Raw genomic sequence first — 41,859 nt, 5'->3', positions numbered from 1 at the left:
CGCCGCCAACCGTGTGGCTGGTACGTGTGGTGGGCTGGTTTTTGTTTATAAGACACAGCGTTTGCCCCCGGGTGGCGCCGGGGGGGGGGCGACCGCCGCGGCGACCGGAGTGAAATGACCCCTGGCGTGGAAATCGGAACGGGCCTGGAGCATGTCGGCCGTATCACCGGTGAACCGGGTGGCGGCGCCGGTGAGCAGGCTGACATATCCCTGGCGAGCGAGGTCGAAACTATGTCCGCTGCCGCACCGCAATGCGCGGCCGACGGCGGCGAGCGCGAGTCCGCAATTCGGACACGCGAGTAACTCGGCGAGCTCGGCGAGTACCGCGCTGCTAGCTGGTGACACTCTTCAGTTCGTCACCCAGTGCAGCCGCTTCATCCGGTGTGAGCTCGACGACCAGCCGTCCGCCACCCTCGAGTGGAACCCGCATGACGATCCCACGCCCTTCCTTGGTTGCCTCGAGGGGACCGTCCCCGGTACGGGGCTTCATGGCCGCCATCCTCTGCTCCCTCCAGATCTGCGCGATATTCCCGCGCACTTCTCGGAACTACAGTTGTCACCAACCGGTGCGCGCGTCGACAATCGGCGCGATACACCGGCTTCTATTCTTCCCTATCCCGCTTCTTCTCGGACAGGTGAGTTCGAAAACGAGTCCTCGAACCGCACCCAGCAGTCCGCCAGGTGGTCGTCCACCATTCCCACCGCCTGCATCAGGGCATAAGCCGTGGTCGGGCCCACGAACCGGAATCCGCGCTTTTTCAGCGCGCGCGCCATGGCGGTGGATTCCGGGGTCACGGCGGGAATCTCGGCGGCGGTGCGCGGCCGCGGGCGCGGCGGCGGGGCGAACGACCAGAGCAGCGCGTCCAGCCCGCCGTCCAGCTCGGCCGCGACCCTGGCATTGGCGACGGCGGCCTCGATCTTGGCCCGATTGCGCACGATGCCCGCGTCGGCGAGCAGCCGCTCGACGTCGGCCGGGCCGAACGCGGCCACCTTCTCGATGGCGAAATCGGCGAAGGCGGCGCGGAAGGCGGGGCGCTTGCGCAGGATGGTGATCCAGGCGAGGCCGGACTGGAAGGCCTCGAGGGACATGCGCTCGAAGAGCGCGTCGTCGCCGTGCAGGGTGCGGCCCCACTCGGCGTCGTGGTAGTCGAGGTAGAGCTGGGAGCCGAGCGGCCACGGGCAGCGGATGCGGCCGTCGTCCGCGGGCGCGCTCACGGCTCGCCCGGGTGGGTGATCCGGCGCGGGCGGGCCGGTTGGTCGGCGCTCGGGGGTGCACCGTCACCGGCTGCCGGGAGCGCGAATTCGCCGGTGCGGTACGGCGTGTTCCCGGCGGTGGGAATCTCCGCGGTAGCGGGGTGGGAGACGGCGGGTACCGCGGGCTGCGCGCGGTACCCGGCCTCGCCCCAGCTCCCGAGCGCGGTGCCTGCCCGGCCTGCCTGCGCGGGGTCGGCCGTCCCCGGCGACCCGTCCTGGCCTGCGCGCGCCAGGGCGAGCTCGTGCTGCAGCTCGTCGATGCGCTCGGCGAGCCGGGCCAGCGCCCAGTCCACCTCGGCGGCCTTGTACCCGCGGACCACCTGCTGGAAGCGCAGCGCGCGGACGTCGGCGCCGCTGACGCCCGCGGCGGGCAGCACCGTCGCGGTCGTACCGTCGGGCAGCGGCCCGAGCTCCTCGGCCCGGCCGAAGACGGCGCCCGCCAGCAGGAAGAGCACCGCGGCCACCAAACCGACGATCAGCACGTACAGCAGCAGCGTGAGCATGCCTGCGAGCTTATTGGTGCGGCCGGGCTACAGGTGCCGGGTGGTGTCGATGCCGAGCGACATCCCCGCCAGCCCGCGCCTGCGCACCGCCAGCTTGTCGGCGACCTCGCGCAGCGCCTTGGCCGCCGGGTTGTCCGGGTCGCGCAGCACGATCGGGGTGCCCTCGTCGCCGGACTCGCGCAGCGCCTGCTCGATCGGGACCTGCCCGAGCAGCGGCACCGTCGCGCCGACCGCGCGGGTCAGCCGGTCGGCGACGGCCTGGCCGCCGCCGGAGCCGTAGAGCTCCATCCGGTCGCCGTTCGGCAGGTCCAGCCAGGACATGTTCTCCACCACGCCCGCGATCCGCTGCCTGGTCTGCAGCGCGATGGCGCCCGCCCGCTCGGCCACCTCGGCGGCGGCGGGCTGCGGGGTGGTGACCACCAGGATCTCGGCGTTCGGGATGAGCTGGGCGATGGAGATGGCGACGTCGCCGGTGCCGGGCGGCAGGTCCAGCAGCAGCACGTCCAGGTCGCCCCAGAAGACGTCGGCGAGGAACTGCTGCAGCGCGCGGTGCAGCATCGGGCCGCGCCAGACTACCGGGGTGTTGCCCTGGGTGAACTGCGCGATCGAGATCATCTTCACGTCGTGCGCGATCGGCGGCATGATCATCCGCTCCACCTGGGTGGGGCGGGCGTCGGTGCCGAGCATGCGCGGGATGGAGTGGCCGTAGATGTCGGCGTCGAGCACGCCGACCGAGAGGCCGCGCGCGGCCATGGCGGCGGCCAGGTTGACCGTGACGCTGGACTTGCCGACGCCGCCCTTGCCGGAGGCGACGGCGTAGACGCGGGTGAGCGAGCCGGGCTGGGCGAACGGGATGACCGGCTCGGCGGAGTCGCCGCGCAGCGACTTGCGCAGTTCGGTGCGCTGCTCGTCGTTCATCACGTCGAGCTCGACGGTGACGGCGCCGACGCCGGGCACGTCGGAGACGGCGCGGCTGACCCGCTGGCTGATCTCGGTGCGCATCGGGCAGCCCGCGGTGGTCAGGTAGACCTCGACGTGCACGTCACCGGAGTCGGCGACGCCGATGCTCTTCACCATGCCCAGTTCGGTGATCGGTTTGCGGATCTCCGGGTCGTCCACCTTGGCGAGGGCGCCCCGCACGTCCGCTTCCGTTACCACTGACATGGGAACCGAGTCTAGTGGCGTCAGATGCGGGGCAGGTCCGCGGGCTTGGGCGCGACGTTGCTGCTGTACGAGTTGGCCCAGGCCATCACATTGGCGACGTAGGCCATGGAGTTGTTGTAGCGCAGGATCGCCTTGGTCTGCTGCGCGGTGTTGCGCATGTCCAGCCCGCCGTGGCAGAGGTACTTGCCCGCGGTGAGCGTGGCGTCGAAGAAGTTCTGCGGGTCGGCGATGCCGTCGTTGTTGCCGTCGGCGGCGAACTTGGTCCAGGTCTCCGGCAGGAACTGCATGGGGCCGACGGCGCGGTCGTAGCCGCTGATGTTGTCGAGCACGCCGCCGTCGCTGTCGTGGATGACGTTGTTGCCGAAGAGCGAGCCGTCCAGCACCGGGCCGTAGACCGGCTTGAGCGGGTTGCCGTCCTTGTCCGCCTTGCCGTTGTAGACGTGCGTGGACTCGACCCGGCCGATGCCTGCCAGCATGGACCAGTCCATATTGCAGGTGGGGTTCTCGGCGGCCAGCCGGTCCTCGGCGTTCTGGTACGCGGCCATCGCGATGCCCGGGATGCCGAGCGTGCCCGCGGGCAGGTCGGCGGCGACCCGGTCGCCTGCCAGCGCCACCGACTTGACCTGCGGGGGCGGGGCCGCCTTGGCCATGAGGTTCTCGGTGGGCGCGACGGCCGCGACCGGCTGGGCACCGACGACCTCGGCGGAATCGACGGCCTCGACCTCCGGCTCCAGCGTGTCCCCCGGCTCGTTGGTGAGCAGGTCGCGCGGGTTCGGCAGGTGCTGCGCGAGGGCGGCGGGGCTGACGTTCGTGGCGGCGGTGACGGCCGCGAGGCCCGCCGGTACCAGGCCGGTCAGCGCGAGAACCGAGCTGCGCTTGAAGGACGCGGTTTGCTGCTTACGGTGACGCCCCACGATGCGCTGACCCTCCATGCTCGACGCTCGGACAAGCAGAGGCTACAGCAGCCGAGATGTTTTTGTTACCCCTTCGTGATGCGCATAGTGTTTAACCGGTTCTGACCTGCGATTTTATTCGTGATTCGATCGTGATCGGCGGGAATTGCCGATCACGATCGGGTCAGCCCGCGGGCGGGGCGGGCGGCGCGGGCAGCGGGATGGTGATCCCGAACGGCAGCACCAGCCCGGGCGGCGGGGCCGCCGGGTCCTGGGCGGGGGCGACCGGCTGCCCGTCCGGGCCGAACTCCAGCGGCTTGCCGTCCGGGCCGAGCGGGCGGTCCTGCTGCGGTGCGGCCGGGCCGGGCTGCGGCAGGTTCTCGCCCTGCGGAGCCTGCGGGCCGGCCTGGGGGAGGTTCTGACCCTGCGGAGCCTGCGGCCCGGGCTGCGGCAGCGTCTCGCCCTGGGGCGGCTGCGGGCCGGGTTGCGGGAGCGTGCGGCCCTGCGACTGGGTGGGTGGGCAGAAGATGCCGCACGGGATGGGCGGCAGCCCGGGAATGGTGATCATCGGCTCGGGGACCGGTGTGCTCGTCGTGGCGGGCGCGGGCTCCTCGAGCGGGATCCCCTCCGGCGTCGTACCCGGGATCGCGGCCGGGATGGTGCCCGGCGCCGAGGCGGCGAGGACGCCGGGCGCGGTGCCCCAGCCCCCCGACCCCGGCACGATCGCCTCCGGCGACACCCGCCCCGCCGCGGGCGCCCCACCCGACCGATACGCCGCCGACCAACTCAACACATCAGCCGCGTACGACATCGAATTGTTGTACCGCAACACCGCACGCAACTCCTGCGCCCGATCCCGCAGATCCAACCCCCCACTGCACAGATACTTCCCCGCCGCCAACGCCGCATCGAACACATTGTGCGGATCCGACGCCCCGTCCCCGTTCCCGTCCGCCGCGTAATGCACCCACGTCGAGGGCAGGAACTGCATCGGCCCCACCGCCCGCACGAACCCACCACCCGACGCCGGAATCACCTCGTTACCCGGCAACGTCCCATCCAACGCCGGACCGAAGATCGGCGTCACCGTCGTCCCCGCCGCATCCGTCCGCCCACCACCGGCATGCCCGGACTCGATCCGCCCGATCCCCGCCAACAGATTCCACGACACCCCACACCCCGGCTGCGCCGACGCCAACGCCAACTCCGCATTCCGATACGCCGCAAGAACGACCTCCGGAATGCCGAGCAACCCCGACCCCGAGGGCAGGGCGATGTTCCGCAACACCGGCCCACCACCCACCGGAACCGCACCGTCGGCAGGCGGCACCACCGCCCGCAACTCCCGCGCGACGACACTGTTCTCCAGGGGCAGGAGCCCGACAATGCGGGACTGCGGTGTCTGGGACGGATCGGCCGCAGCGCTCGTCCCGCTCCCGGTGGAACCCACCAGAAGCGCCTCGCCCGCATCGCCCGCGTCGTTGGCCGAGACCATCGAACCCGAGCCGACGGACGCCAAACCCGCTGCTACCAATAGTGACACCGTGATCGGGGCAGATTTGCGCACGTGATCACTCACCAATCTATCGTCATGGGAGCAACTGTCCGGGACATCCCCTTCCCTGACGTTGCTCTGGACAACGGTATCCAGGTTACCCACCGGTCAGAACGTTGTCGGTCGATTCCCGAGATCGCTTTCGGCCCGCTCCTCCGTTACCGGTGCCGGTCCGGCACCCTTCTTGCGATTCGCTTTGCCCGGCTTCCCGGATCGCGCCGGGGTCGGCGGACCGCCGTGCACCGCCTCGATCCGCTCCAGGATCTCGCGCATCTCGTCCAGCTCGCGGCGCAGGTAGTCCCTGGTGGCGACCTCGCCGACGGCGATCCGCAGCGCCGCCAGCTCCCTGGCCAGGAACTCGGTGTCGGCCTTGGTCTGGGCGGCGCGCAGCCGGTCCTCCTCCAGCGAGACCCGGTCCCGGTTGTCCTGCCGGTTCTGCGCCAGCAGGATCAGCGGCGCCGCGTACGCGGCCTGGGTGGAGAAGGCCAGGTTGAGCAGGATGAACGGGTACGGGTCCCAGCGCAGCGCGATGACGAAGACATTGAGCAGCACCCAGACGATCACGACCAGGGTCTGGATGGCCAGGTACCGGCCGGTGCCGAGGAAGCGCGCGATCCGCTCGCTGCCCCTGGCCAGCGCCTCGGAGTCCCAGTCGATGCGGAAGCGGCCGCCCGCCGCCGGGGTCTCCAGCCGCTGCCTCGCCGGGTTGGCGGGTCGGCTGCCGCCGGTGTTCGGGACGGTGCGGACCAGGCTGTCATCGGTCACTGCCCGCGACTCCTTCCGGTAGTTCCTCGGTGTCGCGCCAGTCCTCGGGGAGCAGGTGGTCGAGCACGTCGTCCACGCTGACCGCGCCGAGCAGGTGGTTCTCCGCGTCGACGACGGCGCCGCAGACCAGGTTGTAGGTGGCGAAGTAGCGGGTGACGGCGGAGAGCGACATCTCCGGCCGCAGCGGCGAGAGGTCGGAGTCGAGCATGCCGCCGACCAGGTGCGCTGGCGGCTCCCGGAGCAGCGCCTGCAGGTGCACGCAGCCCAGGTAGCGGCCGGTGGGGGTGGCGGTCGGCGGCCGGACCACGAAGACCATGGAGGCCAGCGCGGGGGTGAGGTCCGGGTTGCGCACCCTGGCCAGCGCCTCGGCGACGGTGGTGGCCGGGGTGAGGATCACCGGCTTGGGGGTCATCAGGCCGCCCGCGGTGTCCGGGGAGTGCTGCAGCAGCCTGCGCACCGGCTCGGACTCCTGCGGGTCCATCAGCGCGAGCAGCGACTCCCGCTCCCCGGTCTCCAGCTCGCCGAGCAGGTCGGCGGCGTCGTCCGGGTCCATCGCCTCCAGCACGTCGGCGGCCCGGCCGACCTCCAGCTTGCCGAGCAGCCGCACCTGGTCGTCGTCGGAGAGCTCCTGGACGACGTCGGCGAGGCGCTCGTCGTCCAGCGCCTCGGCCACCTCGACCCTGCGCTTCTCCGGCAGCTCGCGCAGCCGCTGCGCGACGTCGGCCGCGCGCAGCCCCTCGAACTGCTCCAGCAGCTGGGTGACGTCCTGCCCCGGCCTGCCGATCTCGTACGGGGTGAGCCCGGTGACCCGCACCCAGTCGACCACGTGCACCGTGCGCCGCCTGCCCAGCCTGCGGTGCCCGCGCACCGCCACCCTGGTCACCCGCCAGTCCCTGGTCCGGGTGAGCTCGATCCCGAGGTCGACCACGAACACGTCGACACCGGCGAGGTCGGGGAGCTCGGAGTCGTTGACCCGGACCGAGGAGTCGACGATCTGTGCCACCGCGAGCAGCTCGCCGGGGCGCTGGGTGAAGCGGCGCAGGCTCACCGTCCCGGTGTTCAGCGTGACCACGCCCGGCTCGATCGCGGTCACCCTGAGCATGGGCACGAAGATCCGCCGCCGGGTCGGCAGCTCCACCACCAACCCGTGCACCCTGGGCTGTTGCCGGTCGTAGCGGACGGCGACCACCACGTCGCGCACCCTGCCGATAGACTCCCCGTCCGGTCCCAGCACCGCCAGACCGGCGAGCCGGGCGACGTACACCCTGGTAGCTGCCATGGCTGCCAGGCTAGAGGTTCCCCGCTCGGGCTCCGCGTCGCGCCACGGCAGCTGCGCGACCACACGAGGAGGGTCCATGAAGCCGCGCCGTTCCGTACTCGCCGTGCCTGGCAGCAACCCCAAGATGATCGGCAAGGCCAAGGGGCTCCCGGTGGACGAGGTCTTCCTGGACCTGGAGGACGCCGTGGCGCCGGTCGCCAAGGCGGCGGCCAGGGCCACCATCGTGGCCGCGCTGAACGAGGGCGGCTGGGGCGAGCAGCTGCGCGTGGTCCGGGTGAACGACTGGACCACGCCGTGGACCTACGCCGACGTGATCACCGTGGTGGAGGGCGCGGGCTCGCGGCTCGACGCCATCCTGCTGCCGAAGGTGACCGACGGCGGGCAGGTGCGCGCGCTTGACCTGCTGCTCACCCAGCTGGAGCAGGCGCACCAGCTGGAGCCGGGCCGGATCGGCATCGAGCCGCAGATCGAGAACGCCATCGGGCTGCGCAATATCGACGAGATCGCCACCGCCAGCCCGCGGGTGCAGACCCTGGTCTTCGGCCCGGCCGACTTCATGGCCAGCGTCGGCATGCGCACCCTTGTCGTCGGCGAGCAGCCCACCGGGTACGAGCCGGGCGACGCCTACCACCACATCCTGATGACCATCCTGCTCGCCGCCCGCGCGCACGGGCTGCAGGCGATCGACGGCCCCTACCTGCAGATCCGCGACCTCGACGGCTTCCGGCGGGCCGCTGCGCGCAGCGCCGCGCTCGGCTTCGACGGCAAGTGGGTGCTGCACCCGACCCAGGTCGAGGCCGCCAACGAGATCTTCAGCCCGCGCCAGGCCGACTACGACAAGGCCGAGGAGATCCTGGACGCCTACGCCTTCCACACCTCGGCGGAGGGCGGCGCGCGCGGCGCGGTCATGCTCGGCGACGAGATGATCGACGAGGCCAGCGCCAAGATGGCGCAGGTGGTCGCGGAGAAGGGCAGGGCCGCGGGAATGACGCGAACCACGCGTTTCACCCCGCCGGAGAGCGCGGCGAAATAGCACAATGGGGACATGACGAATCCCCTGGGGAATTCCGGCCGGGGCGGGCAGGGCCTGCCCACCCCGCCCTCCGGCTGGCCGGTCGGCTCCTACCCGACCTACGCCGAGGCGCAGCGCGCCGTCGACTACCTGGCCGACAACCAGTTCCCGGTGCAGAACGTGACCATCGTCGGCGTCGACCTCATGCAGGTGGAGCGGGTGCTCTACCGGTTGAACTGGGGCAAGGTGATCGGCGGCGGCGTGGTCTCCGGCGCCTGGCTCGGGCTCTTCCTCGGCCTGCTGCTGAGCCTGTTCACCACCGGCGGCGCGCTCGGGCCGCTGCTGGTCGGGTTGCTCGGCGGCATCGTGTTCGGGGTGATCTCCACCTCCATTCCCTACGCCGCGACCCGCGGCCAGCGCGACTTCGCCTCCACCATGCAGCTGGTGGCCGGGCGCTACGACGTGCTCTGCGATCCCAAGGCGGCCGAGCAGGCCAGGGACATGCTGGCGCGGCTGGCGATCTGAGCATGGATGTGATCGAACGGGTGCGCTCCGGCGTGCTCGGGCACTTCGGCACGGACCGCACCGGGGTCGACTCGGCCTCGGTGACCTTCCTCGGGCTGGAGCCCATCGAGATCATGCGGCTGGTCTCCGGCGAGTACGTGCACTACCTGACGCTCGGCGGCTCCCGGCACCCCATGGGCGACCCCGGCGACCTGCTCGCCGACCCGGTGAAGGGGCCGCGCGCCGAGCTCACGCTCACCCTGCACGCCGGGCTCGGCGCCGCCGCCGGGTTGGCCCGCACGCTCGGCGTGCTCGCCGCCTCGCCCGCGGTGGAGGGGGTCGTGCTGCAGGCCGACGCACTGCTCGACCTGAGCGAGCCGATCTGGCAGGGCGCCCCCTTCACCGCGGTGCTGCTCGGCGCCAGCGAGATCCCGCAGGTCGAGCTGCCCGAGCCCGCCGAGCCGGTGCGCTACCTGACGGTCACCCCGGTGACCGCCACCGAGGCGGCCTGGGTGCGGCTGCGCGGCGCCGACGCGCTGCGCGAGGCGTGGGCCGAGGCGGGCATCGACGTGCGCGACCCGAACCGCGGGGTGGCCCAGCTCTAGAGCCAGTTGTTGCGGTGGAAGTTGGCGTACAGGAGGGCGCAGATCGCCGAGGTCACCGCGAGCATGGCCGGGTAGCCCCAGGTCTGGCGCAGCTCCGGCATGTGCTCGAAGTTCATGCCGTAGATGCCCGCGATCATGGTCGGCACCGCGGCGATGGCGACCCAGGCGGAGATCTTGCGCATGTCGGTGTTCTGCTGCACGCCGACCTTCGCGAGCGCGGCGCTGATCAGCGCGCTCAGCGCGTCGTCGAAGTCGTTGATCCGCTCGGCGACCGTGGTGTGGTTGTCGGCGACGTCGCGCAGGTAGCGCCGCACCTCCTTGGGGACCGGGAGGTCGGCGTTGCGGCTGAGCAGCTGCAGCGGCGCGGCCAGCGGGTTCACCGCCCGGCGCAGCTCCACCACCTCGCGCTTGAGCTGGTAGATCGACTCGATGCCGACCCGGCTGCGCGGGGTGAAGACCTCCTCCTCCATCTCGTCGATGTCGTCCTCGATGGACTGCGCCACCTCGGCGTAGGCGTCGACGATCTTGTCCGCGATGGCGTGCAGCACCGCGCCGGGGCCGAGCGCCAGCTGCGTGGGGTTCGCCTCCAGCGTGCGGCGCAGGTCGACCAGCCCGGAGTGCTCGCCCCTGCGCACCGCGAGCACGAAGTCCCTGGCGGTGAAGACCACGATCTGCCCGGTCTCCACGATCTCGCTGACGCTGTGCAGGTCGTGCTCGACGTACTGCACGGTGCGCAGGACGAGCAGCAGGGTGTCGTCGTACCGCTCCAGCTTGGGCCGCTGGTGCCGCTCGGTGGCGATCTCGACGGCGAGCTGGTGCAGCCCGAAGGCGGCGGCGACGTCGCGCATCTGCGCCTCGTCCGGGTCGTGCATGCCGATCCAGACGAAGCCCTCGCCGCGGCTGCGCACCTCGGCCAGCGCGGTCTCGTGCGTGAAGCGGCCGGGCAGCCGCTCACCGTTGACGTAGACGGCGCAGTCGACGATGGCGCGCGCGGTCGGGACCGGTACCCGGTGCACCGCGGTGGCCGCGGACCCGGTGCCGCGGCCGCGGAACGGCAGCGGCGGAATGGTGGGCACCGGTCGATGCTACGGCCCGCGCTGGAAGACTGAGCGGTGTGCGCATCGATCTTCACACCCACTCCACGGCCTCCGACGGCACCGACTCACCGGCCGAACTCGTGCGCAACGCCGCGGCGGCCGGGCTCGACGTCGTCGCCATCACCGACCACGACACCACCGCGGGCTGGGCCGCGGCGGAGGCGGCGCGCCCGCCGGGGCTGACCCTGGTCCGCGGCATGGAGATGTCCTGCGTCGGGCTGGGGGAGGACGGCTACCCGGTCGCCACGCACCTGCTCGCCTACCTCTTCGACCCCGCCGACCCCGGCTTCGCCGCCGAGCGCGAGCGGCTGCGCGGCGAGCGGGTCGAGCGGCTGCGCGCCATGGCCGAGCGGATGGCGGCCGACGGGCTGCCGGTCGACCCGGACGCGGTGCTCGCCGCGGCCGGTCCGGCGGCCGGGCGGCCGCACCTGGCCCGCGCGCTGGTCGAGGCCGGTGTGGTGCCGACCGTGGACGCCGCCTTCCGGCGCCTGCTCGCCCCCGACGGCCCCTACTACGAGGAGAAGGCCGACACCCCGCTGCGCCGCGCGGTCGAGATGATCGCGGCGGCGGGCGGGGTCAGCGTGATCGCGCACGCCAGGGCCAGGGCGCGGGGCAGGCTGCTCGCGCTCTCCGACATCCGCGACCTGGCCGGGCGCGGGCTCGGCGGGCTCGAGGTCGACCACCCCGATCATCCCGCCGCGGACCGCGCGCTGCTGCGCGAACTCGCCGCCGAGCTCGGGCTGGTCTGCACCGGCTCGTCGGACTACCACGGCGCGAACAAGACCATCGCGCTCGGCGCGTGCACCACCGAGCCCGCGCAGTTCGAGAAGCTGGTGGCCGCGGCGACCGGTGCCGAGGTGATCGCGCCGTGAGGGTGCTGCGCGGGGTGAGCGGCGCGGTCGCGGCCGGGATCGTTGTATTGACGCTGGTGGTGCTCGGCACCGCGGTGCTGGCCGGGCGGCGCGGTTTCCCCGGCCCGGGTGGCGAGTCGCTGGGGTGGCACCTGGCGGTGGCCGTTGTGGTCGTCGTGGCCCAGGTGACCGCCGACCGGAAGCGGGGGCTCGCGGCGTTCGGGGCCGCGCTGGTGGTCTTCGCGGCGGCCGGGTGGTTGCTGTGGTCGCAGTGGTGGGGGTAGTTCGGTAACCCCGGTCACGGTCGGGTCACGACACACCCTTCGGTGATGGTCCCAATGGTTGCGGGTCGGTGAATGGTGCCCGAACATTCTTCCCGTGGAGGCCATCGAGACCGACGTGCTCGTCCTCGGCGGGGGACCCGCCGGCCTCTGGGCTGCCATCGCGGCGGCCGGGGCCGGTGCCCGCGTGCTCCTCGCCGACAAGGCGCGCTGCGGTGGCTCCGGGCCGACCGCGAGCGGGAGCAGCGCGCTCTGGGCGGTGCCGCCGGGGCCGGGCCGGGCCGACGCGGTGGCCGCCGCGCTGGCGCACGGCGCCGGGCTCGCCGACGCCGAGCTGCTGCACGCCGTCCTGGACGAGAGCCACCACCGGCTCGCCCGGCTCGCGCACCGCGGGCTGCGGATGACGCCGGTGCCGACCGTCGTCGCGGGCGAGGACGACCCGGTCGGGGTCGGCGGGCCGCTGCCCGCGCGGGTGCGGGTCAGCGGGGTCAGGTACCTGCGCGCGCTGCGCCGCTTCGCGCTCGACCTCGGGGTCGAGATCAGGGACAACCACCCCGCGCTGCGGCTGCTGACCGACGCCGACGGCGTGGTGTGCGCGGCCACCGGGAGGCGCACCGGCCCCCGGCCGGGGCCGTGGGCGGCGCGGGCGAGGGCCGTCGTGCTCGCCACCGGCGGCTGCGCTTTCGGCTCCGGGGCACCGGGGACCGAGGTGGACACCGGCGACGGGCTGCTCTTCGGCGCCGAAGTGGGCGCGGAGCTGTCGGGCATGGAGTTCGCCGGGGCCTACGCGCTGGTCCCGGCGATGGGCGGGGCGCCGTTCGGGCTCGGTGCGGGCTCGCCGCTGCACGGCGCCGCGCTGCACGACCGCGCGGGCGCCCCGGTCGCGGGCGCGGCGCTGGTGGAGGCGGTGGCGGCGGGGCGCGGGGTCTTCGCGGGCACCGCCGCGCTGTCGGCCGCGGCGCGCAGGCGGGTACTGCGCTACCACGTGCTCGACCAGCAGGGGCGGGTGCCGCTGCGGCCGGTGCTGCACGGGACCGTGCTCGGGGCGGGCGGGCTCGTCACCTCGGGCGACGGCGCCACCACGGTGCCCGGGCTCTTCGCGGCGGGTGATGTCACCTCGCGGGAGGGTGTCGTCGGGGCAGGTGGCGGGCACGGCGGGGCGTGGGCCATCGCCTCCGGGGTGTGGGCGGGTGCGGGGGCCGCGCTCTTCGCCGGGGTCGGCGCGCCGGCGCCGGTGCGGGTGCCGCACGGGGCGGGGGCGGTGCCCGCCGGGCTGCACCCGGTGTGCCGGTTCGACCCGCGCGCGGTGGTCGGCTCGGTGCGCGAGCACACGGTTCCGCTGCGCCGCAGCTACTGGCGCAGCGCGGGCACGCTGCGGGACACCGTCGCCGAGCTGGACGGGCTCTGGCCCGCGGCGCGCTTCGAACTCGGGGGGAGCGGCGCGGGTCTGCTGCGCTCCCGCCAGGCCGTCGCGCTGCTCGCCGCCGCCCGCTGGAGCGCGCACGCCGCGCTGGCCCGCGCCGAGAGCCGGGGGCTGCACCGCCGCACCGACCACCCCGGGGTCGAGCCGCACGGGCTCGCCCGCATCCGGGTCGGCGGGCTCGACGCCGTCTGGCTGCGCTCCGACCCGCTGCCCCGCGCGGACGTCCCCCGCCTCGACGCCCGGCGCGAAGCCGCGCGCTCCCGCGCCGCCGAACTGCCGCCGGGCGCGACCGCCCTGCCGCCGTCGGCCTGAATCGCCGTGCTCACGCGGGCCCCGCGCCTGCGGCGGGATTGCTCACCGCCGAAGTTCGGTGAACGGCGAGCCTTTGCTCACCCAGGGGTAATTCCCGCCACCTACGCTCGGACGATGAGGTTCGTACGGGGAGACCGGTTTGGCGCAGGGGGAAGCGGGCCGGCAGAATGGGTCGGATTCCGATCCTGTGCCACCGCCGGGTTCGGATATGCCGCTGATCCCGGCGCGCGACGTACCGTCGCACCCCGTGGATCAGTATCGATCTCCGGTCCGGATGACCCCGTCCGGCTCCGCGCTCTCGTTCCGCCCGCCCGGTACTCGCCGGTATCCGCCGTTGCGTGACGAAAATCACAGCCAGTCCGAAAAGGGCCGGTAGCGGCATCGATGAGCCCCGTGAGACACCTCATACCCGATACCCGGCGGTAACCGTTTTCCGGTCTAGCCACGCACCAAGCAGGAGTGAAATCGTGTCACCTGTGACTGACGCACCGAATGCCACCGCGGACCGCAGCGCCGACGACGCGGCCAGCCTTTCTGCGATCACCCACGACGAAATCTTCGCGGGCCACCTCGGCGGCAAGCTCTCCGTGGAGCTCTCGTCCCCGCTGGAGACCCAGCGGGATCTGTCGATCGCCTACACGCCGGGTGTCGCCCAGGTGAGCCGCGCGATCGCGCAGGACGAGGCGCTCGCCAAGCGCTACACCTGGACCGACCGGCTGGTGGTCGTGGTCAGCGACGGCACCGCCGTGCTCGGCCTCGGCGACATCGGCCCGCGCGCCTCGCTGCCGGTCATGGAGGGCAAGGCGGCGCTGTTCAAGAAGTTCGCCGACCTGAACTCCATCCCGATCGTGCTGGACACCAAGGACGTCGACGAGATCGTCGAGACCCTGATCCGGCTGCGCCCCAGCTTCGGCGCGGTGAACCTGGAGGACATCTCGGCGCCGCGCTGCTTCGAGATCGAGCAGCGCGTCATCGAGGCGCTGGACTGCCCGGTCATGCACGACGACCAGCACGGCACCGCCATCGTGGTGCTCGCCGCGCTGAACGGCGCCGCCCGCGTGCAGGGCCGCGGCATCGCCGACCTGAAGGTCGTGGTCTCCGGTGCGGGCGCCGCGGGCGTCGCGTGCACCAACATCCTGCTCGCGGCGGGCGTCGCCGACGTCACCGTGCTCGACTCCAAGGGCATCGTGAGCCGGGAGCGCGGCGACCTGAACGCCATCAAGGCCGAGCTCGCGAGCCGCACCAACCCGCGCGGCCTGAACGGCGGCGCCGCCGAGGCCCTCGCCGGCGCCGACGTCTTCCTCGGGCTCTCCGCCGGGCTGATCGCCGAGGAGCTCATCGCCTCGATGGCGCCGGAGTCGATCGTCTTCGCCATGTCCAACCCGGACCCGGAGATCCACCCCGACGTGGCGCGCAAGTACGCCTCGATCGTGGCCACCGGCCGCAGCGACTTCCCGAACCAGATCAACAACGTCCTCGCCTTCCCCGGCGTCTTCAAGGGCGCGCTGGACGCCGGTGCCCGCCGCATCACCGAGGGCATGAAGCTCGCCGCGGCCAACGCCATCCTCAGCGTCGTCGCCGACGAGCTCGGGCCGGACAAGATCGTGCCCAGCCCGCTGGACCCGCGGGTCGCCCCCGCGGTCGCCGAGGCGGTCGCGGCCGCTGCCCGCGCCGAGGGCGTCGCCTGATCCTTCTGCTGTTCCGGAACTCCCGTTCGAGGTGCTGCCTCGGGCGGGAGTTCCGCGTTCACGGGGTTATTCGCAGCCAGGCGCCGAAGGCGCCGGTGCTCTCGCTGCGGCGTCGCTCCGCCGCAACGATGCCGAGATAGGTCTCGCGCACCGACGGATGCAGCCGTGTCTGCTGCGGTGCCGTCGCCCTGGCCTTCCGTAGCGCCGCGAGGGCGTCGGCCGGTCGTCCGGCCAGGAGTTGCGCGCGCGCCACGTCTTGCCAGTGGTGCCCCGCTCGCGGCGGTGCGATTCCCCGCGGGAGCGGTAGCGCCGTTCCTTCCCGGGCGGCGCGATCGGGCTCACCGGATTCCAGTGCCACCGCGCAGGCGTGGATCCCGACGTTGGCAGGCCCGAACAGCGTGCCGTACCTGTCGGATTCACCCGGCATCAGCGCCGCGAGCTCCCGCGCTCGCGCAATGTGCTCGGCGGCCGTGCCGGGCCGCAACCCGCGCGCCGCGACAACCGCGCCGCACAGGTGCCCGTACCCGCGCACGGCATTCGGGCCTTCGCCGGAGCCGTCAATCAAGGCCAACCCCTCGTCGACCAGCCGGAGCCCGAGCTCGTTCCCGCCGTGGTACATCAGAACCCGGGCCCGCTTGATCTTGGCCTGCGCCGCGTAGAGCGGATCGTCCGCATCGGCAGCGGCCCACTCCAGCCGGTCCAGCGCAATCGGCGCGAGTGTCAGGAAGCCGAACCGGCGACAGAGCCGTTCCGTGGTGACGAAGGCGGCGCACAGCACGGTGAAGACGGCGCCGCGCTGATCGGCCGGAGCGGCATGCAGCGCGCCGTGGAGCTGCCGCAGCAACCCCGGCATCCGGGCCAGCGCGACCCGGCCCTGGTCGTTCCGGTAGGCGAAGTCGACGCCTGCCATCTCCGAGCGCAGCACATCGATCGGTGACGGCTCCAACGGCGTGACGTACCGGCCCTCGGCGAGCACCGCGCGGAGTTCGCCGATCCCGTCGAGCGGCCCGTCCTCCTCGATCGTCTCCCATGCTGGGCTCCCGGTCAGACGCTCCGGCGCGATGTTCAACGCTCGCGCGACCGCGGCGACGAAGCCATCCGAAGGAGCCTCCCGCCCCTGCTCGACCTTGCTGATCATGCTGGTGCTGTACCCGGCAAGCCTGCCCAGTTTCGACTGCGTGCACCGGGCCATCTTGCGTTGTGCGGCAATCCGTTTACCGACCGAGTTATCCGACATGACGGGCCCCCTTCGGAGATGATCCGCTCCCTCCTCCGAGGGTACGGTGCCCGCCCACGGGGCTGCCCCGCTCGACCGGAGAACTCCCACAGAACTGTCAGTTCGACGTCGCGGTCGGGTGCGAAGGTGACGCCCGTCCGAGAACAGAGGGGGTTCAATGCGGAACGAACTGCAGGGGTGCGAACACGGTCCGTGGATTCCGGCGTCGCTGTGCGGCGCGGTGGTCGCCCGGGGCGCGGCCATCGTGCGAGTCGCGTGCCCGGGCGGGACGCATTCGGCGCCGGTCGAGTCGGGGGTCATCGCTGCGCATACGGTCGGGCCGAGGGCCGAGAGGTGCCCGTGGTGGGGTGTTCGGGTTGTCTACGACACCTCGGCGTTTCGCTGACGTCGCAGCCGCCCAGTTCTCATCGCCCAAGCAGGAGATCCACGAGGATCGGCATCGCTGAGGAGGGATCGGGGCCTACTCTCCCGGCCGCCAGTTCGAGGTCCGCTCGGCGCGCGACCTCACATGCCCGGTGGACAGCGTGGAACGGGAAGTTCGGTGCGAGCACCTTCCTGCTGACCAGCCCGAGTTTCGCGGTCAGCTCGTCGAGCTGCGAGGTGTTCAGCGCGGAGTGCTTGTCCTCGACGTGCCACCGCAACCACACCTCGAACTTCAGGTTCGAGACGAGCAGCAGGATCGACTCGCGGGCGGCGAGTCGGCAAGCGGCGGGCAACGCCTCGTGTCGGTCGACGTCGACCAGGCAGACGCAGACGTCGTAGTCCTTCTCATCGCTCGCCGCCCTGTCGCGGATCTCGATGCCCTTCAGGACCACCTTCATCGGGTCCTTGCCGACGGGGACCGATTTCACGACGGCGGTCGCGCCCCTGCTGCGCAGATAGCTGTTCAGGCCTTCGACGTACTGGGGTTCCGTTCGCGTTCCCTCGGTGACCACGAGAATTCGTCGCGCGGGCTGTCTCCTCGGCCTGCCTGCGCGCTTGCGTGCCGTCAATGTCAGGGCCCTGCGGAGTCGACGAGTGCGGCCAGCGCGCTCGGCGACAGCCGTGGGGTGCCGCCGTACCGCCCGGTCAAATAGCGCCGCGCCACATTCGCGTCGGGGTGCTTCGGGAAATCGGCCAGGCAGGTCAGCTCGGTGACACCCTCGTAGGTCTTGTCCGTGAACCAGACCTGTTCGGGCTCCAGCTTCACCTCGCTCAGCGGTGAGAGAACGTAGGACTCGTGGCTGGTGAAGATGAGTTGCGCCTGCCTGCTGTTGACCGAGGGATCCGCGAACGCGCCCAGCAGGACTTCGAGGAGATGGGGATGCAGGCTCGCGTCGATCTCGTCGACGAGGAGCAACCCGCCCTTGCGTAGCGCCTCGAGCGCAGGCACGGCCACGGCGAGCCAGGCGATCGTCCCGTCGCTTTCGTCCTGGATGGAGAAGGCCGGGCATTCGTCGGCGGTGCCGCGGTGGGTGAAGACCAGATGCCGCACGACCTGGGCCAGCTGGTCGTCGTCCAGGTCGTTGGGCTCTTCGTCGTCGGGCTTGGCGTCCTCGTCGCGCAGCTCGTGCCGGATTCGGTTGAGCACTCGCCGTATGTGATCGGGGATCTCGGTCTCCTCGATGCCGACCTGCACGACGCCGATATCGGCGACCTGGAGCAGCGCCTCGAGGTCGGCGAAAGTGATGCTTCCCTCTGCCAGCAGATCCGCGATGTTCGACAGCCGCGCCTCGCGGTGGGAGTCCTTCACCAGGACACAGTCGAAGCCGGTGACCAGAGCATTCGCCACGGAATGCAGGGGTGAGCCGGGTAGCAGCAGGGCCCGGCTGAGCACGAGTTCGCGCCCGGTCACCTCGATCTTGGTGCGCAGGCTCGGGTGGAACGTCAACGTTCCGGCTTCTCGATCGCGATCCAGCACCGTGCGCCAGCGCGAGGTGGGTACGTCGCGCAGCCACTCGCGTCCGATTCCGTCGTGGTCCACCTCGAAGCCGTACAGATGCCGGCGTCCCTCATGGACGAAATCGAGCTCGTAGGTGCTCGATGCAGTGCGTGCCGTCCCATCGAGTCGGAACGGCGCCCGGTGCATCGACTTCGATGCCTGCCAGGTTGTGGCGGACAGGTCGATCGCCGCGAACGCGTACCGGAACGCATCCAGCACAGCGGACTTGCCGGTCGCGTTACCGCCGAAGATTCCCGCGATCGGGTAGGTCGCAGCGTTCCAGTCGCCGTCCCGGGGCTGGAGAGTCCGCAACGACGGGCGTGCGAGGTCGATCGTGATCTCGTCCCGAATGCTCCCGTGGTTGCGCACGGTGAAGCTCAGCAGGATCATTTGGCGATGCTAGCAAGCGGAGCGCATCGATTTGTACGTTTTCCGAGCAGGTTGAGGTTTTCAGCTGAGAAATCCATTCACTTCTGTTCGATCCGTCAAGCGGCAGTTCGCTGGTGAGCGCGCCCGGCCATCGGCGCGATATCATTTGATAGACTGATTTGATATCGCTGGGAGTGGGCTGAGGGAGGACCAATGGCCAGGACTGTCATCGACTTGGACGAGGAGATCGTCGAGCAGGCGATGCGGGTGTACGGGGTGACGACCAAGGCGGCGGCGGTGCGGGCGGCGATGGCGGAGGGGGTGAAGCTGCGGTTGCGTCGGGAGTTCTTCGATGCCATGGACGAAGGTGAGTTCGAGGACGTGTTCGCGGAGATCCGGTCACAGACCGGTCCGCGGAAGCCGGACGGTTCCCTCGAGCGTGGCGACGGGACCTCGGTGGCGTGAGGGGGCGCTATCTGATCGACAAGTCCGCGCTGGCTCGCCGCCGTACGCCCGCGGTGCGGCAGCGACTGGACGCACTGGACCACGCGGGGCTCCTCGCGGTGTGTGCCCCGACCGAGTACGAGGTGCTGTATTCGGCGCGCGGAAAACCCGAGGCGCTGCGGCTGCGTTCCCTGCTCCGTGGGTTCGACTATCTGCCCTGTAATGACGAGGAGTTCGAGCGTGCGCTCGAGATCCAGGGCCTGGCGCTCAACGCCGGTTTTCATCGAGCACTGTCGCTGGCCGACGTCCTCATCGCGGCAACGGCCGAGCGGCATCGAGCCACGGTTCTGCACTACGACGGTGACTTCGACATGCTCTCCTCAGTCTGTGCGTTGCACGCCGAGTGGGTTGTCGAGCCCGGTACCGCCGACTGAGCGCCGGCGGCGGAGCCGGCCCGTCCCCGGCGTCCCGGCCCAGACCGCGAGGGCGAGCAGCCCGTCCAGGATCATGGCGAGCAGCGCGACCAGGATGGCGCCGACAAGGACGCGGTCGTAGCGGTGCAAACCGATTCCGTCGAAGATGTAGCGCCCTAGCCCGCCGAGGTTCACGAAGGCGGCGATGGTGGCGGTGGCGACCACCTGCAACGTCGCCCCGCGCAACCCAGTGAGCAGGACGGGCAACGCGTTCGGAACCTCGACCCGGAAGAGCACCTGCCGCTCCGTCATCCCCATGGCGCGGGAGGCGTCGACCACCTCGAGGGAGACGTTGGCGACCCCGGCGTACGCCCCGGCGAGCAGCGGGGGGATGCCGACGGTGATCAGGGCGAGCAGTGGAGGGATCAGCCCGAGCCCCATGAGCAGGACGAGGAAGGTGAGCAGGCCGAGGGTGGGCAGGGCGCGCATGGCGTTGGCGAAGCCGACGAGCACCGCTGCTCCGCGCCGGTAGTGCCCGACCGCGAGCCCGAGCGGCAGCGCGATCACGGCGGAGAGCCCGATGGCGAGCGCGCTGTACCAGAGGTGTTGCAGGAGTCGCTGATCGATGCCGGCCGGCCCGCCCCAGTTGTCCGGGTCGGTGAAGTACTGCCAGGCGTCCAGGAAGAGATTCACGCCGCCCCCTTCGTGACCCAGGGGGTCGCGACCCGGCCGAGCAGGTACACGATCCGGTCGAAGACCAGCGCCAGGACCAGGGTGACGATGATGCCCGCGATGATTTCGTCGGGGTAGTCCCGCTGGTACCCCTGGGTGAACAGCTTGCCGAGCCCGCCGACGCCGACCAGCGCGCCGACCGACACCATGGCGATATTGGTGACCACCACGACCCGCAGCGTGGAGACGAAGACCGGGAGCGCCAGCGGCAGGTCGACGGTGAGCGTGCGGCGCAGCGGGCCGTAGCCGACGGCGTCGGCCGAGTCGAGCACCGCGGCGGGCACCGAGTCCAGCGCCGCGGGGACCGCGATCACCAGCAGCGCGGTGGAGTAGAGGGTGAGCGCGATGATGACGTTCAGCGGGTCGATGGTCGCGATCCCGACGATCGGCGGAATGATCACGAACAGCGCCAGCGACGGCACCGTGTACACCAGCCCGGAAGCGGCGACGGTCGCCCGCCGCAGCCACGGCACCCGGCGGACCAGGGTGCCGACCGGGACCGCGATCACCAGCCCCACCAGCAGCGGGATCAGCGCGAGGTACAGGTGCTCGGAGGTGTAGCCCCACACCTCGCCCGCATTGTCGAGGAGATAGCGCATCCGCTCACGCCCCCGCGCGCGCGGAGTCCTCGGCCGCGCGCTGCTCGGCCAGCAGGGCGAGCACGTCGTCGGCGCCGATCCCGCCGCGCACCGCGCCGGAATCGTCTACCGCGACCCCGATGCCGGACGGCGACGAGATCGCCGCGTCCAGCGCCTGCCGCAGGTCGCCGCCGACCGTGAAGAGCGAGCCGCCCGCCGCCATGCTCTCGGCGAGCGCGCGCCCCGCCTTCAGCCCGGCGGCGCCGCCCGCGTCCAGCCAGCCTGCCGGTGCGCCGTCCTTGCCGGTGATCAGCACCCACTCACCGGGGCCGGGGTCGAGCCCCGGCGCCTCGGCCTCGGTGGCGGTGGCGATATCGCGCAGCGGCACCCGCTCCGCGCTGCGGAAGGAGAGCCCGCGGTAGCCGCGGTCGCGCCCGACGAAGCCCGCCACGAAATCCGTGGCGGGCTGGGCCAGCACGGTGCGCGGGGCGTCGTACTGCTGCAGCACGCCACCGCGGCCGAACACCGCGATCCGGTCGCCGAGCGTGATCGCCTCGTCGATATCGTGCGTGACGAAGACGATGGTCTTCTTCAGTTCGCCCTGCAGCCTGCGCATCTCGGCCTGCAGCTCGGCGCGGACCACCGGGTCCACCGCGCTGAACGGCTCGTCCATGAGCAGCACCGGCGGGTCGGCGGCGAGCGCCCGCGCCACCCCGACCCGCTGCTGCTGGCCGCCGGAGAGCTGCGCCGGGTAGCGCTGCGCCAGCTGCCGGTCCAGCCCGACCCGGTCCAGCACCTCGAGCGCGGCCGCGCGGGCCTGTTTGCGCGAGGTGCCCCGCAGCACCGGCACGGTCGCCACATTGTCGACGACCGTGCGGTGCGGCAGCAGCCCGCCGCCCTGGATCACGTAGCCGATGCCGCGGCGCAGCTTGACCGGGTCCATCCCCGCGATGTCGGCGCCGCCGACGGTGATCGTGCCGGAGGTGGGGCGGATCATCCGGTTGATCATCCGCATGGAGGTGGTCTTGCCGCAGCCGGAGGGCCCGACGAAGACCGTGAACGAGCCGGACTCGATCGCCAGGCTCAGCTGCGAGACCGCGTGCGTTCCGTCCGGGTAGACCTTGCTGACGTCGCTGAACTCGATGTCGGACACGGTGGGTCAGCCGCCCGCCTTCTGGTTCAGCTCCTGCTCGGCGAGCCACGCCGCCGCCGCGGCCTTGGGCTGGATCTTGGCGTCGCCGGAGACGGCGGTGTTCAGCTCGAGCAGCTCCTCGGTGGTGAGCTTGGCCGAGACCGCGTCCAGCGCGGCGACCAGCGCGTCCGTCTTCTTGGCGGCGTTGATCAGCGGCACCACGTTCTGCGCGGGGAAGTTCTGCTTCGGGTCCGCAAGCACCACGAGGTCGTTCTGCTCGATGGCCGGGGAGGTGGTGAAGATATTGGCCGCCGTCACCTGGCCGTCGACCAGTGCGTCGACGGTGGCCGGGCCGCCGCCGTCGGCGATCGGGACGAAGCGGTCCGCGGGGATCTGCAGGTCGTAGTTCTCGGCGAGTCCGGGCAATCCGCCCGCGCGCTCGGCGAACTCGGCGGGCGCGCCGAAGGTGACCTCGGCCGAGTACGGGGCCAGGTCGCCGATGGTGCGCAGGTTCCAGCGGTCGGCGGTCGCCCTGGTGACCACGACGGCGTCCGAGTCCTGGGCCGGGGCGGGCCTGCCGAGCGCGAGCTGGTCGCCGAGCGCGCCCGCCAGCGCGGCCTCCACGTCGGCCGGGCTGGTGGCGGTGGCGTCCGGCTGCAGGTACTGCAGCAGGTTGCCGGTGTACTCGGGGACCACCGAGACCGAGCAGTCGCGCAGCGCCGGAATGTAGGCCTCGCGGCTGCCGATATTGAGCCGGGTCTCCACCTCGAAGCCGTTGACCCGCAGCGCCTCCGCGTAGATCTCGGCGACGGTCTCGGACTCCGGGAAATTGGCCGAGCCGACGGTGATGGTGTCGCCCTCGCAGCTGCCGCCGCCGGAGAGCGGGTCGGAGTTGCCGCCGCAGGCCGCGAGCGTGGCGGCGACCGTCACGGCGAGCGCGGTGGTGAGCATCCGGTGAGCAGAAGTCGGGAGCGTGCGTGCCACGGGAGTCCTTTGCGTCCGGGTACGGGGCGGCGGCGGTGCCGGGCTGCCCCGGTACATTGCCGATAGTCCATACTGCCCGCTCGGCGGGGTTCGCGTCGGCTGGAGAGAGTTGGTTCGCTGCATGAAGGTGCCCGCGTGGGTGCGCAGGCAGGCGCTGGTCCCGGTGGTTGTCGCGCTCGCCGCCGCCGTGTCCTGCGCGGACGGAGGGGATGCCGGGGCGGTGGCGGTCGGTGCGGGGGACTCCGCGGAGTCGGCGGTGCTCGCCGAGATCTACGCGGGCGCGCTCTCCCGCGGTGGCATCCCGGCGGTGGTCGCCCCCGCCCCCGGCGATCGCTCGGCCCGGGTGGCCGCGCTCGACTCCGGCGCCGTCGACCTGCTCGCCGACCACACCGGCGCCCTCACCCGCTTCTTCGACGCCACCGCCTTCGCCGCGGCAGGCCCGAGCTCGACCCCCGCAGCCGAGACACCCGACCCGGCGCAGACGGCGACGGCGGCGCTGGCCCGCTCGCTCCCGCAGGGCCTCGTCATCTCCGACCCCGCCGACGGCACCGACCTGCGCCCCCGCCTGCTGGTCACCGAGGAGACCGCGCGCCGCGACGAACTCGCGAAGGCCGAGTCCGCGACCCCGGCCTGCGCGGACCGCACCGGCGGCCTCGCCCCGGCCCCCGGCCTGCTCGACCCCGCGCCGCCCGAGACCATCCCGGCCTGCATTTTCGGCAGCACCGAGCGCTTCGCCGACCCGGCCGCCCTGCGCGCCGCGCTCCTCGAGGGCCGGGTGCAGGCGGGTGTACTGGCAGGTCCGGCCCCCGCCGACAGCACCGCCGGATTGACCGCGCTCGCCCTCGACCTCCCCGCGGAGAACGTCGTCCCGCTCTTCCGCGACGGCGTCCTCGACGACCGCGGCCGCGAGCGGCTCAACCAGGTGGCGGGCGAGCTCACCACCGACGAGCTGGTCGTCCTGGTGCAGCGCGCCGAGGCGGGCGAGCGCGCCGCTGACCTGGCGGGCAGCTGGCTGGACGCGCACGCGCTCTGACGCGGCGGCGGGCAGGCGCCCCCCGATCGTTTCCCAGGCGTACTATTTCGCCTGGTGTACTTCGGCGCGGAGGGCGCGGTGCCATCGGCGGCCATCGCACTCGCGTCGACCGCGACCGGCCGCCCGGCCGCGGGAGCTGCCACTGCGCCGTGCGCATCGAGCAGCGAGCTCGACGAGATCCGCGCGCCGCCCCGACCGAGGAGCTCCTGATGTCAGAGACCCGCAACCCGTGGCACGCGCTGCTCGCCATGGTGGTGGGGTTCTTCATGATCCTGCTGGACATGACGATCGTCGCGGTCGCCAACCCGGCCATCATGGAAGAGCTGAACGCCGAGATCTCCGCGGTGATCTGGGTGACCAGCGCCTACCTGCTCACCTACGCGGTGCCGCTGCTCATCACCGGCCGCCTCGGCGACCGGTTCGGCCCCAAGAACCTGTACCTGGTCGGCCTCGCGGTCTTCACCGGCGCCTCGCTCTGGTGCGGCCTCTCCGGCAGCATCGGCATGCTGATCGCGGCGCGCGCCGCGCAGGGCATCGGCGCCGCGCTGATGACGCCGCAGACCATGGCCGTCATCACCCGCACCTTCCCGCCGGACCGGCGCGGCGCCGCCATGGGGCTGTGGGGCGGCGTGGCCGGGCTGGCCACCCTGGTCGGGCCGATCCTGGGCGGGGTGCTGGTCGACGGCCTCGGCTGGGAGTGGATCTTCATCGTCAACGTCCCGGTCGGCGTCATCGCCTTCGCGCTGGCGGTCTGGCTGGTGCCCGCGCTGCCGACCAACCGGCACCGGTTCGACATCCCCGGCGTCGTGCTCAGCGCGGTCGGCATGTTCCTGCTGGTCTTCGGCATCCAGGAGGGCAATGCCAGGGACTGGGACTGGCTGATCTGGACCATGATCGGCGGCGGGCTGGTGGTCCTCGCCTTCTTCCTCTGGAACCAGTCGCGCAACACCGGCGAGCCGCTGGTGCCGCTGGGGCTGTTCCGGGACCGCAACTTCGCCTTCTCCAACCTGGCGATCGCGGCCATGGGCGCGGCGGTGACCGCGTTCATGGTGCCCGCCTACTTCTACCTGCAGGCGGTGCGCGACCTCAGCCCGACCCGCTCGGCGCTGATCTTCGCCCCCATGGCGATCGCGACCGGCATCCTGGCACCGGTGATCGGCCGGTTCTCCGACCGGCTGCACCCGCGGGTGGTGCCGACCATCGGCTTCACGCTCTTCGCGGTGTCGCTGTTCTGGATCGCCGCGGTGATGACGCCGGACAGCCCGCTGATCCTGTTCGTGCTCGCGGGCGTGCTCGCCGGGTTCTCCAACTCCTGCATCTGGGCGCCGCTGGCCTCGACCGCCACGCACAACCTGCCGGTGCACCAGGCCGGGGCGGGGGCCGGGATCTACAACACCACCAGGCAGGTGGGGTCGGTGCTCGGCAGCGCGGCCATCTCCGCGCTGATCTCGGCGCGGATCGCGGCGGTGGGGCTCGAGGGTGGGCCCGCGGGCGAGGGGATGGGCGGAGGGCCGGTCCCGGAGTTCGTGCGGGACAAGTTCAGCACCGCGCTCGCCGAGTCCATCCTGCTGCCCGCCGGGGTGCTGCTCATCGGCGTCGTCGCCTCGGCGCTCTTCGTCCGACACGAGCGGAGTGGGTCCGGGCCGGTCAAGGAAGCGGAACCGGCGGGCACGGCCGCGTAGAAGTCCGTCGCGCGGGTGGGCCGCGGCACAGACCCCGCGGGCGGGGTACGGGGCGGAGCCCCGCGGGTGGGCTGCGGCAGAGAACCCGCGGGTGAAGCGCGGCTTTGCAGCCTGCTGCCGGGGGCGGGGCGGAGCCCCGCGAAAATAGAACTTTCTTCTCACCCGACCCGGACGAATACCGCCGGATAACCACTGGCCCCGTCGGGAATCGCCGCCGCCACCTCGGCGGTCTGCACCACCCCGGTCCCGTCGGTGGCCCGCGCCCGCAACGTATGCGGACCGGGAGCGGCATCCCACTCGTACACCCACTGCCGCCAGGTATCCACGGAAACATCGGCGGCGAGCCGAGCCTGCTCCCACGGCCCGTCGTCCACCTGCACCTCGACCGCGGCGATCCCGCGATGCTGCGCCCACGCCACCCCGGCCACCGGGATCCGCCCCGGCTTCAGGCGGGCACTCGCCGCGGGCGTATCGATCCTGGTCCCGGTCTTGATCGGCCCCTCGGCGGCCCACCCGCGCTTGGTCCAGTAGGCGGTGGCCCGATCGAACCGGGTCACCTCCAGCTCGGTGACCCATTTGGTGGCGGAGACGTACCCGTACAGCCCCGGCACCACCAGCCGCGCCGGGTACCCGTGCGCCACCGGCAGCGGCTCCCCGTTCATGCCGATGGCGAGCAGCGCGTCCCGTCCATCGGTGAGCGCGGTGAGCGGGGTGCCCGCGGTCCAGCCGTCGGCGCTGCGGGAGAGCACCATGTCGGCACCCGCGAGCGGCCCCGCCTCGGCGAGCAGCGCGTCCAGCCGGTAGCCGAGCCAGCGGGCATTGCCGATGAGGTCGCCGCCGACCGGGTTGGAGACGCAGGCCAGGGTGGTGAGGCGTTCGACAGCGGGGCGCTCGGCGAGATCGGCCCAGCGCAGGATGATCTCGCGCTGGACCATGCCGTGGATGCGCAGCGACCAGTCCTCGATCGACACCTGCGGGACGGTCAGCGCGGTGTCGATGCGGTAGAAGTCGGCGTTCCGGGTGAGGTACGGGGTGAGACCCGGCGTGCGCAGGTCGGCGCCGACCGGCGGGTCGAGCAGAGGTTCCTGGGCGGGCGGCAGCGCGACGCCCGCGCGCTCGCCGGAGACGTCCTTCCGCAGCGCCCCCAGCGCGCGCCCCGCCAACCCCGCCGCGATCCCCGCGCCCGTGGCCAGCGCGAGCCCGCGCAGCACCCGCCGCCGATCCGCGATATCGACCGACCCGGTTCCGACCCGGTCGCCGCCCGCGGACCCGCCGCGGACGTCCGCTGTCGAACCCGCGACCGTGTGACCCATCCGCGCCCCGGGTTCGACCACCCGGGTATCGCCCTCCGACTCGCCACCTTCGGCATCGCTCCGGCCAGGACCCGGCACCCCACCCCCGTGCCGCTTTTCGAGCGCCCACAGCAGGACCCAGATCCCGGCGGCAACCCCGACCACCGTCGGCACCGCCGCGAGAACCCCCGCCGCGGCGACGGCGAGCGCGACGACCCCGACCCCGAATACCGCGAGGACCCAGGCTCCGGCCCGCCCGAGCAGCCCGGCGAGCGCCGAGACCAGCACCGCCACCACCAGCATGGCGACGACCAGCACCACCTTGTCCGCGGTCCCGAACGTCTCGATGGCCCACTCGCGCAACCCGCGCGGCGAGTGGTCGACGACCGCGTCCCCGAGCACCCGCAGCGGCGACGCCTCCGGTTTCAGCACCCCGGCGAGCAGCTCGGCGACGCCGAGAGTCACCGCCCCGGCGGCGATCCCCGCCCAGGCCCGCGTTCTCATACCCCGACACTACCCAGCACACAGCACAGTGCCGCCGGGAAAATCCACGGCGGCGCTGGGCGAGACGGGGAACGTCAGGCGTAGAGGTTCTCCACCTGGGTGGCGAACTCCTTCATGACGACCGCCCGCTTGAGCGACATCTTCGGCGTGAGCTGCCCACCCTCCTGGGTCCAGTCCACGTCGAGCACCTTGATCTTCTTGATCTGCTCGGCCTTGGAGACCTTCTTGTTGGTCTCGGCGATGGCCGCCTCGACCTCGGCGACCAGGTCGGCGTTCTCCGCGAGCTTGGCCACCGAGGTGTCGGCGGGCAGCCCGTGCCGCTCGGCCCAGCCGGGCAGCGCCTCCGGGTCGAGCGTGACCAGCGCGGCGATGAACGGCTTGCCGTCGCCGACCACCATGACCTGGCTGATCAGCGGGTGCGCGCGCAGCGAGTCCTCCAGCACGGCGGGGGAGACGTTCTTGCCACCGGCGGTGACGATGATCTCCTTCTTCCGGCCGGTGATGGTGACGAAGCCGTCGCCGTCGATCGAGCCGAGGTCGCCGGTCTTGAACCAGCCGTCGACGAAGGCGTCCTCGGTGGCCTCGGAGTTGCCCCAGTACCCGCCGAAGATGACCGAGCCCTTGATCAGCAGCTCGCCGTCCTCGGCGATCTTGGCGGCGTGGCCCTCGATCGGCCGCCCGACCGAGCCGACCCGAATGTGCTCGGGGGTGTTCACGGTGACCGCCGCGGTCGACTCGGTGAGGCCGTAGCCCTCGTAGATGGTGACGCCGACGCCGCGGAAGAAGTGCCCGAGCCGCGCGCCGAGCGGCCCGCCGCCGGAGACCGCGGCCTCGCACTGCCCGCCGAGCGCGGCCTTGAGCTTGCTGTAGACCAGCTTGTCGAAGAGCGCGTGCTTGGCCTTGAGCACCAGCCCGGCGCCGCCCCTGTCCTGCGCCTCGGACCACTCGATGGCGGTCGCCGCGGCGGCGTCGAAGATCTTGCCCTTGCCGCCGTCGTGCGCCTTCTGCTTCGCGCTGTTGAAGACCTTCTCGAAGACGCGCGGCACCGAGAGGATGAAGTGCGGCTGGTAGGCGCCGAACTGCTCGACCAGGGTGGTCCAGTCCGCGGTGTGCGCCACGACCACCTTGGCGTCGAACGCGGCGAGCGCGACCGCGCGGGCGAAGACGTGCGCCAGCGGCAGGAACATGAGGGTCTTCTTGCCCTCGGTCACGTACTTGCCGAGCGCGATCCGGTCGGACTGCGATTCGGCGTAGAGGTTGGCGTGCGTGAGCATGACGCCCTTGGGCCGCCCGGTGGTGCCCGAGGTGTAGATCAGGGTGGCGGGCGAGGCCGCGTTCACCTGCCCGCGCCGCTCGTGCACCGCCTCGTCGCCGAGCTCGGCGCCGCGCCTGGTCAGCTCCTCGATCGCGCCGCCGTCGATCTCCAGCGTCTCGCGCAGGTCGGGCAGCGCGCCGTCGGCGATCTCGTCGATCACCGCGCGGTGCTTGGCGTTCTCGATCACCAGCAGCTTGGTGGCGGAGTCCTGCAGGATCCAGGTGGCCTGCTCGGCGGCCGAGCTGTCGTAGATCGCGACGGTGCAGCCGCCCGCGGCCCAGATCGCGAAGTCGAGGACGGCCCACTCGTAGCGGGTCGCGGCCATGATCGCGACCCGGTCACCGAGCTCGATGCCGGAGGCGATCAGCCCCTTGGCCACCCCGGTGACCGCCGTCGCGAACTCCGCCGCCGTCACGTCGCGCCAGCTGTTGGTGCCGTTCGGGACGTTGAAGACGACCGCGTCCGGCGTCCGCTCGGCGTGCCGGAAAACGTTGTCGGAATTGTTCGCGTCGTCCGGAATTCGGTAGGAAGCCGGGACTTCGAACTCTCGCATCAGTGCCCTTCCACGTGGGTTTACTCGCCAGTAATCTACGACACCCCGGGCGGACACGTGAGCTCGGCCACCGCTTCGGCGCCGAGGGAGCAACAAGCCACCCGGTCTGCTGGAACCGCTGGAGCTATCCTAGTTCCCGCAGGTCGGCCGGGTGTAGTGCGTCGCGCAGGAATTCGGCCATCTCGGACAATACGGCGGCGGCGGGTCTGGTCAGCCCGGCCTGCAGCTGGGCCACGTGCCAGAGCCCGCGGCTCTCGGTGAACCGCACGTGCACGCCCGCCGCGCGCAGCTTCTCGACCAGCTCGACGCACTGCGGGTGCAGCAGCTCGCTCTCGTCCACCTGGACGTAGGTGGGCGGCAGCGCGTGCAGCACGCCGCTGAGCGGGGCGTAGCTGAAGTCGCCGCAGTCGGCGGCGCCCAGGTAGGCGGTGGCGCAGAGCCGCGACCACGGCTTGCTGACCACCAGGTCGCGCTCGCGCTCCGGGATCGCGTTCGGGTCGGACCACGGCGCGATCAGCCCGAGCGCGGCCGGGGTGATGCCGTGCTTCGCGATCAGCCGCTGGGCCAGCGCGAGCGCGAGCCCGCCGCCCGCGGAGTCGCCGGAGATGGCGATCCGCTCCGGGCGGTAACCGTGCTTGGCGACCAGCTCGAGGAAGGCCGCCTCGGCGTCCTCGAGTCCGGCGGGCAGCGGGTGCTCGGGCGCCAGCCGGTAGTCCAGCGAGTAGACCGGGCACCGGGCGGCGCGGGCCAACCGGGCGCCGAGCGAGCGGTGCGTGGCCAGCGAGCCGACCACGTAGCCGCCGCCGTGCAGGTAGAGGATGGCGCCCGCCTCGGTGTCGGTCGGGGTGGTGCCGACCGTCAGCCGCTCGGCGGGCCGCCCGGCCAGCCGGATCTTCCGGACCACCGCGCCCGCGGGCAGCAGCTGCACCCGCGAGGAGGCGTCGAGCAGCTTGCGCTGCACCGGGAAGGGCATCCTGGCGTGCAGCGACGCCCAGTAGAGCGGGGTGAGAATCGCCCGCACCACCGGCAGCGGCAGGTTCAGCTCGCGCAGGTCGCTCACGGCAGCACGCCCCGCTGGACCCGCGCGGAAATCCGCTGGTAGCCGGAGGCGGTGATGCGCACGAACAGGTCGAGCAGCTTGGCCTCCCAGCCGATCAGCACCCGGCCGTGGCCCTTGCGCACGCCGTCGGTGATGGTCTCGGCGGCCATCTCCGGGGTGTGCATGGCGAGCTTCTTGTCGAAGAGCGAAGCCGCGTTGGCGCCGTCGACGTTCTCCGCGTAGGTGGCGTTGCGGGCCACCGCGGTCTTGATGCCGCCCGGGTGCACGCAGGTGACCTGCACCGGCTGCTTGCCGAGCAGCATCTCCTGGCGCAACGACTCGGTGAAGCCGCGCACCGCGAACTTGGCCGAGTTGTACGCGCTCTGGCTCGGCACCGCGATCAGCCCGAACAGGCTGGAGACATTGACGACGTGGCCGTCGCCGGACTCGATGAGCATCGGCAGGAACGCCTTGGTGCCGTTCACGACGCCCCAGAAGTCGACGTCCATGATCCGCTCGATGTCCTTGAACCCCGAGTGCAGCACGTCGCCGTGGTAGGCGATGCCCGCGTTGTTGTAGATCTGGTGCACCACGCCGAAGTGCGCCTTGACCGCGTCGGCGTAGAGCAGCACGGCCTCGCGCTCGGAGACGTCCAGCCGGTCCGCCTTGACCTGCGCGCCCAGCGCCTCGCAGCGCCGGACCGTCTCGGCCAGCCCCTCGGCGTCGATGTCGGAGAGCGCGAGCTTGGCCCCGCGCCCCGCCAGGTTCTCGGCCAGTGCCCGGCCGATGCCGGAGCCCGCGCCGGTGATCACGCAGACCTTGCCGGTGAAGTACGCGTTCCTACTGCTCACTGCGGTACCACTGCTTTCTGATCGGCCGCGGCCTTCGTGGTCGAGTAGGCCGCGACGTCGAACTTCTTGGTCTGGCTGCGGAAGCGGAAGGTGAAGTCCGGCCACAGCGTGGTGTTGTTGCCGTGTTTGTCCAGGTACCAGCTGGCGCAGCCGCCGGTGTTCCAGACCGTGCCCGCCAGCTTCTGCTGCAGCGCGGCGTTGTAGCTGTCCTGCACCTCGCGGCGCACCTCGACCGTGCGCAGCCCCTGTCGCGCCACCGCGCCCAGCGCGTCGGCGACGTAGTTGATCTGCGACTCGATCATGTAGACCATCGAGGTGTGGCCGAGCCCGACGTTCGGGCCGACCAGGAAGAACAGGTTCGGGAAGCCCGCGATCGCCGCGCCCTTGTACGCCTGCTGGCCCTGCTGGTCGAAGACCTCGGAGAGGGTGCGGCCGTCCGGGCCGACGATGGCGTTGTAGGTCGGCGAATCGGTCACGTGGAAGCCGGTGGCGACGATCAGCGCGTCGATCTCGCGCTCGGTGCCGTCCCTGGTGACAATGGAGTTCGCCCGGATCTCGGCGATGCCGTCGGTGACCACGTCGACGTTGTCCCGGTCCAGCGCCGGGTAGTAGTCGTTCGAGATCAGCATGCGCTTGCAGCCGATCCGGAAGTTCGGGGTGACCTTCGCGCGCAGCTCGGGATCGGAGATCTCGTGCCGCAGCTTGGCGCGGGCGATCAACTCGAAGATGTTCATCAGCGCCGGGAACTTGGCCAGCCCGACCACCTGGGTCTCCCTGGCGGCGTAGATGCCCGCCCTGGAGAGCCGCTGCGCGCCCGGGATGTGCTTGAAGGCCAGCTTCTCCAGCGCGGTGTACGGCCGGTCGAAGCGGGGCAGCAGCCAGGGCGCGGTGCGCTGGTAGACGTCCAGGTGCGCGACCTTCGGGGCGATCGACGGCACGATCTGGATGGCCGAGGCGCCGGTGCCGATGATCGCCACCCGCTTGCCGGTCAGGTCGGCATCGTGGTTCCAGCGGGCGGAGTGGAAGACCTCGCCCTCGAAGTCGTTGATGCCCTTGATGTCCGGGAGCGCGGGCTCGCAGAGCGCGCCGACCGCGGAGACCACGGTGTCGGCGGTGAAGGAGCCCCTGCTGGAGTCGATGTCCCAGCGCGAGGTCTCGGCGTTCCAGCGCACCGAGGTGACGTCGCAGTCGAAGACGTGCTTGCCCAGCACGCCGTACTTCTCGGCTACGCCGCGGATGTACTGCTGGATCTCGCCCTGCTTGGAGAACGAGCGCGTCCAGTCCGGGTTGAGCGCGAAGGAGTACGAGTACAGGTGCGAGGGGACGTCGCAGGCGGCGCCCGGGTAGGTGTTGTCCCGCCAGGTGCCGCCGACCTCGCTGCCCCGCTCCAGGACCAGGTAGTCGTCGCGGCGCTGCTGCTTCAGCCGGATCGCGAGCCCGAGCCCGGCGAACCCGCTCCCCACGATGATCGTGCGCACGTGTCGCCGCTCGACACCCTTGTCTGTAACCTTGCGACTCATGTAACCGAGAGTACGAGTTTATTGAGCAGCAGTCAACAGTATTGAGCAGTGGTCAGTAGGATGAGCCGGGTGAACCGCAGAAGCCAAGGGGAGAGCGCCAAACGTGTCCGATTGAGCCCGGACGAGCGGCGCCTGCAACTCATCACCCTCGGCGCCAGGATGCTCGGCGAGCGCGCCATCGAGGACATCTCGGTCAGCGAGATCGCCGAACAGGCGGGCATCTCCCGCGGCCTGCTCTTCCACTACTTCCCGACCAAGCAGGACTTCCACCTGGCGATCGTGCACCACGCCAACGCCGAGCTCCTGGAGCGCGTGACCCCCGACCCCGGGCTCGGCATCTACGCCAAACTGCGCGACTCCATCGAGCGGTACATCGACTACGTCAGCGAGAACCGGACATCCTACGCCGCCCTGCTCCGCGGGCCGACCAGCACCAGCCTGGAGCTGGCGCCGCTGGTCGACGCCACCCGCGACGCCATCATCGGGATCATCCTCAGCGAAGCGCCGGTGCACATCTCCGAGTCCGAGCGGCCGCGGTTGCTGCTCGGCATGCGGGGGTGGATCGCGTTCGTCGAGGAGACGACGTTGACCTGGTTGCGGACCGAGGCGGTGTCCCGGGACGAGCTGGTGGAGTTGCTGGTGGATTCCCTGGTGGCGTTCGCTGCCGCGTTGAGTCCGGGGTTGGCGGAGGCGTTGCGCGGGGAGGTTGTGGGGGGTTAGTCGTCGGAGGCGACGATCATGCGGAGCGACGCGTTCGCTCGATCGAGCAGCACCAGTTCGTGGAACTCACCGTTGCTCAGGCCGAGGTCGCTCATTGCGGCTTCGCCGAGGTCGCGGAGTTCGTAGATCGCGGTGGCGGTGCCGATCGGCTCGAACACCTCGGCGATCAGGTCGGTCATGAGCTCGTCGGGGACGGATCCGGCGGCGCGAAGCCAGCGGTCGACAACGGCCACCGCCTCGTCGCGCGAGATGTCGCGGTAGGAGTCGACCGAGATGTTGCGCAGCCAGTAGGGTCCGTGCCGGGTTCCGCCCGGCTCGATTCCACCACCGATGTAGTTGTCTCGATACGCCGTGGAGTCGATCAGGGCGCGCAGGATTTCGGCATCGGTGGCCCCGGGCTGCTGAACGATGTACTTCTTGCTGTCCACCCAGCGGAATCCGTGGCGACCGTCCTGGTCGAAGTCGAAATGACGGAAGTTGAGGAATGCGTGGTCAGCGAAGTCGAGTACCGCTTCCGCTGTCACTCGACCACCCTGTCATCGGCCGTTCCGCTCACGGGTCCGCGCGGGAGAGCGGGTCGTCGGCCCAGGGGTCGCCGTAGTTGTCGTACGGGTCGCCGAGCTGCCGCAGCCGCTCCAGGCCGGCCTCGGTGATTTCCGCTCGAAGGATCTCGCTTCGGTCCACCTCGACCGGGTCCATGTGCAGGTATCCGACGCGCCCCTCGTAACCATCGGCAACACGCGAAATCGCCTGCTGCACGGAAATGTCCCAGGGAGTCCATGCGTTGCCGGGGCCGGTGAAGGAGCCGAAGCGGATCCATCCGCGCTCACCGAACTGCCGGATGGCGTCGAGCACGAAGGCGCGGCTGTAGTCTTCCGGTTGCAATGTGGACAAGATGACGTCGAACTCGCTGAGCGGCGTCCAGTCGTCCGAGATCGCATGCAGAAGGAAGTTCTCCGCCTTCTCGTTCATCAGGGGAGGTGCACCTTTCTCGGTCGAGCGCCGGGATACTTGATCTCGATCGTCGTGCCACCGCTGGTACTCGACTCTCGAAGCTTCACCTCGGTGCCGTCCGGCAAGCGCGTGACCTTTCCGGGGAAATCGTTTCCGGTGACCGGCTCGCCACCGCGAGCCAGGTCATCGTACAGTTCGCGGATCTCGGCTTCGGTCCCCAATTGCCGGTGCGGCTTGTTCCTTCCCGGCTCGGTGCGGTCCAGCAGGATGTCCTGAACTTCTTCGGCGTTCGTGGGGCCGGTGGCGGGAACCGTGACGTCCCGGGACGAGCCCTCGGAGTCCGTCTCGTCGTCGAGGAATACGCGCATCGCGATGATGGACGCCAGGCCAGTTGTCATCTCCGTCAGACTCGGTACGCCGTCGAATGCCTTGACGACGCCGACCGCGCCGGCGGTGGCCACCGCCAGGCCGACGGCGCGAATGAGATTGCTGGCCTGATACACATTGCGAATGGTGTTCACGGTGTTCGCCACGATCGCGGTGACCCCACCGGCGCCCAGCGCGGCGCTGCCGCCGAGGGTGAAGAAGAAGGCGGCCGCCGCAGCGGCGACCGTGAGACCGGCCGCCCACTTGGCAGAGGTCACCGCGGACTGTACCGCCATCGTGCCCGAGTGGTAGTCCGCGACCGGAGTGGCCAGCGCGAGTGACGCGGTGCGCAGATTCTCCGCTCCCTTGCGCACCGACTCGATGTGATCGCGGATCGGCTCCAGGTTCTCGTCGCGCATCGGCTCGAGCAAGCCTGCGATCGCGGCCACCCTGGCGCTCGCATTCGCGATGATGTCGTGCGTCGAGAAGTTCTTCCATGCTGTCGCCGCGCGCTCCAGCTTGTCGACGTCGCCGTTGGGGAGTTTGCCGAACTCCGCCACGACCTTCCCTAGCAGGCTCTCGAAAATGTCGACATCGTCGGCGTGCCGGGAGAGCCCGGGCCCGTTGTCGGCGACCGAGGTGGGGATGGAGATGTGGCAGACGTCGATCTCGCCGACGGTCGGCCGGGCGGGAGCGGGATTGCTGCGGTTCGCGATGCCGTGGTTGTAGCCGAAGGCGGAGAGCACGTAGCCCAGGTTGGACAGCGCGTCGGCGATATTGGTGCAGGTCTGGAGGGTTTCTCGGGCGGAACGGTCGTAGGCTTCGCCCCACTGCTTGCAGCCGGGGGCGTCACCGGCCATGCCCACGCACTCGTTCTTGATGGCCGCGTGCAGCGGGGCGTCCGCTTTACGGATCTCGCCGGCCAGGTCATGACACTTCTGCGCGGCGTCGTAGTACACCTGCCAGTCGACGCTCTGACTCATCCGCCGCCGACCATCCGCCGGTTCAGGTCGTTGGCCCGGGTGTAGCGGGTGTGCATGGTGCGCGCGGCGTCGCTCATGTCCCGCAGCCCGGTGACGAATTCCCGCGCTCCGGCGGACCATTGGCGGTGCGCGTCGGCGTAGGCAGCGGCGGCGACGCCTTCCCAGCCGGTGCCGGTCAGGGTGGCGATCCGGTCGTCGACCTCGTCCAGGTTTTCGGCGATGAAGGAGGCGAGGGCGGAGACCCGGGTGACGATGTTGTCGAGTTCTTCCAGGTCGACCGAGAACTGCGAACTCATCTACATGTTCAGCAGGGTCGCGGATTCCGACTCCTGCTTCTCGTAGTTCGCGGCGCTGACGCCGAGCTTCTCGGCGAGGACGGCGAGTGCGTCGATGATCGCGGTGCCGCCATCGCGGACATCGGTCCAGCCGGTGGCGAATTCGGCGGCGGCGTCGCCGGTCCAGCTCTCGGTGGTGAGGCGGTCGACATCGCGGGCGGCGGATTGCAGGGCGCCGCGCAGGGTTTCGGCGAGGTCGTAGACGTATTGGCCGACTTCGCGCACCTTTTCCGGCACGACGGCGACAGGTGTTCCCCCGGTGTCACTCACGGAATCGACGGTAGCAGTCGGGTGCGGGCCGCCGCGGGGTGTCGGCGGCCCGGCCGGGGTCAGGGGTGCAGCTGGTAAAGGCGGAACAGGTCGTGGTCGATGTCGAGCACCTCGAGCCGGGCGAAGCCTGCCTCGTGCGCGTAGCGGCGCAGGGTGTCGGGGCGCATGACGGTGCCGGTGCCGACGGAGCCGGCGTGCGACAGGCCGTCGGGCAGGCAGATCAGCAGCGACATGCCGTACATGAGCTGCTCGACGGGGTCGCCGGGTCCGGAGAAGGTCTCCGGGACCCGCTCGTCCATGACGAGGACGGTGCCGTCGGGGCGGGCCATGGCGCGGGCGGCGCGCAGGACGCCGACCGGGTCGGGCATGTCGTGCACGCACTCGAAGGCGGTGACCAGGTCGTACCGCTCGGCGGCGGTGAGGTCGGCGACGTCGGCGTGGTGGAACCGCACCCGGTCGCCGAGGCCGTAGCCTGCGGCGTTGGCGCGGGCGGCCTCGATCGAGGCGGGGTCGAGGTCGAAGCCGTCGACCCGCGCGTTCGGGTAGGCGAGCGCGATGCCGATCGCGGACCAGCCGTCGCCGCAGCCGATGTCGGCGACCCGGCCGCCCGCGGTGAGCGCGCGGTGCGCCGCGGGCAGCGCGGGCAGCCAGTCGGAGCCGAGGACGTGCAGGAAGAGCGGGCGGTTGGCGTCGGCCTGGCCGGTCCGCATGACCTCGCCGTACTCGTGCCAGCCGACTCCGCCGCCGGTCCGGTACGCCTCCAGCAGCGCGGGCAGCTGCACCGCCGCGGCGGCGACGACCCGGGCGAACGGGGTGAAGTAGCTGAGGCTGTCCCGGTCGCAGAGGACGGGTGCGTGCTCGGCGGGGAGGGTGTAGCGGCGTTCGGGCGCGGGCAGCGCGGGGTCGTCGACATCGATCAGCCCCGCGACAGTCTGCTGCTCCAGCCACTCCCGGCAGTACCGCTCGGCCATGCCCGCGGCCGCGGCGGCCTCGGCGGAGGTGTGCGGCTGCTCGGTGAGCAGGTCGTAGAGGCCGAAACTGGAGCCGATGTGCACGCCGAGCACGTCGAACGTGCCGAGGACGGCGGTGAAGAGGTGGTCGGCGAGCTCGTCCGATTTCATGGTCTGCTCCGTAGGTCGGGGGTTGGCGACGTTCCTACGGTGCGCCCCGGCGCTGACAGTCGGCTGTCACCGCGCTGACAGGGGTGGCCCGGGGCGGGAGCAGTCGGCATGCTGAACCCGACCTGTCGGCATCGACCACGAGGTGCGCTGTGCTCGAGATCCGCGTGCTGGGGGAGTTGCGGCTGGGTGCCGGGCCGTTTCCGCCCGGTCGGCCCGGGCTGCTGCTCGCGCTGCTGCTGCTCGCCCGCGGGCGAGCGGTCTCCGTTTCGCGGCTGGTGGAGGAGCTGTGGACGGAGTCGGAGCCGGGCGATCCGCGGGCCGCGCTGCACACGACGGTCGCGCGGCTGCGGCGGGCGCTCGGGGTGCCGGTGCTGCGGCACTCCGAGGCCGGGTACCGCCTCGATCGGGAGGGGGTCGCGCTCGATGCGGACGAGTTCCTGCGGCGTACAGCGGTGCCGGTGGGTGAGCATCCCGCGGCGGCGCTGATTCGCTGGGAGAGCGCGCTGGCGCTGTGGGGCGGTGAGCCGTGGGGGCGGTTCGCAACCGGTCCCGCGCAGGCGGAGGCGGCGGAGTTGGGTGAGCGCTTCGAGGTGGCGCGGGAGGAGCGGGCCGGGGCGCTGGTGGCGCTGGGGCGCGGGGGCGAGGTGGTCGCGGAGCTGCGGGCGCTGGTGTCGGCGGCGCCGTTGCGGGAGCGTCGGGTGCGGTTGCTGATCGAGGCGCTCGCCCCCGGGGATCAGGTCGGGGCGTTGCGGGTGTTCGACGAGTATCGGCGGGCGCTCGCCGAGGAGCTCGGGCTCGATCCGTCGCCCGCGCTGGTGGAGTTGCACGGGCGGGTGCTGCGGCGGGAACCGGTGGGTGCGGATGCCATTCCGATGGCGGCGGTATCCGTTTCAGCGGGGGAGGTGGGAGCCGATCCAGTGGCAGCAGCCGCGGCAGCTCCTGTTCCGGTGGGAGCAGACGTCGTTCCGGTCGTTGCAGCGGCCGTTCCGCAGGTCGCTTCGGTGGCGCGAGCGGCGGCGGCTTCCGGCTCGACGGCAGGAGTCTCGGCGGAGACCGCGCCAGGGCGGGCGGATGCGGCCCGCGGCCCGGCGCTGCGACGACTGATCGGGCGCGACGCGCAGCTCAGCGCCCTGAACACCCTGCTGGAGCTGCATCGCGCCATCACCGTGGTCGGCCCCGGCGGTGTCGGCAAGACCAGCCTCACCGCGGTCGCCGCCGCCGCGCACCGGCACTGGTGGGCCGACCTCGCCGCCGTGACCACCGCCGAGGCGGTCGCCCGCACCGTGGCCGATGCGGTCGGCGTCGAGGTGCGGCCCGGCGCCGTCTTCGAGACCGCGCTGCGCCACCGGCTCGCCGAACTGGACGGCCTCCTGGTGCTCGACAACTGCGAGCACCTGCTCACCGCCTCCGCCGCGCTGGCCGAACTCGCCCTCGGCTCGTCCCCGCGCCTGCGCGTCCTCGCCACCTCGAGGCAGCGGCTCGGCATCGCCGCCGAGCAGGTGTATCCGCTGCCGCCGCTGCAACTCCCCGACCCGGATTCCGCCGCCGCCCCCGCCGTCACCCTCTTCGTCGAGCGCGCCACCGCCGCCGCCCCCGAGTTCGCCGCGTGCCGCGACGACCCCGCCGTCCGCCGCACCGTCGCCGCCCTGGTCCGCCGCCTGGACGGGCTGCCGCTCGCCATCGAACTCGCCGCGGGCAGGCTCGGCGCGCTCACCCTGGACGACCTGGCCGCCCACCTGACGCACCGCCTCGACCTGCTGCGCGGCGGTTCGCCGCTGGCCGCCCGGCGGCAGCACACGCTGGCCGCGACCATCGCCTGGTCCTGCGACCTGCTCGACCCGGACGAGGCGCGCGCTTTCCGCCTGTTCGCCGTCTTCGCGGGCGAATTCGACCTCGATGCCGCCGCGGGGGTGCTCGCCGCCGCCGACGCCCGCGCGGCGGCGGATCCGCCGGACCGGCACGCCGCGGAGCTGGTCGCCTGCCTCGCCGAGCGCTCCCTGCTCGTGCGGCCGCGCCCGACCGGCCCCGGTCGGTACCGCATGCTCGAGACGCTGCGCACCTTCGCCCGCACCGACGGCTCCGCCGCCGAACTGACCGCCGCCCGCCGCGCCCACGCCGCCTGGCTGGTCACCGCGGTCGAACACGCCGATATCGGTCTCCGCGGCCCCGATGAGCCGCGCTGGTCGCTCCGGCTCGACGAGCTGGTCCCCGACGCCGCCGTCGCCTTCCGCTGGGCGCTCACCGCGCAGCCGGAAACGGCCTGCCGCATCGTGACCGCCTACCGGCACTGGTCCTACCTGCGGCTACGCGCCGACATCCTCGGCTGGGCGCTCGACATCGACGAGCCGCACGCGAGTTCGGGCGCGCACGCCGCGGCGACGCTGCACCACTGGCTCGTCGGCAATGCCGCCGAGGCCCGCCGCCGCGGCGCCGCCGCGCTGGCCGCCGCCGAACCGGGCAGCCGCGACGAATCGGTCGCGCTCGACGCCCTCTCCGACCAGGCGCTCGCCGACGGCGACTTCGCCACCGTCACCGAGCTGAACGACCGCGCGCACCCCCGCGCGATCGCCAGTGGCGATCACGTCGCCGCGACCCTTGCGACCGTCGGGCACACCCTCGCCGCCGCCTACAGCGGCCGCCCCGCCGCCCCGCTCCTCGCCCGCGCGGCCACCGAGGCCCGGCGCTCCGGCAACCCGACCTCGCTCGCCTGGGTCGCCTACACCGAGGGCGAGCTGTTCGCCGACACCGACCCGGCCCGCGCGCTCGCCGCGCTGGAAACCGCCATCGCCCGCGCCGAATCCGTGCACAACCGGATCATCGCCGGAGTCAGCCGCACCGCCGCCACCGCCGCCCGCGCCCGCACCGCCCCGCTCGACCCGGCCACCATCGCCGACGCGCGCGCCGCCGTCGCCTACTGGTCCGGCGCGGGCAGCGACCAGCTCCTGCGCACCTGCCTGCGCAACCTGGTCCCGCTCCTCGACCGGCTCGGCGCCGCGACGGCCGTCGTCGAACTCGCCGCCGCCACCGGCGTCGCCGACGCCGCCGGAACCGAGCGCAGCCGCCTCGATGCCGCCCTCACCCGCGCCAGGGAAGTGCTGGGTTCGTCCTTCGAGGCGTCGTATGCGGCAGGCGAGCAGCGCACACTCGCCGCCGCGGCCGACACGCTCATCGGCGAACTCGAACGTTTCGCCGCGACCGAGGGCACGCTGGACCGATAGCACCCCCGCCGACCAGAAGGACCGCATGCAGAAACCATTGCTCGCCGCAGCGGGCGTCGCTGCCGCCCTCACCTCCACCATCGCCCTCGGCGCGGGCCCGGCCGAGGCCGCGCCGCAGAACTGCACCGTCGAACGCACCCTGCTCGACGCATCGGCCACCTGCCCGCCCGACGGCGGCACCGGCTACGTCCTGCACGTCGACTGCTTCGGGCTCTATGCCAGCGGCCCGTTCCCGCTCTACGCCATCGGCCCCTACCCGGTGCTCAGCTATCCGTTCACGCCCGACGGGCAGCGGGTCACCGCGGGCTGCACGGGGATGGGGCCCGGCGTCGTCGCAGTGGTCACGAATGCCTTCGTGCAGGACTACAGCGGCTGAGACCGTGGACCGTTCCGCTATGTCTCGCGAAAGCAGTACCCCATGCCGGTCTCCTCGTCGATGAAGTTCTGGACCTTCGCGCGGATGTAGTCCATCTGCTCACCGGCGGCGAGTGGTGGGTCGCACTCGGCGGTGTCCTTCATGGCGGGCACTTTGCGGACCAGCCGGATCGCCCTCGGTTCGGTGCAACCGGGGCTGTAGGTGAAGAGGCGCGCCAGCACGGTGTAGCAGCTGCCGACGCTCAGGTTCGGCCTGGTGCAGGCGTGCAGGATATCGCCACCCCGTATCCCGATCCCGGAGATGATGATCAGCCCCTCGAAGTCGGCGCAGTCGTAGTCGCGGGCTCCGTCACCGACGGCGACGACCTGCTGCGTCGCCGCCGGATCGGCACAGTCCGACAGCGTGACCGGACCCCGATGCACGCCCATGCCGACGGGTGCTGCGGTGCAGTCGCCGATCTCCAGCACGCCCGTGGCGCGTGCATCCCCCGGAACTATTTCGGAGCAGGCGGCCGCGCCGGATAGCGCGGCTGCCGCGAGCAGCGCGCGGAACCCCGCACGCGGAATCACAGACCACCAGGGTGCGCGCATCGGGCCGGTCGTTCGGCTTCGCACAGAGCCCCCTTCCCCATCAACGAATTGCAGCATTCGAGGTATTGGACGGAGCCCGACCTCGATCGGTTCCACTCCCACCGGAAACGACTCCGGGCCGGGCACCCCGAAGGTGCCCGG

Annotated in this window: 42 protein-coding genes and 1 pseudogene; 14 read left to right on the top strand and 29 right to left on the bottom strand. The window is 71.6% G+C overall.

Features of this window, described 5'->3' with window-relative positions:
* Positions 1-45: 45 nt before the first annotated feature.
* The 9 genes and pseudogenes from ACFUUZ_RS25465 to ACFUUZ_RS25425 all read right to left on the bottom strand — a co-directional run bounded on the left by ACFUUZ_RS25465 (position 46) and on the right by ACFUUZ_RS25425 (position 7,413).
* On the bottom strand, positions 46-345 hold the full coding sequence (locus ACFUUZ_RS25465; RefSeq protein ID WP_378700358.1) for a putative RNA methyltransferase: 300 nt from the start codon (positions 343-345) through the stop codon (positions 46-48).
* The gene (locus ACFUUZ_RS25460; RefSeq protein ID WP_011211259.1) at positions 332-499 is read right to left on the bottom strand and encodes a DUF3117 domain-containing protein; all 168 of its coding nucleotides are present in this window, start codon (positions 497-499) and stop codon (positions 332-334) included. The genes ACFUUZ_RS25465 and ACFUUZ_RS25460 overlap by 14 nt, the downstream gene beginning before the upstream one ends.
* Positions 500-612: 113 nt before the next feature.
* Entirely contained in the window at positions 613-1,215 is a 603-nt protein-coding gene (locus ACFUUZ_RS25455) for a DNA-3-methyladenine glycosylase I (protein WP_378700356.1), read from the bottom strand.
* A gap of 233 nt (positions 1,216-1,448) precedes the next feature.
* Positions 1,449-1,757, bottom strand: a pseudogene (locus tag ACFUUZ_RS25450) (DivIVA domain-containing protein); the annotation flags it as partial.
* Positions 1,758-1,784: 27 nt separating this feature from the next.
* The gene (locus ACFUUZ_RS25445) at positions 1,785-2,921 is read right to left on the bottom strand and encodes an Mrp/NBP35 family ATP-binding protein (protein ID WP_378700354.1); all 1,137 of its coding nucleotides are present in this window, start codon (positions 2,919-2,921) and stop codon (positions 1,785-1,787) included.
* Between the two features lie 20 nt (positions 2,922-2,941).
* Positions 2,942-3,835: a lytic transglycosylase domain-containing protein gene (locus ACFUUZ_RS25440; protein WP_378700353.1), complete on the bottom strand. Its 894-nt coding sequence runs from the start codon at positions 3,833-3,835 to the stop codon at positions 2,942-2,944.
* A 163-nt stretch (positions 3,836-3,998) separates the two neighbouring features.
* Entirely contained in the window at positions 3,999-5,393 is a 1,395-nt protein-coding gene (locus ACFUUZ_RS25435) for a lytic murein transglycosylase (RefSeq protein WP_378700351.1), read from the bottom strand.
* Positions 5,394-5,477: 84 nt separating this feature from the next.
* Positions 5,478-6,119, bottom strand: a complete 642-nt coding sequence (locus ACFUUZ_RS25430; protein WP_378700368.1) for a DUF1003 domain-containing protein — start codon at positions 6,117-6,119, stop codon at positions 5,478-5,480.
* A gap of 4 nt (positions 6,120-6,123) precedes the next feature.
* Entirely contained in the window at positions 6,124-7,413 is a 1,290-nt protein-coding gene (locus tag ACFUUZ_RS25425) for a magnesium transporter MgtE N-terminal domain-containing protein (protein WP_378700350.1), read from the bottom strand.
* Positions 7,414-7,489: 76 nt separating this feature from the next.
* Here ACFUUZ_RS25425 and ACFUUZ_RS25420 point away from each other — a divergent pair, with 76 nt between their 5' ends.
* Genes ACFUUZ_RS25420 through ACFUUZ_RS25410 form a run of 3 tightly spaced genes read left to right on the top strand, consistent with a single transcriptional unit; the run spans position 7,490 to position 9,534 of the window.
* Positions 7,490-8,446: an HpcH/HpaI aldolase/citrate lyase family protein gene (locus tag ACFUUZ_RS25420; RefSeq protein ID WP_378700348.1), complete on the top strand. Its 957-nt coding sequence runs from the start codon at positions 7,490-7,492 to the stop codon at positions 8,444-8,446.
* A 12-nt stretch (positions 8,447-8,458) separates the two neighbouring features.
* Complete coding sequence (locus ACFUUZ_RS25415; protein WP_378700346.1) at positions 8,459-8,950, top strand: general stress protein; 492 nt, start codon at positions 8,459-8,461, stop codon at positions 8,948-8,950.
* A gap of 2 nt (positions 8,951-8,952) precedes the next feature.
* Positions 8,953-9,534, top strand: coding sequence for a suppressor of fused domain protein (locus ACFUUZ_RS25410; protein ID WP_378700344.1), 582 nt, complete (start codon positions 8,953-8,955; stop codon positions 9,532-9,534).
* Here the strand turns inward: ACFUUZ_RS25410 and ACFUUZ_RS25405 are convergent.
* Positions 9,531-10,610 carry a magnesium and cobalt transport protein CorA gene (locus ACFUUZ_RS25405; RefSeq protein ID WP_378700342.1) on the bottom strand — a complete coding sequence of 360 codons (1,080 nt, stop codon included), beginning with the start codon at positions 10,608-10,610 and terminating at the stop codon, positions 9,531-9,533. The two genes, ACFUUZ_RS25410 and ACFUUZ_RS25405, sit on opposite strands and share 4 nt — an antisense overlap.
* 38 nt (positions 10,611-10,648) lie before the next feature.
* Here ACFUUZ_RS25405 and ACFUUZ_RS25400 point away from each other — a divergent pair, with 38 nt between their 5' ends.
* The 4 genes from ACFUUZ_RS25400 to ACFUUZ_RS25385 all read left to right on the top strand — a co-directional run bounded on the left by ACFUUZ_RS25400 (position 10,649) and on the right by ACFUUZ_RS25385 (position 15,186).
* Positions 10,649-11,503: a PHP domain-containing protein gene (locus ACFUUZ_RS25400; protein WP_378700340.1), complete on the top strand. Its 855-nt coding sequence runs from the start codon at positions 10,649-10,651 to the stop codon at positions 11,501-11,503.
* A gap of 56 nt (positions 11,504-11,559) precedes the next feature.
* Complete coding sequence (locus tag ACFUUZ_RS25395; protein ID WP_378700367.1) at positions 11,560-11,766, top strand: hypothetical protein; 207 nt, start codon at positions 11,560-11,562, stop codon at positions 11,764-11,766.
* A gap of 94 nt (positions 11,767-11,860) precedes the next feature.
* Positions 11,861-13,498: an FAD-dependent oxidoreductase gene (locus ACFUUZ_RS25390; protein WP_378700338.1), complete on the top strand. Its 1,638-nt coding sequence runs from the start codon at positions 11,861-11,863 to the stop codon at positions 13,496-13,498.
* 539 nt (positions 13,499-14,037) lie between these two features.
* Positions 14,038-15,186 carry an NADP-dependent malic enzyme gene (locus tag ACFUUZ_RS25385; protein WP_378700366.1) on the top strand — a complete coding sequence of 383 codons (1,149 nt, stop codon included), beginning with the start codon at positions 14,038-14,040 and terminating at the stop codon, positions 15,184-15,186.
* A gap of 58 nt (positions 15,187-15,244) precedes the next feature.
* Here the strand turns inward: ACFUUZ_RS25385 and ACFUUZ_RS25380 are convergent, their stop codons facing one another.
* The 3 genes from ACFUUZ_RS25380 to ACFUUZ_RS25370 all read right to left on the bottom strand — a co-directional run bounded on the left by ACFUUZ_RS25380 (position 15,245) and on the right by ACFUUZ_RS25370 (position 18,734).
* On the bottom strand, positions 15,245-16,423 hold the full coding sequence (locus ACFUUZ_RS25380; RefSeq protein WP_378700336.1) for a helix-turn-helix domain-containing protein: 1,179 nt from the start codon (positions 16,421-16,423) through the stop codon (positions 15,245-15,247).
* 404 nt (positions 16,424-16,827) lie between these two features.
* Entirely contained in the window at positions 16,828-17,358 is a 531-nt protein-coding gene (locus ACFUUZ_RS25375) for an RloB family protein (RefSeq protein WP_378700334.1), read from the bottom strand.
* Positions 17,359-17,417: 59 nt separating this feature from the next.
* A complete protein-coding gene (locus ACFUUZ_RS25370) occupies positions 17,418-18,734 on the bottom strand; it encodes an ATP/GTP-binding protein (RefSeq protein ID WP_378700332.1) in 1,317 nt (438 codons plus the stop codon).
* Between the two features lie 192 nt (positions 18,735-18,926).
* Here ACFUUZ_RS25370 and ACFUUZ_RS25365 point away from each other — a divergent pair, with 192 nt between their 5' ends.
* Complete coding sequence (locus ACFUUZ_RS25365; protein WP_378700330.1) at positions 18,927-19,178, top strand: type II toxin-antitoxin system VapB family antitoxin; 252 nt, start codon at positions 18,927-18,929, stop codon at positions 19,176-19,178.
* Positions 19,175-19,591, top strand: a complete 417-nt coding sequence (locus tag ACFUUZ_RS25360; RefSeq protein WP_378700328.1) for a PIN domain nuclease — start codon at positions 19,175-19,177, stop codon at positions 19,589-19,591. Before ACFUUZ_RS25365 ends, ACFUUZ_RS25360 begins: the two co-directional genes overlap by 4 nt.
* On the opposite strand, the gene ACFUUZ_RS25355 is transcribed toward ACFUUZ_RS25360, so the two are convergent.
* The 4 genes from ACFUUZ_RS25355 to ACFUUZ_RS25340 are packed head-to-tail and all read right to left on the bottom strand — an operon-like array spanning position 19,538 to position 22,963.
* Positions 19,538-20,263, bottom strand: coding sequence for an ABC transporter permease (locus ACFUUZ_RS25355; RefSeq protein ID WP_378700326.1), 726 nt, complete (start codon positions 20,261-20,263; stop codon positions 19,538-19,540). The genes ACFUUZ_RS25360 and ACFUUZ_RS25355 overlap by 54 nt on opposite strands.
* Entirely contained in the window at positions 20,260-20,901 is a 642-nt protein-coding gene (locus ACFUUZ_RS25350) for an ABC transporter permease (protein ID WP_378700324.1), read from the bottom strand. Before ACFUUZ_RS25350 ends, ACFUUZ_RS25355 begins: the two co-directional genes overlap by 4 nt.
* 4 nt (positions 20,902-20,905) lie before the next feature.
* A complete protein-coding gene (locus ACFUUZ_RS25345) occupies positions 20,906-22,033 on the bottom strand; it encodes an ABC transporter ATP-binding protein (RefSeq protein WP_378700322.1) in 1,128 nt (375 codons plus the stop codon).
* Between the two features lie 6 nt (positions 22,034-22,039).
* Entirely contained in the window at positions 22,040-22,963 is a 924-nt protein-coding gene (locus ACFUUZ_RS25340) for an ABC transporter substrate-binding protein (RefSeq protein ID WP_378700364.1), read from the bottom strand.
* Between the two features lie 154 nt (positions 22,964-23,117).
* On the opposite strand from ACFUUZ_RS25340, the gene ACFUUZ_RS25335 reads away from it, so the two are divergent.
* Complete coding sequence (locus tag ACFUUZ_RS25335) at positions 23,118-24,029, top strand: glycine betaine ABC transporter substrate-binding protein (RefSeq protein WP_378700319.1); 912 nt, start codon at positions 23,118-23,120, stop codon at positions 24,027-24,029.
* A 209-nt stretch (positions 24,030-24,238) separates the two neighbouring features.
* Positions 24,239-25,711, top strand: coding sequence for a DHA2 family efflux MFS transporter permease subunit (locus tag ACFUUZ_RS25330; protein ID WP_378700317.1), 1,473 nt, complete (start codon positions 24,239-24,241; stop codon positions 25,709-25,711).
* 158 nt (positions 25,712-25,869) lie between these two features.
* On the opposite strand, the gene ACFUUZ_RS25325 is transcribed toward ACFUUZ_RS25330, so the two are convergent.
* The 5 genes from ACFUUZ_RS25325 to ACFUUZ_RS25305 all read right to left on the bottom strand — a co-directional run bounded on the left by ACFUUZ_RS25325 (position 25,870) and on the right by ACFUUZ_RS25305 (position 32,785).
* Positions 25,870-27,507 (bottom strand): molybdopterin-dependent oxidoreductase, encoded by a 1,638-nt coding sequence (locus ACFUUZ_RS25325; RefSeq protein WP_378700315.1) that lies wholly within the window; start codon positions 27,505-27,507, stop codon positions 25,870-25,872.
* A gap of 74 nt (positions 27,508-27,581) precedes the next feature.
* A complete protein-coding gene (locus ACFUUZ_RS25320) occupies positions 27,582-29,375 on the bottom strand; it encodes an AMP-dependent synthetase/ligase (protein ID WP_378700313.1) in 1,794 nt (597 codons plus the stop codon).
* A 124-nt stretch (positions 29,376-29,499) separates the two neighbouring features.
* Positions 29,500-30,426, bottom strand: a complete 927-nt coding sequence (locus tag ACFUUZ_RS25315) for an alpha/beta hydrolase (protein WP_378700362.1) — start codon at positions 30,424-30,426, stop codon at positions 29,500-29,502.
* A 5-nt stretch (positions 30,427-30,431) separates the two neighbouring features.
* Positions 30,432-31,265, bottom strand: a complete 834-nt coding sequence (locus ACFUUZ_RS25310) for an SDR family NAD(P)-dependent oxidoreductase (RefSeq protein WP_378700311.1) — start codon at positions 31,263-31,265, stop codon at positions 30,432-30,434.
* Positions 31,262-32,785 (bottom strand): flavin-containing monooxygenase, encoded by a 1,524-nt coding sequence (locus tag ACFUUZ_RS25305; protein WP_378700309.1) that lies wholly within the window; start codon positions 32,783-32,785, stop codon positions 31,262-31,264. Before ACFUUZ_RS25305 ends, ACFUUZ_RS25310 begins: the two co-directional genes overlap by 4 nt.
* Positions 32,786-32,845: 60 nt before the next feature.
* On the opposite strand from ACFUUZ_RS25305, the gene ACFUUZ_RS25300 reads away from it, so the two are divergent.
* Positions 32,846-33,505, top strand: a complete 660-nt coding sequence (locus ACFUUZ_RS25300) for a TetR/AcrR family transcriptional regulator (protein ID WP_378700360.1) — start codon at positions 32,846-32,848, stop codon at positions 33,503-33,505.
* On the opposite strand, the gene ACFUUZ_RS25295 is transcribed toward ACFUUZ_RS25300, so the two are convergent.
* The 6 genes from ACFUUZ_RS25295 to ACFUUZ_RS25270 are packed head-to-tail and all read right to left on the bottom strand — an operon-like array spanning position 33,502 to position 37,534.
* Positions 33,502-34,029, bottom strand: a complete 528-nt coding sequence (locus ACFUUZ_RS25295) for a hypothetical protein (protein ID WP_378700307.1) — start codon at positions 34,027-34,029, stop codon at positions 33,502-33,504. The genes ACFUUZ_RS25300 and ACFUUZ_RS25295 overlap by 4 nt on opposite strands.
* Positions 34,030-34,057: 28 nt before the next feature.
* Positions 34,058-34,477: a hypothetical protein gene (locus tag ACFUUZ_RS25290; protein ID WP_378700305.1), complete on the bottom strand. Its 420-nt coding sequence runs from the start codon at positions 34,475-34,477 to the stop codon at positions 34,058-34,060.
* Complete coding sequence (locus ACFUUZ_RS25285; RefSeq protein WP_378700302.1) at positions 34,477-35,808, bottom strand: hypothetical protein; 1,332 nt, start codon at positions 35,806-35,808, stop codon at positions 34,477-34,479. Before ACFUUZ_RS25285 ends, ACFUUZ_RS25290 begins: the two co-directional genes overlap by 1 nt.
* Positions 35,805-36,104 carry a WXG100 family type VII secretion target gene (locus ACFUUZ_RS25280; RefSeq protein ID WP_378700300.1) on the bottom strand — a complete coding sequence of 100 codons (300 nt, stop codon included), beginning with the start codon at positions 36,102-36,104 and terminating at the stop codon, positions 35,805-35,807. The genes ACFUUZ_RS25285 and ACFUUZ_RS25280 overlap by 4 nt, the downstream gene beginning before the upstream one ends.
* Positions 36,105-36,413, bottom strand: a complete 309-nt coding sequence (locus ACFUUZ_RS25275) for a WXG100 family type VII secretion target (protein WP_378700298.1) — start codon at positions 36,411-36,413, stop codon at positions 36,105-36,107.
* A gap of 59 nt (positions 36,414-36,472) precedes the next feature.
* A complete protein-coding gene (locus tag ACFUUZ_RS25270) occupies positions 36,473-37,534 on the bottom strand; it encodes a class I SAM-dependent methyltransferase (protein ID WP_378700295.1) in 1,062 nt (353 codons plus the stop codon).
* 149 nt (positions 37,535-37,683) lie between these two features.
* On the opposite strand from ACFUUZ_RS25270, the gene ACFUUZ_RS25265 reads away from it, so the two are divergent.
* Together ACFUUZ_RS25265 and ACFUUZ_RS25260 are read left to right on the top strand one after the other, a co-directional pair.
* Positions 37,684-40,752 (top strand): BTAD domain-containing putative transcriptional regulator, encoded by a 3,069-nt coding sequence (locus ACFUUZ_RS25265; protein ID WP_378700293.1) that lies wholly within the window; start codon positions 37,684-37,686, stop codon positions 40,750-40,752.
* A gap of 25 nt (positions 40,753-40,777) precedes the next feature.
* The gene (locus tag ACFUUZ_RS25260) at positions 40,778-41,128 is read left to right on the top strand and encodes a hypothetical protein (RefSeq protein ID WP_378700291.1); all 351 of its coding nucleotides are present in this window, start codon (positions 40,778-40,780) and stop codon (positions 41,126-41,128) included.
* Positions 41,129-41,145: 17 nt separating this feature from the next.
* Here ACFUUZ_RS25260 and ACFUUZ_RS25255 read toward each other — a convergent pair.
* Positions 41,146-41,859, bottom strand: a 714-nt coding sequence (locus ACFUUZ_RS25255) for a hypothetical protein (protein WP_378700288.1), incomplete at its 5' end; no start/stop codon positions are given.

It is taken from the genome of Nocardia sp. NPDC057353 (assembly GCF_042667085.1).
In the GTDB taxonomy this organism is placed as follows: domain Bacteria; phylum Actinomycetota; class Actinomycetes; order Mycobacteriales; family Mycobacteriaceae; genus Nocardia.
The sequence above is the reverse complement of the archived record's forward strand: the minus strand, read 5'-3'. Positions and strand labels throughout refer to the sequence as shown.

Coding starts and splice junctions, on each gene's coding strand:
- ACFUUZ_RS25335 (WP_378700319.1), top strand. CDS start 23,118: ATGAAGGTGCCCGCGTGGGTGCGCAGGCAGGCGCTGGTCCCGGTGGTT.
- ACFUUZ_RS25410 (WP_378700344.1), top strand. CDS start 8,953: ATGGATGTGATCGAACGGGTGCGCTCCGGCGTGCTCGGGCACTTCGGC.
- ACFUUZ_RS25260 (WP_378700291.1), top strand. CDS start 40,778: ATGCAGAAACCATTGCTCGCCGCAGCGGGCGTCGCTGCCGCCCTCACC.
- ACFUUZ_RS25285 (WP_378700302.1), bottom strand. CDS start 35,808: ATGAGTCAGAGCGTCGACTGGCAGGTGTACTACGACGCCGCGCAGAAG.
- ACFUUZ_RS25320 (WP_378700313.1), bottom strand. CDS start 29,375: ATGCGAGAGTTCGAAGTCCCGGCTTCCTACCGAATTCCGGACGACGCG.
- ACFUUZ_RS25420 (WP_378700348.1), top strand. CDS start 7,490: ATGAAGCCGCGCCGTTCCGTACTCGCCGTGCCTGGCAGCAACCCCAAG.
- ACFUUZ_RS25340 (WP_378700364.1), bottom strand. CDS start 22,963: ATGCTCACCACCGCGCTCGCCGTGACGGTCGCCGCCACGCTCGCGGCC.
- ACFUUZ_RS25300 (WP_378700360.1), top strand. CDS start 32,846: ATGAGCCGGGTGAACCGCAGAAGCCAAGGGGAGAGCGCCAAACGTGTC.
- ACFUUZ_RS25380 (WP_378700336.1), bottom strand. CDS start 16,423: ATGTCGGATAACTCGGTCGGTAAACGGATTGCCGCACAACGCAAGATG.
- ACFUUZ_RS25270 (WP_378700295.1), bottom strand. CDS start 37,534: ATGAAATCGGACGAGCTCGCCGACCACCTCTTCACCGCCGTCCTCGGC.
- ACFUUZ_RS25305 (WP_378700309.1), bottom strand. CDS start 32,785: ATGAGTCGCAAGGTTACAGACAAGGGTGTCGAGCGGCGACACGTGCGC.
- ACFUUZ_RS25325 (WP_378700315.1), bottom strand. CDS start 27,507: ATGAGAACGCGGGCCTGGGCGGGGATCGCCGCCGGGGCGGTGACTCTC.
- ACFUUZ_RS25365 (WP_378700330.1), top strand. CDS start 18,927: ATGGCCAGGACTGTCATCGACTTGGACGAGGAGATCGTCGAGCAGGCG.
- ACFUUZ_RS25370 (WP_378700332.1), bottom strand. CDS start 18,734: ATGATCCTGCTGAGCTTCACCGTGCGCAACCACGGGAGCATTCGGGAC.
- ACFUUZ_RS25290 (WP_378700305.1), bottom strand. CDS start 34,477: ATGAACGAGAAGGCGGAGAACTTCCTTCTGCATGCGATCTCGGACGAC.
- ACFUUZ_RS25280 (WP_378700300.1), bottom strand. CDS start 36,104: ATGAGTTCGCAGTTCTCGGTCGACCTGGAAGAACTCGACAACATCGTC.
- ACFUUZ_RS25330 (WP_378700317.1), top strand. CDS start 24,239: ATGTCAGAGACCCGCAACCCGTGGCACGCGCTGCTCGCCATGGTGGTG.
- ACFUUZ_RS25445 (WP_378700354.1), bottom strand. CDS start 2,921: ATGTCAGTGGTAACGGAAGCGGACGTGCGGGGCGCCCTCGCCAAGGTG.
- ACFUUZ_RS25425 (WP_378700350.1), bottom strand. CDS start 7,413: ATGGCAGCTACCAGGGTGTACGTCGCCCGGCTCGCCGGTCTGGCGGTG.
- ACFUUZ_RS25350 (WP_378700324.1), bottom strand. CDS start 20,901: ATGCGCTATCTCCTCGACAATGCGGGCGAGGTGTGGGGCTACACCTCC.
- ACFUUZ_RS25415 (WP_378700346.1), top strand. CDS start 8,459: ATGACGAATCCCCTGGGGAATTCCGGCCGGGGCGGGCAGGGCCTGCCC.
- ACFUUZ_RS25460 (WP_011211259.1), bottom strand. CDS start 499: ATGGCGGCCATGAAGCCCCGTACCGGGGACGGTCCCCTCGAGGCAACC.